The 47,381-nt window shown below is 64.1% G+C and carries 41 protein-coding genes, 1 tRNA gene and 1 pseudogene (1 of these 43 only partly in view); 18 read left to right on the plus strand and 25 right to left on the minus strand.

What is annotated here, in order from left to right:
- The 7 genes from MUW49_RS08770 to MUW49_RS08800 all read left to right on the plus strand — a co-directional run.
- Positions 1 to 154, plus strand: the final stretch of a protein-coding gene (locus tag MUW49_RS08770) for a polyamine ABC transporter substrate-binding protein (protein ID WP_029314872.1). Its footprint begins 944 nt before the window's first position; 154 of the gene's 1,098 nt are visible here — the last part of the coding sequence; its start codon lies off the left edge, out of view; its stop codon occupies positions 152 to 154.
- Between the two features lie 117 nt (positions 155 to 271).
- Positions 272 to 1,357 carry a polyamine ABC transporter substrate-binding protein gene (locus MUW49_RS08775; RefSeq protein ID WP_270807018.1) on the plus strand — a complete coding sequence of 362 codons (1,086 nt, stop codon included), beginning with the start codon at positions 272 to 274 and terminating at the stop codon, positions 1,355 to 1,357.
- A gap of 76 nt (positions 1,358 to 1,433) precedes the next feature.
- Positions 1,434 to 2,588 (plus strand): polyamine ABC transporter ATP-binding protein, encoded by a 1,155-nt coding sequence (gene potA / locus MUW49_RS08780; protein WP_010676056.1) that lies wholly within the window; start codon positions 1,434 to 1,436, stop codon positions 2,586 to 2,588.
- Entirely contained in the window at positions 2,585 to 3,490 is a 906-nt protein-coding gene (locus tag MUW49_RS08785; RefSeq protein WP_244812629.1) for an ABC transporter permease subunit, read from the plus strand. The genes potA and MUW49_RS08785 overlap by 4 nt, the downstream gene beginning before the upstream one ends.
- Positions 3,487 to 4,329: an ABC transporter permease subunit gene (locus MUW49_RS08790; RefSeq protein ID WP_010676054.1), complete on the plus strand. Its 843-nt coding sequence runs from the start codon at positions 3,487 to 3,489 to the stop codon at positions 4,327 to 4,329. Before MUW49_RS08785 ends, MUW49_RS08790 begins: the two co-directional genes overlap by 4 nt.
- 48 nt (positions 4,330 to 4,377) lie before the next feature.
- Positions 4,378 to 5,103, plus strand: a complete 726-nt coding sequence (locus MUW49_RS08795; RefSeq protein ID WP_043153442.1) for an MOSC domain-containing protein — start codon at positions 4,378 to 4,380, stop codon at positions 5,101 to 5,103.
- Between the two features lie 140 nt (positions 5,104 to 5,243).
- Positions 5,244 to 5,320: transfer RNA gene (locus MUW49_RS08800), tRNA-Pro, on the plus strand.
- Between the two features lie 235 nt (positions 5,321 to 5,555).
- Here MUW49_RS08800 and MUW49_RS08805 read toward each other — a convergent pair.
- Positions 5,556 to 6,083 (minus strand): hypothetical protein, encoded by a 528-nt coding sequence (locus tag MUW49_RS08805; RefSeq protein ID WP_010676052.1) that lies wholly within the window; start codon positions 6,081 to 6,083, stop codon positions 5,556 to 5,558.
- A gap of 123 nt (positions 6,084 to 6,206) precedes the next feature.
- Complete coding sequence (locus MUW49_RS08810; protein WP_069652393.1) at positions 6,207 to 6,671, minus strand: thioesterase family protein; 465 nt, start codon at positions 6,669 to 6,671, stop codon at positions 6,207 to 6,209.
- Between the two features lie 131 nt (positions 6,672 to 6,802).
- On the opposite strand from MUW49_RS08810, the gene recQ reads away from it, so the two are divergent.
- Positions 6,803 to 8,638: an ATP-dependent DNA helicase RecQ gene (recQ, locus tag MUW49_RS08815; RefSeq protein ID WP_109111938.1), complete on the plus strand. Its 1,836-nt coding sequence runs from the start codon at positions 6,803 to 6,805 to the stop codon at positions 8,636 to 8,638.
- Between the two features lie 99 nt (positions 8,639 to 8,737).
- Here recQ and MUW49_RS08820 read toward each other — a convergent pair whose 3' ends face one another.
- Positions 8,738 to 9,040 (minus strand): cytochrome c, encoded by a 303-nt coding sequence (locus MUW49_RS08820; RefSeq protein ID WP_041211966.1) that lies wholly within the window; start codon positions 9,038 to 9,040, stop codon positions 8,738 to 8,740.
- Between the two features lie 104 nt (positions 9,041 to 9,144).
- On the opposite strand from MUW49_RS08820, the gene MUW49_RS08825 reads away from it, so the two are divergent.
- The 3 genes from MUW49_RS08825 to MUW49_RS08835 all read left to right on the plus strand — a co-directional run bounded on the left by MUW49_RS08825 (position 9,145) and on the right by MUW49_RS08835 (position 11,689).
- Positions 9,145 to 10,572, plus strand: coding sequence for a protein adenylyltransferase SelO (locus tag MUW49_RS08825; RefSeq protein WP_244812631.1), 1,428 nt, complete (start codon positions 9,145 to 9,147; stop codon positions 10,570 to 10,572).
- Between the two features lie 10 nt (positions 10,573 to 10,582).
- On the plus strand, positions 10,583 to 10,870 hold the full coding sequence (locus MUW49_RS08830; protein WP_041211964.1) for a DUF3630 family protein: 288 nt from the start codon (positions 10,583 to 10,585) through the stop codon (positions 10,868 to 10,870).
- A gap of 144 nt (positions 10,871 to 11,014) precedes the next feature.
- Positions 11,015 to 11,689 carry a 7-cyano-7-deazaguanine/7-aminomethyl-7-deazaguanine transporter gene (locus MUW49_RS08835; RefSeq protein WP_201921225.1) on the plus strand — a complete coding sequence of 225 codons (675 nt, stop codon included), beginning with the start codon at positions 11,015 to 11,017 and terminating at the stop codon, positions 11,687 to 11,689.
- A 281-nt stretch (positions 11,690 to 11,970) separates the two neighbouring features.
- On the opposite strand, the gene rraA is transcribed toward MUW49_RS08835, so the two are convergent.
- The 12 genes from rraA to MUW49_RS08895 all read right to left on the minus strand — a co-directional run bounded on the left by rraA (position 11,971) and on the right by MUW49_RS08895 (position 26,571).
- Positions 11,971 to 12,456 carry a ribonuclease E activity regulator RraA gene (gene rraA, locus MUW49_RS08840; protein WP_244812633.1) on the minus strand — a complete coding sequence of 162 codons (486 nt, stop codon included), beginning with the start codon at positions 12,454 to 12,456 and terminating at the stop codon, positions 11,971 to 11,973.
- A gap of 153 nt (positions 12,457 to 12,609) precedes the next feature.
- Positions 12,610 to 14,034, minus strand: a complete 1,425-nt coding sequence (gene mgtE / locus MUW49_RS08845; protein WP_244812635.1) for a magnesium transporter — start codon at positions 14,032 to 14,034, stop codon at positions 12,610 to 12,612.
- Positions 14,035 to 14,166: 132 nt separating this feature from the next.
- Positions 14,167 to 15,573: a siroheme synthase CysG gene (cysG, locus tag MUW49_RS08850; protein WP_113977673.1), complete on the minus strand. Its 1,407-nt coding sequence runs from the start codon at positions 15,571 to 15,573 to the stop codon at positions 14,167 to 14,169.
- Between the two features lie 12 nt (positions 15,574 to 15,585).
- A complete protein-coding gene (nirC, locus tag MUW49_RS08855; RefSeq protein WP_109111935.1) occupies positions 15,586 to 16,398 on the minus strand; it encodes a nitrite transporter NirC in 813 nt (270 codons plus the stop codon).
- A gap of 136 nt (positions 16,399 to 16,534) precedes the next feature.
- Positions 16,535 to 16,852: a nitrite reductase small subunit NirD gene (gene nirD, locus MUW49_RS08860; protein ID WP_041202829.1), complete on the minus strand. Its 318-nt coding sequence runs from the start codon at positions 16,850 to 16,852 to the stop codon at positions 16,535 to 16,537.
- Between the two features lie 100 nt (positions 16,853 to 16,952).
- Positions 16,953 to 19,499: a nitrite reductase large subunit NirB gene (gene nirB, locus MUW49_RS08865; RefSeq protein ID WP_162540561.1), complete on the minus strand. Its 2,547-nt coding sequence runs from the start codon at positions 19,497 to 19,499 to the stop codon at positions 16,953 to 16,955.
- Between the two features lie 296 nt (positions 19,500 to 19,795).
- Positions 19,796 to 20,896 (minus strand): ABC transporter permease, encoded by a 1,101-nt coding sequence (locus tag MUW49_RS08870; protein WP_244812637.1) that lies wholly within the window; start codon positions 20,894 to 20,896, stop codon positions 19,796 to 19,798.
- 3 nt (positions 20,897 to 20,899) lie between these two features.
- The gene (locus MUW49_RS08875; protein ID WP_223919510.1) at positions 20,900 to 22,009 is read right to left on the minus strand and encodes an ABC transporter permease; all 1,110 of its coding nucleotides are present in this window, start codon (positions 22,007 to 22,009) and stop codon (positions 20,900 to 20,902) included.
- Positions 22,006 to 23,775 carry an ATP-binding cassette domain-containing protein gene (locus tag MUW49_RS08880; protein ID WP_223919509.1) on the minus strand — a complete coding sequence of 590 codons (1,770 nt, stop codon included), beginning with the start codon at positions 23,773 to 23,775 and terminating at the stop codon, positions 22,006 to 22,008. Before MUW49_RS08880 ends, MUW49_RS08875 begins: the two co-directional genes overlap by 4 nt.
- Positions 23,772 to 24,740, minus strand: a complete 969-nt coding sequence (gene hlyD / locus MUW49_RS08885; RefSeq protein WP_182976241.1) for a secretion protein HlyD — start codon at positions 24,738 to 24,740, stop codon at positions 23,772 to 23,774. Before hlyD ends, MUW49_RS08880 begins: the two co-directional genes overlap by 4 nt.
- The gene (locus MUW49_RS08890) at positions 24,737 to 25,378 is read right to left on the minus strand and encodes a TetR/AcrR family transcriptional regulator (RefSeq protein ID WP_182935087.1); all 642 of its coding nucleotides are present in this window, start codon (positions 25,376 to 25,378) and stop codon (positions 24,737 to 24,739) included. The genes hlyD and MUW49_RS08890 overlap by 4 nt, the downstream gene beginning before the upstream one ends.
- Before the next feature lie 272 nt (positions 25,379 to 25,650).
- On the minus strand, positions 25,651 to 26,571 hold the full coding sequence (locus tag MUW49_RS08895; RefSeq protein ID WP_103243895.1) for a LysR family transcriptional regulator: 921 nt from the start codon (positions 26,569 to 26,571) through the stop codon (positions 25,651 to 25,653).
- A 168-nt stretch (positions 26,572 to 26,739) separates the two neighbouring features.
- On the opposite strand from MUW49_RS08895, the gene MUW49_RS08900 reads away from it, so the two are divergent.
- A complete protein-coding gene (locus MUW49_RS08900) occupies positions 26,740 to 28,164 on the plus strand; it encodes an MFS transporter (RefSeq protein WP_210600508.1) in 1,425 nt (474 codons plus the stop codon).
- 88 nt (positions 28,165 to 28,252) lie between these two features.
- Here MUW49_RS08900 and hslU read toward each other — a convergent pair whose 3' ends face one another.
- The 4 genes from hslU to argS form a co-directional block, all read right to left on the minus strand.
- The gene (gene hslU, locus MUW49_RS08905) at positions 28,253 to 29,581 is read right to left on the minus strand and encodes an HslU--HslV peptidase ATPase subunit (protein WP_010676031.1); all 1,329 of its coding nucleotides are present in this window, start codon (positions 29,579 to 29,581) and stop codon (positions 28,253 to 28,255) included.
- 95 nt (positions 29,582 to 29,676) lie between these two features.
- On the minus strand, positions 29,677 to 30,210 hold the full coding sequence (gene hslV / locus MUW49_RS08910; protein ID WP_005340772.1) for an ATP-dependent protease subunit HslV: 534 nt from the start codon (positions 30,208 to 30,210) through the stop codon (positions 29,677 to 29,679).
- A gap of 186 nt (positions 30,211 to 30,396) precedes the next feature.
- Entirely contained in the window at positions 30,397 to 31,245 is an 849-nt protein-coding gene (locus MUW49_RS08915) for an SPOR domain-containing protein (RefSeq protein ID WP_069784953.1), read from the minus strand.
- A gap of 3 nt (positions 31,246 to 31,248) precedes the next feature.
- Entirely contained in the window at positions 31,249 to 32,994 is a 1,746-nt protein-coding gene (gene argS, locus MUW49_RS08920; protein WP_103828810.1) for an arginine--tRNA ligase, read from the minus strand.
- A 314-nt stretch (positions 32,995 to 33,308) separates the two neighbouring features.
- Between argS and MUW49_RS08925 the strand changes: the two genes are divergently transcribed.
- The 3 genes from MUW49_RS08925 to MUW49_RS08935 all read left to right on the plus strand — a co-directional run bounded on the left by MUW49_RS08925 (position 33,309) and on the right by MUW49_RS08935 (position 35,227).
- Positions 33,309 to 33,875 carry an LON peptidase substrate-binding domain-containing protein gene (locus MUW49_RS08925; protein ID WP_010676027.1) on the plus strand — a complete coding sequence of 189 codons (567 nt, stop codon included), beginning with the start codon at positions 33,309 to 33,311 and terminating at the stop codon, positions 33,873 to 33,875.
- 124 nt (positions 33,876 to 33,999) lie between these two features.
- Entirely contained in the window at positions 34,000 to 34,569 is a 570-nt protein-coding gene (locus MUW49_RS08930; protein WP_010676026.1) for a sigma-70 family RNA polymerase sigma factor, read from the plus strand.
- Complete coding sequence (locus tag MUW49_RS08935; RefSeq protein WP_053288019.1) at positions 34,562 to 35,227, plus strand: ChrR family anti-sigma-E factor; 666 nt, start codon at positions 34,562 to 34,564, stop codon at positions 35,225 to 35,227. Before MUW49_RS08930 ends, MUW49_RS08935 begins: the two co-directional genes overlap by 8 nt.
- 112 nt (positions 35,228 to 35,339) lie before the next feature.
- Here MUW49_RS08935 and bacA read toward each other — a convergent pair whose 3' ends face one another.
- The 6 genes from bacA to galE all read right to left on the minus strand — a co-directional run bounded on the left by bacA (position 35,340) and on the right by galE (position 41,915).
- The gene (gene bacA / locus MUW49_RS08940; RefSeq protein WP_010676024.1) at positions 35,340 to 36,155 is read right to left on the minus strand and encodes an undecaprenyl-diphosphate phosphatase; all 816 of its coding nucleotides are present in this window, start codon (positions 36,153 to 36,155) and stop codon (positions 35,340 to 35,342) included.
- 254 nt (positions 36,156 to 36,409) lie between these two features.
- The gene (locus MUW49_RS08945) at positions 36,410 to 37,405 is read right to left on the minus strand and encodes an aldo/keto reductase (protein ID WP_244812639.1); all 996 of its coding nucleotides are present in this window, start codon (positions 37,403 to 37,405) and stop codon (positions 36,410 to 36,412) included.
- 148 nt (positions 37,406 to 37,553) lie between these two features.
- Complete coding sequence (gene galM, locus MUW49_RS08950) at positions 37,554 to 38,621, minus strand: galactose-1-epimerase (RefSeq protein WP_225160066.1); 1,068 nt, start codon at positions 38,619 to 38,621, stop codon at positions 37,554 to 37,556.
- A gap of 27 nt (positions 38,622 to 38,648) precedes the next feature.
- Positions 38,649 to 39,797, minus strand: coding sequence for a galactokinase (gene galK / locus MUW49_RS08955; protein WP_042882341.1), 1,149 nt, complete (start codon positions 39,795 to 39,797; stop codon positions 38,649 to 38,651).
- The gene (locus MUW49_RS08960; RefSeq protein ID WP_039039638.1) at positions 39,794 to 40,852 is read right to left on the minus strand and encodes a UDP-glucose--hexose-1-phosphate uridylyltransferase; all 1,059 of its coding nucleotides are present in this window, start codon (positions 40,850 to 40,852) and stop codon (positions 39,794 to 39,796) included. The genes galK and MUW49_RS08960 overlap by 4 nt, the downstream gene beginning before the upstream one ends.
- A gap of 49 nt (positions 40,853 to 40,901) precedes the next feature.
- Positions 40,902 to 41,915 carry a UDP-glucose 4-epimerase GalE gene (gene galE, locus MUW49_RS08965; RefSeq protein WP_244812642.1) on the minus strand — a complete coding sequence of 338 codons (1,014 nt, stop codon included), beginning with the start codon at positions 41,913 to 41,915 and terminating at the stop codon, positions 40,902 to 40,904.
- Positions 41,916 to 42,131: 216 nt separating this feature from the next.
- Here galE and MUW49_RS08970 point away from each other — a divergent pair, with 216 nt between their 5' ends.
- The 3 genes and pseudogenes from MUW49_RS08970 to MUW49_RS08980 form a co-directional block, all read left to right on the plus strand.
- Positions 42,132 to 43,136: a substrate-binding domain-containing protein gene (locus tag MUW49_RS08970; RefSeq protein WP_244053706.1), complete on the plus strand. Its 1,005-nt coding sequence runs from the start codon at positions 42,132 to 42,134 to the stop codon at positions 43,134 to 43,136.
- Between the two features lie 647 nt (positions 43,137 to 43,783).
- Complete coding sequence (locus MUW49_RS08975) at positions 43,784 to 46,858, plus strand: beta-galactosidase (protein ID WP_128273413.1); 3,075 nt, start codon at positions 43,784 to 43,786, stop codon at positions 46,856 to 46,858.
- A 219-nt stretch (positions 46,859 to 47,077) separates the two neighbouring features.
- A pseudogene (locus MUW49_RS08980) lies at positions 47,078 to 47,230 on the plus strand (methyl-galactoside ABC transporter substrate-binding protein); the annotation flags it as partial.
- Positions 47,231 to 47,381 lie beyond the last annotated feature (151 nt).

Consider the following 47,381-nt stretch of genomic DNA (forward strand, 5'->3'; position numbering starts at 1 on the left):
GGCCACGCCGCTGGTGGACGAGGCGATCCGTACCGACCCGGGTATCTACCCGACGCCGGATACCCTCAAGAAGATCTACACCTTCCCGGATCTGCCGGCCAAGGTGCAGCGTCTGATGACCCGCAGCTGGACCAAGATCAAGTCAGGCAAGTAAGAGTGACGAGTACCCCTCCCGGTCCGCAGTTCGGCCGGGAGGGTGGTGACCACCCGACAGGTTGGACGGCGCGTATGGATGCGCGACTGGCAAAATCACACAAATGAGGACTGATAAGTGCACATGACCAAGATGGCAACGCTGGCCCTGACCCTGGGGTTTGCAAATCTGACCCAGGCAGCCCCTGTGGTTCATTTTTACAACTGGTCCGATTATATCGGCGAGACCACCCTCAGTGACTTTCAGCAGAAGACCGGGATCAAGACCGTCTACGACGTGTTTGACTCCAACGAGACGCTGGAAGGCAAGCTGCTGACCGGACGCACCGGCTACGATCTGGTCGTGCCCTCCAACAATTTCCTGGCCAAGCAGATCAAGGCGGGGGCTTTCCAGAAGCTGGACCTCACCCTGCTGCCAAACCTGAGCAACCTGGACCCCTTGCTGCTCAAGCAGCTCGAGAAGGTGGATCCGGGCCATCAGTACGCCGTGCCCTACCTCTGGGGCACCAACGGCATCGGTTACAACGTCGAGAAAATCAAGGAAGTGCTGGGTGTCGACAAGATTGACTCCTGGGCGACCATTTTCGAGCCGGAAAACATGAAGAAGCTCTCCCAGTGCGGCGTAGCCTTCCTCGATTCGGCGGACGAGATGATCCCGGCGGCCCTCAACTACCTGGGGCTTAACCCCAACGGCCATGAGCCGGCGGACATCAAGCGGGCCGAAGAGCAGCTGCTCAAGGTGCGCCCCTATGTGGCCTACTTCCACTCCTCCAAGTACATAGGTGACCTCGCCAACGGCAACATCTGCGTGGCGGCGGGTTTCTCCGGCGACATCCTGCAGGCGGCGTCCCGGGCCGAGGAGGCGGGCAAGGGGATCAAGATTGCCTACAGCATCCCCAAGGAGGGTGGCAATCTTTGGTTCGACATGATGGCGATCCCGGCCGATGCCACCAACGTGAAAGAGGCTCACGCCCTGATCAACTACATTCTCGAACCGCAGGTCATCGCCAAGGTGAGCGACTATGTGGGTTACGCGAACCCGAACATCAAGGCGGGAGAGTTCATGGACAAGGCCGTTCGCGAGGATGAGTCTGTCTATCCCCCCCAGGCGGTGCTTGAGCGTCTGTATGTGCAGGAAGCACATCCCCGCTCGGTGCAGCGCCTGATCACCCGGAGTTGGACCAAGATCAAATCCGGAACCTAACCTTGGCGCCCATCCCGGGGCGCCAGATTGTATTGATGGATCGGCCCAGGCCGGAATCACCTTTGGGAGTTTGGTAATGGCGATAGCCTCCAGTGCCTACAAGAAAGCCCTCGAGGGCAGCCAGCAGCGTAAAGAAGTGCTGGTCAAAATAGACAGGGTAAGCAAGCAGTTCGACGAAACGCTGGCGGTCGACAACGTGTCTCTCAACATCCACAAGGGCGAGATCTTCGCCCTGCTGGGTGGGTCCGGCTCCGGCAAGTCCACCTTGCTGCGGATGCTGGCCGGGTTCGAGCGACCCACGGAAGGACGGCTGTTCCTCGACGGCGTCGACATTACCGACATGCCGCCCTATGAACGCCCCATCAACATGATGTTCCAGTCCTACGCCCTGTTCCCCCACATGACGGTGGCCCAGAACATCGCCTTCGGCCTCAAGCAGGATGGCCTGCCCAAGGCGGAGATCGATGCCCGGGTGGAAGAGATGCTCAAGCTGGTGCAGATGACCCAGTACGCCCGCCGCAAGCCGCACCAGCTCTCCGGTGGTCAGCGTCAGCGGGTGGCCCTGGCCCGTTCCCTGGCCAAGCGTCCCAAGCTGCTGCTGCTGGACGAGCCCATGGGGGCGCTCGACAAGAAGCTGCGCTCCACCATGCAGCTCGAGCTGGTCGAGATCATCGAGCGGGTCGGCGTGACCTGCGTCATGGTGACCCACGATCAGGAAGAAGCCATGACCATGGCCGAGCGGATCGCCATCATGCACCTGGGTTGCATCGAGCAGATCGGCAGCCCGATGGACATCTACGAAACCCCGGCCAGCCGGCTGGTGTGCGAGTTCATCGGCAACGTCAACCTGTTTGACGGCCTGCTGGTGGAGGATGAGCAGGACCACGCCATCATCGCCTGTGCGGATCTGGAGCAGCCCATCTATGTGGGTCACGGCATCAGCTCCCGGGCGGAGAACAAGAAGGTCACCTATGCCCTGCGTCCGGAAAAACTGCTGATGAGCCTGCAAAAGCCGGAAGAGATCGAGCATCCGGACTTCAACTGGACCAAGGGCGAGGTTTATGACATCGCCTATCTGGGCGGCCATTCCGTGTATCACATCCAGTTGCCCTCGGGCAAAATCGTTCAGGCTTTCATCGCCAATGCCGAACGCCACGGCAAACGGCCGACCTGGGATGACCAGGTGTTCCTCTACTGGGAAGATGACAGCGGCGTGGTGCTGCAATCATGAAGGCATTGAGACGACTCAAACAGGTGGGAGGGCGGCAGCTGGTCATCGGCATCCCCTTCTTCTGGCTGTTCCTCTTCTTCCTGCTGCCCTTCATCATCGTCGTGAAGATCAGCTTCGCCGAAGCGGACGTGGCTATCCCGCCCTACACGGACGTGGTGAGCTGGGCAGACAATCAGCTCACCATACTGCTCAACCTGGGCAACTACCTGCTGCTGCAGGAGGATGAGCTCTACATCGCGGCTTATCTGGGGTCCCTCAAGATAGCCCTGGTCAGCACCCTGCTCTGCCTGTTGATCGGTTATCCCATGGCTTACGCCATTTCGCGGGCCAACAAGGAGACCCAGACCGTTCTGCTGCTGCTCATCATGATGCCGACCTGGACGGCGATCCTGATCCGGGTCTACGCCTGGATGGGGATCCTCAGCAACAACGGCCTGCTCAACAGCGTCCTGCTGAGCATCGGGGTGATCGACGAACCGCTGCAGATCCTCAATACCAACCTGGCGGTCTATATCGGCATCGTTTACTCCTACCTGCCGTTCATGGTGCTGCCGCTTTATGCCAACCTGGTCAAGCACGACCAGAGCCTGCTGGAGGCGGCCTCCGATCTGGGTGCCCGCAACCTGACCCGGTTCTGGCAGATCACGGTGCCACTCTCCAAGAACGGCATCATCGCCGGTTGCATGCTGGTCTTCATCCCGGTGGTGGGCGAGTTCGTCATCCCCGAGATGCTGGGTGGTCCGGAGACCCTGATGATCGGCAAGGTGTTGTGGCAGGAGTTCTTCAACAACCGTGACTGGCCGGTGGCCTCCGCCCTGGCGGTGGTGATGCTGGCGGTGCTGATCATTCCCATCATCCTGTTCAACCGCAACCAGGCCAAAGAGCTGGAGGGCAAGGCATGAGACGTTTCGGTTTTGCCAAGCTGATGCTGTGGCTGGGGCTGCTGTTCATCTACCTGCCCATGATCATCATGGTCATCTACTCCTTCAACGCCTCCAAGCTGGTGACGGTGTGGGGAGGCTGGTCGCTCAAGTGGTACTTCGGCCTGCTCGACAACAAACAGTTGATCGGGTCCGTGTTCCGCTCCCTGGAGATCGCCTTCTACACCGCCATCGCGGCGGTGGCGCTGGGGACAGTGGCGGCCTTCGTGCTGACCCGGATCCCTCACTTCCGTGGCCGGACCCTGTTCGGCGGCATGGTGACGGCGCCGCTGGTGATGCCCGAGGTGATCACCGGTCTCTCCCTGCTGCTGCTGTTCGTGGCCATGGCCCAGCTGGTGGGTTGGCCCGCGGAGCGGGGCATGCTGACCATCTGGATAGCACATACCACCTTCTGTACCGCCTATGTGGCGATAGTGGTGTCGGCGCGGCTGCGGGAGCTGGATCTCTCCATCGAGGAGGCGGCCATGGACCTGGGAGCCAAGCCCTGGAAGGTGTTCTTCCTGATCACCATCCCGATGATCGCCCCGTCGCTGGCGGCGGGTGGCATGATGTCGTTCGCCCTGTCGCTGGATGATCTGGTGCTGGCGAGCTTCGTCTCCGGCCCGGGTTCGACCACCTTGCCGATGGAGGTGTTCTCGGCGGTGCGTCTCGGCGTGAAGCCCGAGATCAACGCTATCGCGAGTCTGATCCTGCTGTCGGTATCCCTGTTCACCTTCGGTAGCTGGTATCTGATGGCCCGGGCGGAGAAACGCCGCCGTGCCGAAATCGCCATGACCACCCAGATGCAGGCAGTTGCCTGACTTGCCCCGTGATAAGATCCGCATTCCCCCATCCGTCAGGAGAATGGAATGCGGATCTCCCTCTTCATCGGCCAGAGCGCCGAACTGAACCCAGAGCAGGCCCCCGGCCTCATCAGTGCCATCCACAAGCAGCCTGCCAACGCCCCTCTGTGGTGCGATTTCCTCGGCCTTCGCGGGGATGAGCAGAGCGACAGACGCCATCATGGCGGCCCGGATCGGGCCCTGCACCATTACCCTGCGGAGCACTACGCCTGGTGGAAAACCTGGCAAACCGCGCTGGGACTGCCTGTACCACGCACACCCTGGCAGCCTGCCGCCTTTGGCGAGAATCTCTCTGGTTCGGGGCTGACGGAGGCGCAGGCCTGCATCGGCGATGTTTATCGACTTGGAGAGGCGCTGATCCAGATAAGCCAGCCCAGATCCCCCTGTTTCAAGCTCAACCAGCGCTTTGGCTATGGCCAGCTCTCCCAGGTGATGCAGCTGAGTGGTCGCTGTGGCTGGCTGCTGCGGGTGCTGGAAGAGGGAAGGGTGGATCCGCAGGGGGAGCTGACACTGGTGGACAGACCCTACCCTGAGCTGACGGTGAAGCGCACCGCCGACATCCTGTTCAACCAGGCCCGCAATGAGGAAGATCTGCAACTGCTGCTGGAGAACCCGGCGCTCTCTCCCAACTGGCGCCAGCATGCGGCCCATTGGCTTGAACATGGTGTGGTGGCGGATTGGAGCCGGCGTTTGCTGGGGCCGACCGAGTTCAGGTTGCCTCGACAGGACTGAAGGCAGGCGGAAAGATACCTTGTGGCGATTTTTGCTGCGACTCGCTGAATTATTGAGCGTAAAGCCATTTTTTTAGAGTGAATGCAAAAAAAGGCTTGTGTCGGGTCGGGGCTTTCGGTAAATTCTCGCCCCGCAGACATCGGTGTGTAGCGCAGCTTGGTAGCGCACTTCGTTCGGGACGAAGGGGTCGGAGGTTCGAATCCTCTCACACCGACCACATTTGAAAAGGCCGCTCAATGAGCGGCCTTTTCGCATTTGGTTTGTTGAAGCAAAGCTGACATTTCCATTGTCGATTGCTTCTACTGCTCCGATCTCCCTCATCTGCCCAACTAAAAGGGCCACCGCTCGGTGGCCCCACTGGTGGAGTCTGATCCTGACTCCGGCACTCTAGATTGTGACAATCTCGTTATGGGTCTTGTCGATGGTGCCCTCCTTGCGCCCCAGGCGCTCATTCAGATATGCCAGTGTTGATGCCGCAATGCCTTGAAACCGTGTTGGGTTTGCAGGGCCGCATGCTTGGGGTACTCACTAATGAAATGTGCTATTCCCTCCATCAGTTGTGAACGCAGCGAAGACACGGGCTCATGCCAGGCTTGCAGGCAGAGATGACCAGGGATCAGCTGCTCTCGATACGCTTCCAGCAGCGATTCCGGCCAGGGCTCGATATGGGAATCGTGACGCAGTAAATAGTGGGCGGCGGGTTCACGGGCATAGATGAACTGAACTTGGGCCAGGTCGCGTTGGCTTAGCGTTTGGCTGCCGATATGGCAAGTCAGATATTTTCCCGTCTTCAGATTCAGGAAGTGACCGCGTTGCCGACAGGCAATGATGCGATACCAGGGCAGGGGTGAACAGAGAGAATACCCCTCCAGCTCCTGTTCCAACCAGTGACGGCACTCTGGGGTCTGCACTTCTTCGCGCATGGCCTCAAGTCGTGTCAGCAAGGCTCTGGATGGTTGGGTAGCCAGTATCGCGCTCATCGTCTGCAATCCTCCCTCTGCACAGAATCCCGACTTTCAGTATGGACCCTGAGCGGAGGAGGGGGTAAGAATTCTAATGATTAAAATCAGCTTAGAAGCGCACTTTTTATGCAATAAAAACCATTAGCCGACGAGGTAGGTGCCCGTGCCGAAGGCGATGTGGGTGCCCTCTTCGTTGTGCAGCTCCATGCGGGCGACCGCGACCTTGCTGCCTGCCCGGATGATGTGGGCGGTGGCGATGAACTCGTTGCCGCGACCGGGACGAAGATAGTCCACCCGCAGATCGATGGTGCCAAGCCGCGAGAAGCGCTCCTTGAGATAGCTGGGGGAGAAGTTCTCCAGCTCGTCGATGCAGGAGGCTGCGACTATCATGCCGCCCGCCACGTCGAGCAGGCTGGCGGTGACGCCGCCGTGCAGTATGTTGTGGAAAGGGTTGCCGATGAGCTTCTGTTCCATCTTGATGCGCAGCTCCACTTTATCGAAGTCGTAGTGGGTGACTTGCATGCCGATCAGCTTGTTGAAGGGCATCTTTTCGGCGAACAGGTTGGCTATGCCACTGAGCGCCATCTTCTTGAGCATCTGTTTCATTCCTTGAGTCCGCCCTGTCATCAAAGCCGAGTAAAAACTCCAGCCAGTCTGCAACACTTCCTTAACACTCGCAATGGCAGGTTTATTGTGGGCGGCGGCTGCTTTAGAATGGCGACCCCAAAGGAGAGCCCATGACCGTCATTGCCGAAACCCTGCCTGACCCTCAGCCAGAGAATCCCCTTGCCCTGTTGCAGGCGGTGTTTGGCTATCAGCAGTTTCGGCCGGGCCAGCTCGAGATCATCGAGCAGATAGTGGCGGGGCGCGATGCCCTGGTGCTCAAACCCACCGGCGGCGGCAAGTCGCTTTGCTACCAGATCCCGGCGCTGCTGCGACCCGGGCTCGGTGTGGTGGTCTCCCCCCTCATCTCGCTGATGAAGGATCAGGTCGACACCCTGCGCGCCAACGGCGTGGCGGCGGTCTACATCAACTCGGCACTGAGCCGGGAAGAGATGATCCAGAACTTCGCCGCCATGCGCCGGGGCGAGATCAAGCTGGTTTATGTTTCCCCCGAGCGTTTGCTGCAGCACGAGTTCATGGACCGGTTGGCGGAGCTGCCCCTCGGCCTGTTCGCCATCGACGAGGCGCACTGCGTCTCCCAGTGGGGGCACGATTTTCGGCCGGAATACGCGGCGCTGGGACGGCTCAAGCAGTGGTTCCCCCAGGTGCCGGTGGTAGCGCTCACCGCCACCGCCGACGAGGCGACCCGCAGCGACATGCTGCACCGGCTGGAACTGAACGATCCCTTCATCCACACCGCCAGCTTCGATCGGCCCAATATCCGCTACAGCCTGGTGGAGAAGTTCAAGGCGGCGGAGCAGCTGCTGCGCTACGTGCAGAGCCAGAAGGGCAACTGCGGCATCGTCTACTGCTCCAGCCGCAATCGGGTGGAGGAGGTGGCCGAGCGGCTATCCCGTCACGGCTGCAAGGCGGCACCCTATCATGCCGGTCTGCCGCTGGAGCTGCGTCAGCAGACCCAGGAGGCCTTCCTCAAGGATGACATCGAGATCGTGGTGGCGACGGTGGCGTTCGGCATGGGCATCGACAAGCCCAACGTGCGCTTCGTGGTGCACTACGACATCCCGAAGAACATCGAATCCTACTATCAGGAAACCGGCCGCGCCGGGCGTGACGGCACTCCGGCCGAGGCGCTGCTGCTCTACGATCCCGCCGACATCGGGCGGGTGCGCCGGCTGCTCGACAACATCGAAAACCCCCAGCAGCTGCAGGTGGAGCAGTACAAGCTCAACGTGATGGCGGCCTTTGCCGAGGCGCAGACCTGCCGCCGTCAGGTGCTGCTCAACTACTTCGGCGAGTACAACGACAAGCCGTGCGGCAACTGCGACATCTGCCTCGATCCACCCCAGAGTTATGACGGCACCGAAGATGCCCAGAAGGCGCTCTCCTGTGTCTGGCGGGTGGGACAGAATTTCGGGGTGGGTTATGTGGTGGAGGTGCTGCGCGGGTCGCTGAACCAGCGCATCAAGGATCACGGTCACGACAAGCTCTCGACCTACGGCATCGGCAAGGATCAGAGCCACGAATACTGGATGAGCGTCATCCGCCAGCTGATCCACAAGGGATTGCTGACCCAGAACATCACCCGCAATCTGGTGTTGCAGTTGACCGAAGCGGCCCGCCCCGTGCTGCGCGGCGAGGTGAAGCTGGAATTGGCGGTACCCCGCCTGCAGCCCATCTCCAGCCGCAAGGAGAAGCGCAACGGCCTGCTCGACAACGCCAATTATGACAAGCGGCTGTTCAAGGAGCTGCGCGCCCTGCGCAAGCAGATCGCCGAGGATGAAGAGGTGCCGCCCTACGTGGTGTTCAACGATGCGACTCTGGTGGAGATGGCGCAGCTCATGCCGATGACCGAGGAGGAAATGCTAGCGGTCAACGGTGTCGGTCACCGCAAGCTGGAGCGCTTCGGTGAGGCATTTATGGACCTGATCATCGACTACTGCCGCCGGTAGGGTCGGCCCTGGTAGACCTTGTCATCGACCGCAGCAGGCCCAGGCCGGTAGGCTGGCACAACAAACATTGGAAAGGCGCCCGTTGGTCGGCGCCATGCATTATTTGAGGTTGGCGTAATAGGCCGCCAGATTCTCCATGTCCGCCTCGGTCAGCATCGCCATGAAGGGAACCATCAGTGGCTCGGTACGGGAACCCTCCTTGAACGCCTTCATCTGCTTGAGCAAATAGGCCTGGTTCTGGCCCGCGAGGTGGGGGTAGGTCGGGACGCTCGCCTTGCCATCCGCGCCATGACAGGCGGCACAGACCACGGATTTGGCCTTGCCTGCGTCTATGTCGGCCGCCTTGGCCTGATGGCCCCAGGCAAGCGCCAGCAGGGGCAGGGTATAGACCCACTTTTGCATCGTCTTCTCCTTGAAATGAATAATCGTGATCGCCTGTTAGCCTCGACGAGCCGACGGCGGTATAAAGAGTGACACGAGCATACGCAGGGACAACCCTCATCACCATGAAGTTGATCAACACTTTTGCCACCGAACTCCCCTGGGCTTGCGAGCCCGTTGCCCCGCAGCCGCTGCATGGCCCCAGATTGCTGCATCTGAACCGTGCGCTGCTTGGGGAGCTGGGGCTCGGGGAGGTGAGCGAGGCGCAGTGGCTCGCCTGTTGCGGCCAGGGGCAGCCCCTGCCGGGCATGCAGCCGGTGGCTCAGGTCTATGCGGGCCACCAGTTCGGCGGCTACAGCCCGCGTCTCGGGGATGGCCGCGCCCTGCTGCTGGGGGAGCAGCTGGCGCCGGATGGGTGCCGTTGGGACCTGCACCTCAAAGGGGCGGGCAAGACGCCATTCTCCCGCTTCGGCGACGGCCGTGCCGTGCTGCGATCCAGCATTCGCGAGTACCTGGCTTCCGAGGCGCTGCATGCCCTCGGCATTCCCACCACCCGGGCTCTGGTGCTGCTGGGCAGTGACGAGCCTGTCTACCGGGAGCAGGTGGAGAGCGGGGCGACCGTGCTGCGCACCGCGCCGAGCCATCTGCGCTTCGGTCATTTCGAGTATTTCGCCTGGAGCGGGCAGGGGGAGAAGATCCCCGCCCTCATCGACTATGCGCGGCGTTACCACTTCCCCGAGCTGGCCGATGGCGCCGAGCTGTTTGCCGAAGTAGTGCGCCGCACCGCGCGGCTCATCGCCAAGTGGCAGGCGGCGGGGTTCTGTCACGGGGTGATGAACACCGACAACATGTCCCTGCTCGGGTTGACCCTGGATTACGGCCCCTACGGCTTCATCGACGCCTATGTGCCGGACTTCGTCTGCAACCACTCGGATCCGGATGGTTGCTATGCGCTGGATCAGCAGCCTGCGGTCGGATACTGGAACCTGCAGAAGCTGGCACAGGCGCTGGCCGGCCATGTGGATGGCGACGCGCTCGCGTCGGCCCTGGCCCAGTACGAGCACCAGCTGATGTTGCACTACTCCGAGCTGATGCGCGCCAAGCTGGGGCTGGCGGTGTGGGAAGAGGAGGATCCGGCGCTGTTCCGCGAGTTGTTCCGGCTGCTGGCGGCGCACAAGGTGGATTACCACCTCTTCCTGCGCCGTCTCGGTGAGGTGACGCGAGAGGGAGCGTGGCCCGCCAGCCTGCTGGCCCTGTTGCCGGTTCCTGCCGTCTGGCAGGGGTGGCTTGAGGCCTATCGGGCACGCCTCGCCTGGGAAGGAAGCGAGGATGGCGTGCGCAAGGGGCAGATGGATGCGGTCAATCCCAAGTATGTGCTGCGCAACGCCCTGGCCCAACAGGTAATAGAGGCGGCAGAGCAGGGCGAGATGGCGCCGTTCGAGCGGCTGTTTGCGGCCCTGCAGCACCCCTATGATGAGCAACCGGAATACGAGGATCTCGCCACCCCGCATCCGGGCTGGTATTGCGGGGGCGAGCTCTCGTGCAGCAGTTGAGGAGCAACGGATGAACTGGCGTATCACGCAGACAGACAGGGAAGCCGGGGTGGTGATGCTGACCTGCCCGGGCCTTGACTGGGACAGCTTCCCGACCCTGGCCGAGGCCCTGTTGCAGGAGTGGGAGCTGGCGGCCCTCGAGCGGGAGTGGGGGGCGGATCGCCACAGCTGGCTGCTGGAGTTTGAAGGCAGCCGCTTTCGGCTCGAGTACGAACATTACAGCGGCTGCTGGCTGGCGGCGGTGCAGCCGGACGACGCGGAGGCGCTGCTCTGGCTGGCTCGGCAGTCCCGGGAGTGAGCTTTGCGTGCGATGCGAGTCAATCCCTTGAGATAACCGCATAAAGATTGAACTATCAATTTTGGGGCGTATAATCTCGCCCCTTGATTATCGCCATGGTGGCGATATGGGTTCCCTAACCCCATTAACCAAAAAGGTCACAATATGAACCTGACTCCGGCTCAGTACCAGACGGCACTGATGCGTCTCTCATTGTTCCACATCCTGATCATTGCCAGCAGCAACTACCTGGTGCAGCTGCCGATCACCATCTTTGGCTTCCACACCACCTGGGGTGCCTTCAGCTTCCCGTTCATTTTCCTGGCCACCGATCTGACGGTGCGGATTTTCGGCGCCGGCCTGGCGCGCAAGATCATCCAGACCGTGATGCTGCCGGCATTGACCGTGTCCTACGTGCTCTCGGTGCTCTTCTTCGAAGGGAGCTTCCAGGGGGTGGGCAATCTGGCAGAGTTCAATCTCTTTGTTGCCCGGATCGCGTTAGCCAGCTTTATGGCCTATCTGGTGGGCCAGTTCATGGACGTGGTGGTGTTCAACCGCCTGCGGCTGCTCAGGGCCTGGTGGGTGGCACCGGCTGCCTCCACCCTGTTCGGCAACCTGGTGGACACCATCGCCTTCTTCAGCATCGCCTTCTGGCGCAGCACAGATCCCTTCATGGCCGAGCACTGGGTCGAGATCGCGACCGTAGATTACGTATTCAAGTTGCTGATAAGTCTGGGGTTGTTTGTGCCACTCTACGGCGTGCTGCTGCGCTACCTCAGCCGCAAGCTGGTGGGGGAGGCGGGCCTCGCCGGTCTGCAAACGGCCACACGGCAAGCCTGACGAGAATGACCACCCGAGCGGTGGTCATTTTTTTGCATTTTTTACAAATAAGACTTGCACAGTTAAATGAGAATGATTATTGTTACCTCGTTTTCCGGGAAAGACTTCATTCGTTCCAACGTGATGGACTTCTTGTGAAGGCACGACATTGCTCACATTGCTTCCAGTTAAGGGGCCAGTTGTTTACTGGCCCTCTTTTTTTGTCTTTTTTCAGCAGCTTGTAGCCAAATGACGGCCATAAAAAATGGGAGCCAGGGCTCCCATCTTCAGACTGTGTCGGCTCATTCGATGTCGAGGGCATCGGGGGAGAGGATCACCCCCGTGGTGTCCGCGTAGAGGTGATCGTCCGGCAGGAAGGTGACACTGCCGAAGTTGACCGGTAGATCGGTCTCTCCCACATCTTTGTGGTCGGCGCCGACCGGGATGGCGGCCAGGGCCTGAATGCCGATGTCGAGATCCTCCAGGATGTCGACCTCGCGCACGCAGCCGTAGCAGACGATGCCTTCCCACTCGTTTTCCGCCGCCGTGGTGGCGATCTCGCTGTCGATCAGGGCCCGGCGCATGGAGCCGCCGCCGTCGATCAGCAGCACGCGACCGACGCCGTTCTCCTTGACCAGTTCACGGATGAGGCCGTTCGATTCGAAGCATTTGACCGTGGTGATGACGCCGCCGAAAGAGGCACGGCCGCCGAAGGAGCAGAGCATGGGCTCGAGCACATCCACCATGTCCTGATAGATGTCGCACAGTTCTGAAGTGTTGTATTCCATTGTGTCAGATCCACCGCTGGAAACAGGTGGATCCAGTATAAGGAGTGGGGTTGGCATTTCAACGACTATTCCTTGCCCAGTGGCGGGAAATGCCGTTTTGCGCGAAAGCGGCCCCGCGTCATGGCAGGAGCCGCAGACGGTCAGCCTCGGGCCCTAGAGCAGAAACAGGGTCGCCAACCCCAGGAAGATGAAGAAGCCGCCGGTGTCGGTGATGGCGGTGATCATCACGCTGGCCCCCACCGCCGGGTCGCGCCCCAGCCGGCTCATGGTCATGGGGATGATGACCCCCATCAGGGCCGCCACCAGCAGGTTGAGGATCATGGCGAGCGTCATCACCGCGCCCAGCGCCGCATCCTGATAGAGCAGGAAGGTGGCGATGCCCATGATGCCGCCCCACACCAGGCCGTTGATCAGGGCTACCCCCAGCTCGCGCCACAGCAGGAAGGAGACGTTGCCGGTCTGGATGTGCTGTAGCGCCAACGCCCGCACTATCATGGTGATGGTTTGGTTGCCGGTGTTGCCGCCGATCCCGGCGACGATAGGCATCAGGGCCGCCAGCGCCACCAGCTGGGAGATGGTGTGCTCGAACAGGCCGATCACCCGCGATGCCACGAAGGCGGTGCAGAGATTGATGGCGAGCCAGGCCCAGCGGGTCTTGACCGCCTTGGAGACGGGGGCGAACACATCTTCTTCCTCGCTGATCCCCCCCATGCGGCGCAGGTCGGTGTCGCTCTCCTCATAGACCAGGTCCACCACCTCGGCGACGTTGAGCCGTCCCATCAGCTTGCCCCTAGCATCCACCACGGCGGCGGAGACCAGGTCGTCCCGCTCGAAGGTGCGGGCGGCGGCCTCGTCGTTGTCTTCCGGATCGAAGGTGACCGGATCCTTCTCCATCGCGTCGCTCACCAGGGTTTCGGGCTTGTGCAGCAGCACGGCGGTGAGGGGCAGCTCCCCCTGCAGCCGGTTGCGCCGATCGGTGACGAACAGCTTGTCGGTGTTCTCGGGGATCTGGCCGCGCAGGCGCAGATAGCGCTGGACGGTGGCCAGGGTCACGTCGGGCCGCACCGTGATGAGCTCGAAGTCCATCATGGCGCCGACCGTGTGCTTGCCGTAGCGGATCACCTCCCGCACCTTGTCCCTGTCCACCGGCGCCATGGAGGTGAGCAGCCGCCCCATCAGGTTGCGGGGCAGGTGCTGGCCCAGGTAGATCTGGTCGTCGATGTCGAGGGTGCTCAGGGCGTGCAGCAGCTCCTTGTCGCTCATGCCGCTGATGAGGCTGTCCCACACCGTCTCCGACGCTTCCACCAGGATCTGGCCGTGCTTGTCTGCATCCACTTGCTGCCACAGCACGTGGCGCTCGTCCGGCGGCAGGGACTCCAGCGCATCGGCGATATCGGCGGCGGGCAGGCTGTTGACCAGCCGGGTCAGCTCGCTGGTCTGGTCCCGAAGCGCTGCGTCCTGCTCCCCTTGCGGGTCGAGCAGGCTCTCGGTGAGGGCGTCATCGGCCAGCAGCAGCGTGAGGATGCGGGCTCTGTCGTGTTCACGCTGTTTGGCGCTGTTCTTGGGGGGGAGGGACATGAAGCAGAATTCCTGAATTCGGTGGTCCGGCTGACACACCCCATAGGATACCAGACTCAAAACAAGAGGTTATGACAGTAAATGCAGAAAAAGAAACGCCACCCGAGGGTGGCGTTGGAATGGATGCAGCGATCAGGCCGAGGCCAGGGCCGCGTCTGCGGCGCCTCCTTGCCCGAACCAGGCAAGCTGGTCCGCCAGGGTCACCACAGATCCCACCATGATAAGGGCCGGGCTCTCGACGCCCACCGCCAGCGCGGGCAACTGATCGAGGGTACCGCGAATGACCCGCTGGCTTGGCTGGGTGCCTCGCTCGATCAGCGCCACCGGGGTGATGCCCGCCTTGCCGTGGGTCAGCAACTGTTCGCGGATGGTGGCGCAGGAGGAGAGCCCCATATAGAAGACCAGCGTTTGCCGATCTTTGGCCAGCAGCGGCCAGTCGAGATCCCGGGCGCCCCCCTTGCTGTGGGCGGTGACGAAACGCACGCTCTGGGCGTGGTCGCGGTGGGTCAGCGGAATACCGGCGTAGGCGGCGCAGCCGCTGGCCGCCGTGATCCCCGGCACCACCTGAAAGCCGATGCCAGTGCCGACCAGTGTCTCCAGCTCCTCGCCGCCACGACCGAAGATAAAGGGGTCGCCCCCCTTCAGCCGCACCACCCGCTGTCCCTTCTTCGCCTCCTCCAGCAACAGCTGGTTGATCCCCTCCTGCGGCACGCAGTGGTTGCCCGCCTGCTTGCCGACGAAGATCCGCTTGGCATCCCGGCGTACCAGGGCCATCACCTCATCGGAGACCAGCCGGTCATAGACCACCACATCCGCCTGCTGCATCTGGCGCAGGGCGTGCAGGGTGAGCAGGCCTGGGTCACCGGGGCCGGCACCGACCAGCACCACTTCGCCAGCGGTGTGGCTCTCGTCAGCAAACAGGTTGTCGGCCAGCTGGTGGGCAGAGGCGCTATCCCCCCGAGCCAGCGCCTGACCGAGCCGATCCGCCCCGAGCAGCCGTTCCCAGAAGCGGCGCCGCTCGCCCATGCTGGCGAAGCGCGTCTTGACCCGCTCCCGCAGGCTGCCGGCGAAGGCCGCGACGGCGCCCAGATGCTGGGGCAGCAGGGCTTCGAGTTTCTCCCGCAGCAGTCGGGCCAGCACCGGGGCCTTGCCGCCGGAGGAGATGGCCACCACCAGCGGCGAGCGATCGATGATCGACGGCATGATGAAGCTGGAGCGCTTCGGGTCGTCCACCACGTTGGCAAAGATCCGCGCCTGATTGGCGCTCTGGTAGACCAGCGCATTCACCTCGCGCCGATCTGTAGCGGCCACCACCAGCCACTTGCCCGCCAGTTGCTGCGGCGCGAATTCACCGGCGAGCCACTCGATGCTGCCGTTGGCAGCCAGTTCTGCCAGCTCGGGGTCGAGCTCGGGTGCGACCACGGTGAGCTGGGCACCGGCATCCAGCAGCAGGCGCGCCTTGCGCTCCGCCACCTCGCCGCCGCCGATCAGCAGCACGGGTTTGTTGTCGAGTCGGCAAAAGATGGGCAAGTAGTCCATGGGGCCTCCGGATCAGGCGGTTTGGGTCTGGCTGGCAGTGGAGGTGGTCTCGCTCACCGCAACCGGGCGCTCAGCTTTCGGGGTGGCATACCAGTAGCCGAGGCCCATGAAGAGGGCGCCGGAGACGGTGTTGCCCAGGGTCACCCACAGCAGGTTGTGGCCGATGCCGCTCAGGGTGTAGGCCTCGGAGTGGGCACCGAACCAGGAGAGGGCGAACAGGGTCATGTTGGCGATGGAGTGCTCGTAGCCGGAGGCGATAAAGGCGAGCAGGCACCACCAGATGGCGATGAACTTGGCGGCACCCTCGGTGCGCAGCGCCATCCAGATGGCGAGGCAGACCAGCCAGTTGCAGAGGATCCCCTTCATAAACAGGGTCAGCGCCGGGGCCTGGGTTTTGGCCAGCGCCACCTTGTGCGCCAGGCTGCCCGCGTCCGGCAGCAGGCTGCCGCCGTAGGAGTAGATGAGCGCCACCACGATGGAGCCAATCAGGTTGCCCACCCAGGTCTGCGGCAGGATGCGCAGCAGGTCGGCCATGGTGATCTTGCCCGTCTTCACCCCGAAGGTGAGGAACATGGTGTGGCCGGTAAACAGCTCGGAGCCGGCGATGATCACCAGCGTCAGGGCGATGCCGAAGGTGGCCCCCATCACCAGCGGTCGCACAGTGGGATCCACCAGGTTGCCCAGGGTGAAGATGAGGATGATGCCAAAGCCCACATAGGCCCCCGCCATGGCGGAGCTGAGCCAGAAGCCGAGCTTGTCGCTGCGCTCGAAGCGGTTGATGCGGGCCGCGTTGGCGGCGCATTTGTTGATGGTTTCGGTATACATCTTTGGTTCCTTCAAGAGGGCCGCCCGCGGGCAGCCCTGACTGTTTTTTAACCCCCTCCCTGCCTCCCCCTTGTCAAGGGGGAGGGGCTTTTTGCTCCCTCCCCTGTGAAGGGGAGGGCCGGGGTGGGGTCTGGTGTTAGACGGCGACCCAGACCTGCTGGTCGCGCACTTCAACGGGGTAGCTCTGCACCGACATCGCAGGGTTGTCGAAACAGTGGCCATCGCTCAGGCGAAAGCGCTGCTTCTTGAGCGGGCTGGCGACCCAGAGCTCGCCGTCGTGTTCGCAGATCAGGCCCCGCGACAGCACGTTGGCGGCGAAGAAGGGATCCCGGTTGTCGATGGCGAACACTTCGGCGGCCGCGCTCGGGCGGAACAGGGCGATCTGACGACCCTCGATCAGAGCGCAGACGCCGGTGCCCGGCAGGATGTCGTTGAGTTGGCAGGCAAGTTTCATCGCTTAATCTCCACCTCGAGTTGGATGGACTGGCTATCGAGCAGGGCGCAAACGTCCATGCAGCCCATCAGGATGCCGTTGAGTTGGCAGGCTAATTTCATCATTTGGTCTCCACCTCGATCTGGTAGACGGGGATGCGCTCGGCCGGAGTGGCGGGTCTGTGCTGGTCGCGTTCGCTGACGAACTGGACGTCCGGGTCGCGCTTGTCGCTGTTGATGAAGTGGCTGAAACGCTTGAGTGCCTCCTCTTCGTTGAGGGTGCGCGACCATTCGCACTCGTAGCTGTCGATGAGGGTCTGGATATCGCGCTCCAGCGTCTCGGCCAGCCCCAGCTTGTCGTCGACGATCACCTCGCGCAGGTAGTCGACGCCCCCTTCCAGGTTGCCGAGCCAGACCGAGGTGCGTTGCAGTTTGTCGGCGCTGGTGACGTAGAACATCATAAAGCGGTCGATCAGCTTGATGAGGGTCTCGCGGTCGAGGTCAGAAGCCAGCAGGTCGGCGTGGCGCGGCTTCATGCCGCCGTTGCCGCCCACATAGAGGTTCCAGCCCGCATCGGTGGCGATGATGCCGACATCCTTGCCCTGGGCTTCCGCACATTCGCGGGTACAGCCGGAGACGCCGAACTTCATCTTGTGCGGGGTGCGAATCCCCTTGTAGCGGTTCTCGAGGAAGACCCCGAGGCCAACGCTGTCCTGCACGCCGAAGCGGCACCAGGTGCTGCCGACGCAGGTCTTGGCCATGCGCAGCGCCTTGGCGTAGGCCTGACCGGTCTCGAAACCGGCCGCCAGCAGCTTGCGCCAGATGGCGGGCAGATCATCCTTCTGGGCCCCGAACAGGCCGATGCGCTGGGCGCCGGTGATCTTGGTGTAGAGCTTGTAGTCGCGGGCCACTTCGGCTACTGCCAGCAGCCCCTCCGGGGTCACTTCACCACCGGCCATACGCGGGATGACGGAGTAGCTGCCGTCCTTCTGCATGTTGCCGAGGAAGATGTCGTTGGTGTCCTGCAGCTGGGTGTTGAGCGGGCTCAGCACATGCTCGTTCCAGCAGGAGGCGAGGATGGAGCCGACGGTCGGTTTGCACACCTCGCAGCCATAGCCTTGGCCATGCTTGGCCAGCAGTTCGTCGAAGCTCTTGATCCCCTCCACCTTGACCAGGTGGAACAGCTCCTGACGGGAGTGGGGGAAGTGGGCGCAGAGGTGGTTGTTGACCTCGATGCCCTGCTTCACCAGCTCGGCGTTGAGCACCTGACTGATGAGCGGCACGCAGCCGCCGCAGCCGGTACCGGCCTTGGTCTGCTGCTTGATGGCGGCAAGGGTGGTGTGGCCCTCGGCCACCGCCTTGGCGATGTCACCCTTGGAGACGTCGAAGCAGGAGCAGATCTGGGCGCTCTCCGGCAGGGCATCCACCCCCAGGGTCGGCTTGGCACCGGCGTAGGCGGGCAGGATCAGGGTGTCCGGGTGGCTCGGCAGCGGCAGGGCGTTGAGCATCATCTGCAGCAGGTTGCCGTAATCTTCCACGTCACCCACCAGCACGGCGCCGAGCAATCGGCTGTTGTCTTCGCTCACCACGATTTTCTTGTAGACGCCGGCCTGGTCATCCTGGAACACATAGCTGTGGCTGCCCGGGGTGCGGCCATGGGCATCACCGATGGAGCCGACGGAGACGCCGAGCAGCTTGAGCTTGGCGCTCATGTCCGCCCCCTCGAAGCGGCTGTCGCCGCCGAGCAGGTGATCCACGGTGATCTGGGCCATCTTGTAGCCCGGCGCCACCAGGCCGAAGAAGCGACCCTGCCAGGCGGCGCACTCGCCGATGGCATAGATGTCGGGATCGGAGGTGAGGCAGTGATCGTCGATGACGATGCCGCCACGGTCGGCGATGGCGAGATCACCGTAACGGCCCAGGGTATCTTGCGGGCGAATGCCGGTGGAGAAGACCACCACGTCCACTTCCAGCTGGCTGCCGTCGGCAAAGGCGAGGCGGTGTTTCGCCTGCTCGCCGCCATGCATCAGGATCTCGCTGGTGCTCTTGCTGGTGTGTACCTGCACGCCCATGGATTCAATCTTACGGCGCAACAGCTGGCCGCCCTGACCGTCGAGCTGCTCGGCCATCAGCACAGGAGCAAACTCCACCACGTGGGTTTCGAGACCCAGCGCCTTGAGGGCGCCGGCGGCTTCGAGGCCAAGCAGACCGCCCCCGATCACCACCCCGCTCTTGCCGCTCTTGGCGGCGCTGCGGATGGCTTTCAGATCCTCGATGGTGCGATAGACGAAGCACTCGTGGTGCTGACTGCCCGCAATGGGCGGCACCCAGGGGTAGGAGCCGGTGGCCAGCACCAGCTTGTCGTACTCGACCACTGTGCCCTTGTTGGAATGCACTTCGCGGTTGGCCCTGTCGATTTTTTTCACCGCTTCGCCGAGCAGCAGGCGGATGCCGTGCTTGTCGTAGAAACCGGGTTTGACGAGGGAGAGATCTTCGCTGGTGTGATGGGAGAAGTAGGAGGAGAGATGGACGCGATCGTAGGCGGGACGGGGTTCTGCACCGAAGACGGTGATCTCGTAGCGGCCCGGATCGGCCCGCTCGATCAGCTCTTCGATAAAGCGGTGCCCCACCATGCCGTTGCCCACAACGACCAGTCTGACTTTGCTCATAGTTGCCTCAAGTTTGGAGTAATAAAACATCATTCTGGGGCTAGGCTACCCAGTCGGCAGGGGTGGGCGATTGATGCAAATCAAGTGTCTATTCATATATCTCCTCAGGGGTAATTCGAGAAAATTCAGTACTATACAAAAATAGGTATACCAGTTAATGATTTCTGCGTTAGCTCGGGGTGAGGGATGGTGGAGGGTAAGCCCGGTTTACCAACTGCCGGGGAGTGAAAACTTATGTCGGAAAAAGGCCGGTCTCGCACTGGGCGAGACCGGCATCAGCTGAACAAGGTGGCGAGTCAGACGATATGGCGGCGGAACATGGCGAGCGCCAGCGACAGGGTGACGCCGGCGATGGCGAGCAGCGGCCAGAGCAGGGGCCAGGCGGCCGACCAGTCGAACCCCTTGAGGAAGACCCCCTTGAGCAGCACGATGAAGTGGGTGAGGGGGTCGATGGCCGCCAGCCACTGGAACACCTGGGGCATGTTCTCCACCGGCGAGATGTAGCCCGAGAGGATCACCGCCGGGACGGTGAAGGAGAAGACCCCGAGAAAGGCCTGCTGCTGGGTCGAGCAGAACGACGAGATGAAGAGCCCGATCCCGGCCAGTGCCAGCCCGTAGCAGACCATGCCCGCCATCAGCAGGCTGAGGCTGCCGGCAAAGGGGAGGTTGAAGACAAAACGGGCGGCCAGCGCGACTATGCACCCTTGTCCCACCGCCACCATGATGCCGGGCACCGCCTTGCCCGCCATGATCCAGCCTGCGGTGAGGGGCGAGACCAGCAGCTGATCGAAGGTGCCCTCCTCCCGCTCCCGCGCGACCGAGAGGGCGGTGACGATAAGACAGCCGGTGGTGGTGATGATGGCCACCAGCGCCGGCAGGATATGCCAGTGGAACTCGACGTTGGGGTTGTAGAGGTTGCGCACCGCGAGGGTCGGCGGCGCCTTGCCTGCGTTCCCTTCTTCATTCTGCCAGCGGGCGATCACCTGACTGATGTAACCCGCCGCCACCTGACCACCGTTGGAGCGGCGGCCGTCGATGATCAGCTGCACCTTGGCCGGTTCGCCCCGCGCCAGCCGGCGCGAAAAATCCCCCGGAATAATCAGCCCGAGCAGTGCCTGCTGCCCGGTGATGGCCTCGGTCATGCCCGCCTCGCCTTGCACCGGGATGATGGTGGTGAAGGCGGGCATATGGGTGAGGCGCTCCAGCAGCTCGCGGCTCTGGGCACCGCCATCCTGGTTGTAGATGGCCAGCGTGTTGCCGGTCACCTCCAGAGTGGCGGCGAACGGGAAGAGGGCGGTTTGCAGCAGCACCGGCATGATGAGCAGAAAGCGCCCCTGGGTATTGCCCATCAGGGCCTGCAGCTCTTTTCGGATCAGCCACCAGAGTCGGATCAGCATGGGTTACTCCAGAGTGCGCCGCGTCTTGCGGGCGGTCAGGGCCAGCCAGAAACCGGCCAGCAGCAGCAGACAGAAACCGTTGACCAGCAGGATCGAGAAGACGCTGCCCGCCTGATAGAGGGTCTGCAGGGAGCTGGCGAAGTAGCGGGCCGGAATGAGGTGAGTGATGGCCCGCAGCAGCGGTGGCATGCTGGCGATCTCGAACACGAAGCCCGACAGCATCACCGCGGGCAGAAACGCAGCGATCAGCGCCGCCTGTGCGGCGTTGAACTGGCTGCGCATCACGGTGGAGAGGAACAGCCCGAGCCCGAGGGCACTGCCGAGAAAGGCGCTGGTGACCAGAAAGAGCAGCAGCAGGGAGCCGCGCCACGGCACGTCCATCACCGCCACCGAGAAGAGCAGGCAGAGCAGCATGGCGATGATGCCAAGGCCGTAGTAGGGCAACAGCTTGGAGAGCAGCAGCTCCCCCTTGGTGACCGGGGTGGCGAGCAGCGCCTCCATGGTGCCGCGCTCCCACTCCCGCGCCACTACCAGCGAGGTGAGCAGGGCACCTATGATGGTCATCACCACCGCAATGGAGCCCGGCACCAGAAAGTTGCGGCTCACCAGCGCCGGGTTGAACCAGGCGCGACTCTCTATCGACACCGGCATGGCGACCCCTTCGCCGGCGAGCCACCCCTGCCAGATCCCCTGCACATAGTTGGTGACGAAGTTGGCGGTGTTGGGCTCGGAGCCATCGGTGAGCAGCAGCGCCTGCGGCGTGCCGTTGCCCTGACCGGCCAGCGCGCGGGAGAAACCGTCGTCGATCACCAGCAGGCCGCGGATCTCGCCACGGGCCAGACTGGCGAGCAGGGACTCCTTGCTCGGGCCGCTGTGGATCTCCAGCGCGGTAGAGCCGCGCAGGGCCTGCTCCAGCCGCACCGCCGGGGCGCCGCTGTCGGTGCGCCAGATGCCGAGGCGCAGATGGTCCACATCCAGATTGATGGCGTAGCCCATTACTACCAGCAGCACCACCGGCATGATGAAGGCGATGAGGATGCTGCTCGGATCGCGGACGATTTGCAGCGTCTCCTTGCGACAGAGGGCCAGCAGTCGCCGACGGTTGATGCTCATGCGTCCTCCTCGCTGGCCCGCTCGACCAGGGTGATAAAGGCCTCTTCCATTGTTGGCAAAGAACAGGTCGGCAAGAAGCCGGTTGGCAAAGAGGTCGCCGCCTCTTTGGCGGCCAGCCCCTTGAGATCGTCCGGAGTGCCGAGCGCCAGCAGCTTGCCGCGATAGATGAGGGCAATGCGGTCGCAATACTCCGCCTCATCCATAAAGTGGGTGGTGACCAGCACGGTGACGCCGTGGTCGGCCAGCGCGTTGATGTGCGACCAGAACTCGCGCCGGGTCACCGGATCGACCCCGGAGGTGGGCTCGTCGAGGAACAGCAGCGGCGGCTCGTGCAGCAGGGCGCAGGCCAGCGATAAGCGCTGGCGCAGGCCGAGCGGCAGGGATTCCGCCTTCTGATCGAGCCAGGGGGTGAGGGCAAAAGCGGTCACCATGGCGTCGATCCGCGTCTGCTGGTGGCGGCCGAACAAACCGTAGATACCGGCGAAAAAGGCGAGGTTCTGGGCCACGGTGAGCTGCTTGTAGAGGGAGAACTTCTGCGCCATGTAACCGAGGCGCTGACGTGCCGCCGAGGGGCTGTGGGCCAGATCGATGCCGGTCACCAGCGCCTGTCCCTCGCTCGGGCGCAGCAGGCCGCACTCCATCTTGAAGGTGGTGGACTTGCCCGCCCCGTTGGGGCCGAGCAGGCCGAAGATCTCGCCGCGGCGCACCGCAAAGCTGACATCATCGGTGGCGGCAAAATCGCCGAAGCGCTTGGTGAGGTGGCGCGCCTCGATCACCGCATCGGGGGAGACCCCCTGCGGCAGTTCGGCTTCCCGCATCCCGGCTGCCAGACTCGACTCCCCGCCGGGGCCGCCGCCGAGCAGGTCGATAAAGGCATCCTCCAGCCGGGGCTGGGCCGGTTGAAAGGTGCCATTGGCGAGATGCAGCTCCGGGAGCGGTGGGGGCGTCATGCCCGGGTGCAGCAGCAGGCGAACCCGCTCCCCCGCCACCGCGCCATCCATCACCGCCGGGTGAGCCAGTGCCCGGCGCAGCAGGGCGCGCCGCTCGCGGCCATCCAGTTGCCCCGCCTCCAGCAGCCAGCAGCGGCTGGCCATGGCCCCCATCAGATCGGCTGGCGTGCCGCTGGTGCGCACCTCGCCATCCGCCATCAGCAGCACGTGGTCGCACAGCTCCGCCTCATCGAGATAGGCGGTACTCCAGAGCACCGTCATCCCCCCCTTGGCCAGCTCGCGCACCATCTGCCAAAGGGCGCGGCGGGAGATGGGATCAACTCCGACCCCCGGTTCGTCGAGCAGCAGCACATCCGGGGTGCCGAGCAGGGCGCAGGCCAGCCCGAGCTTCTGTTTCATCCCGCCAGAGAGCTTGCCCGCCGGCCTTGCGGTGAAGCGGGCAAGATCGGTGAAGGCGAGCAGCCGCGCAAAGGTGGGCGTGCGTTCGGGCTCCTGTACGCCGCGCAAGTCAGCGTAGAGGGTGAGGTTCTCCAGCACGCTGAGATCCTCGTAGAGGCCGAACTGCTGGGGCATGTAGCCGAGGCGCTGACGCAGCAGGTCTCCCTCGCTCACCGGATCCAGCCCCAGCACCCGGATGGTGCCCGCTTCGGGGATCAGCAGACCGGCCAGCAGGCGCAGCAGGGTGCTCTTGCCCGCGCCGTCGGGGCCGACCAGCCCGGTGATGCCGCCAGCCGGAATGGTGGCCGAGATGGCGTTGAGGGCGACCCGCTCGCCAAAGCGTTTGGTGAGCCCCTCAAGGGAGATAGCGCTGTTCATGGCGCCAGCCTGACGGTGACCGGCATCCCCTGGCGCAGGGCCGGGTCGGGGTCCTGCACCACGATGCGCAGCCGGTAGACGAGGTGGGTGCGAAGATCCGGCGTCTCCACCGATTTCGGGGTGAACTCGGCGGTGGGCGAGACAAAGCCCACCACCCCGTGATAGGGCTTGTCCGGCCGCGAGTCGGTGGTGAGGGTCACCTTGGCGCCGCTCGGGAAGTGGCCGAGCCAGGGCTCCTCCACATAGGCGCGCACCCAGACCGGTGCGGTCAGGGAGAGGTTGAAGGCGGTCGCTCCGCTCTGCACCATGCTGCCATTCTCGACGGCGCGGCTGATGATGATGCCATCGCTGGGGGCGGTCAGGTTGGCATCCGCCAGCGCCAGTTCGGCACTGGCGAGCGCCGCTTTGGCCCCTTCCAGCTGGGCATCGGACTGGGCGATTTCCTCCGGGCGGTAGCCGGTTTCGAGCTGGGCGAGCTGTTCGCGTGCCGAGCGTACCTGCGCCTGGGTCTGATCCCGCTGGGAGCGGGCGGTATCGAGCTGACCACGGGAGATGGCGCCGGTGGCTGCCAATGCGCTCTGGCGGCGCCACTGTTGGTCGGCCTCCAGCGCGGCGGCTTCGGCGGCGGCCAGTGCGGCCCGGGCCCGGTCGGTCTCTTCGCTGCGATAGCCCTTGTGGATCAAGGCGTTGGCGGCAGTGAGCGCAGCCAGATTGGCCAAGGCGCTGTCGCGGCTGTGGGTGAGGGGGGCCGGATCGAGGCGGGCCAGCAGTTGACCCGCTTTTACCCTATCCCCCTCATCGACCAGCACCTGAACGACGCGGCCGCCGACCCGAAAGGCCAGATTGACGTCGCGAATGTCGACGTTGCCGTAGAGGATGGAGCCGTCGGCCGGGCGCCCCTGCCACCAGAGGTAGCCACCGATAACGGTTAGCAGCAGGGCCAGGATTGCAATGCGTTGTTTCATGCCGCTTCTCCTTCTTTCATATCGGTGGGGCGCAGGCCGCGCAGGGCCCATACCAGCCGTTGTCTGGCGGCCTCTGGGTTGTCTATCTGGCTGAGAAAGGGGGCGGCCTCTTCGGGCAGCCAGCCGAGCTGACGACCGCTGCCGGCGATCACCAGCGGCAGGCCGACCGACCCCATGATGAAGATCATCAGCTGGAGCGGGTGACCCGCGACCAGCGACCCTTCCGCCTGTGCCATCCGTACCTGTTCGATCAGCAGCAGGGGGTGACGGCGCGGCAGGCTGAGCAGAAAGCGCTGGGCCGCCCCTTCCCCCGCCAGCGCATCGCCAAACAGGTGGTTGATGAAGCCGCGCTGGCGCGCCACCAGCCCGATCAGCGCCTCCATGGTGGCCTCGAACATGGCGATGGCAGAGGGGTAGGAGCCCTTGGCTGCCACGGCCTTGAGCTCGTCATAGAGGGGGGCGTACCAGAGCTCCACCAGCTCGTCGATAAAGGCGTCGCGGTTGCCGAAGTGGTAGACGAAGGAGCCGAGGTTCACCTCGGCCGCCGCCGCCAGCTCGCGCACCGTCAGGCCGCGCAGCCCTTTCTCGGTGGCGATGGCGAGGCCGGTATCGAGCAGTTTCTGACGGGTGGGGTGCATCTGGCTGGTGCTCCTGGTGTATGCATTTTGTACGCAATTATACGGCCGCATAAAAAATGCGGAAGCGGGCAGCAGGATCTTTTTGCCCGCAATGTGATCCGCCCCGCTCTGAGGGGCCGTGATCCCCGTCCGGCAGGGGGAAGGCACCACCGCTTGTGCCCAAGCCACAGGCATGTCGGTGTGACGGGGTGGTGACAGGCGCTTCTGGTCTCGGGTGCGGGCGCCCGGGCCACAAGGGGCCTGTGATGGAGCCGGGCGCTGCCTGACCCGGATCAGGGGGTGTCGGTGGCCCCGGTGTGATAGGGGGGCCGGGCGCAGGTGTCCCGTATCAGGGCGCGCAGCCAGCGGTGGCCCGGATCGGCATCCTGACTGGGGTGCCAGAGCAGGGCGACCCGGATCCCTGGCAGAGCGAAGGGTAGGGGCAGGGTGACCAGATCGCCGAGCAGGCTGGCGCAGTGCAGGTGCGGCACCGTCGCCACCAGATTGCTCTCCCTGACCAGGGCCAGCGCCGTCGCAAACCCGGGTACCAGGGTGGTGATAGTGCGCCGCCTCCCCTGGCCTGCGAGGATCTCGTCGATGGGGCTGTGAGGCTGGCCCCGGCGGGAGACCAGTACGTGGCGCGCGGCGGCATAGCGCGCCACGGTCAGGGGGCCGTCGCAGAGGAGGTGGTCCGGGTGCACCACGGCGACGAAGTGGTCCTGGAACAGGGCCTGGGTGCGCAGCTCGGGGGCCGTGGTGGCGCCGATCACCCCGGTCTCGAAGTCCAGCTCGCCACGGCGCAGGGGGCCGCTCTCCTTGTCGGGTTTGGCCAGAAAGTGGAGCCGCACCCCTGGGGCCTCGACGGCGAGGCGCGCCAGCAGGGCGGGGCCCACCGCCTCCACGAAGCCGTCACTGGATCGCAGGCGGAAAGTGCGCTCCAGGCTCGCCGGGTCTACTTCCTGCTGGGGGCGCAGCACGGCCCGGGTCTCCTGAACCAGGCGGGCGACCTCATCCCGCAGGGTCTGCGCCCGGGGGGTGGGGATCAGGCCGCGTCCCGCCCGCACCAGCAGCGGATCCCCCGTGGTCTCCCGCAGCCTTGCCAGGGCCCGGCTCATGGCGGAAGCACTCAGGCCTAGCCGTCTGGCGGCGCCCGCCACACTGCCCTCTTCCAGCAGGGCATCCAGGGTGATCAGCAGGTTGAAATCCGGGGTCATGGTCGTCTCCTCGCAGGCGGCACCTGACGGGCCGACCCCTTCATGATACGCGAGTTGCCGTCTCTTCATATGGCGTCTGATGCAACTATAAGCTGCAATCCGTGCGTCTTCCGCCTTGTCATCTCCCCCGCTAGCCTGAGTGCATCATCACTTGCCGGAGAGACTGCCATGTCCACACCACTTCTTGTTTCCCCTCCTGTGACGCGCCGTCTTGGCCTCGTGGGGCTCGGGCTCGCCACCCTGCTGCCCATGCTGGCGGGCAGCATGGCCAACCTGGTGCTGCCTGCCCTGGGGCAGGACTTCGGCGTGCCCTTCGCCAGCCTGCAATGGGTGCTGGTGGCCTACCTGCTTGGGATCACCAGTCTGACGGTGGTGGCGGGCCGGCTCGGGGATCGTCTGGGGCGGCGTCGCTTGCTGCTCTGGGGGACCGGGGTCTTTGCGCTGGCTTCCCTGCTGTGCGCCTTGGCCCCTTCCATTGGCTGGCTCATTGCCGCTCGCACCCTGCAAGGGGCCGGTGCGGCCTGCATGCTGGTGCTCTCCCTGGCCATGGCAGGAGAGCTGGTGCCGCCAGCCCGACGGGGCTGGAGCATGGGATTGCTCGGCACCCTGTCGGCCTGCGGCACGGCGCTCGGCCCCTCCTTTGGCGGCCTGTTGATCGGCGGATTTGGCTGGCAGGCTCCCTTCCTGCTGCTGCTCCCCCTGACGTTGCTTGCGCTGGGGTGTGCCTGGCGGGATCTGCCCCGGGATGAGGCGGGCTCTGCCGAGGGAGGCCTCCCGCTCACCAGTCTGTTGCTGCTGGTGACGGCGCTGCTCTGCTACGGGCTGGCACTGACCCGGGGCAGCCCACTCGGGGTCTGGCCGGGGATAGGGGCGCTCGCCGCCATGGTGCTCTTCGTGCGTGCCGACTCGGGCGCCCGTCGCCCCCTGCTGCCCCTGGCGCTGTTGGGGGCATCCAGGCGAAGAGGCGGGATCATCGCCAGTGCGCTGGTGGCCAGCGTCATGGTGGCGACGATGCTGATCGGTCCTTTCTACCTGCACGGCGCCTTTGCCCTCGACATGGGGACGGTGGGGCTGATGATCTCCATGGGGCCCCTGCTGGCGGCGCTGTCCGGCATGCCCGCCGGCTGGCTGGTGGACAGGGTGGGGGCGACCCCTGTGGTGCGCCTCGGCCTGGGGCTCATGGTGGTGGCCGCCGTCTTGCTGGCCTTGCTTGACAGGGCGCTCGGGCCCCTCGGCTACCTGCTGCCCATCCTGCTGCTCACCGCCGGTTATGCCCTGTTCCAGACCGCCAACAACAGCGCCGTGGTGGGGGAGGCGGAGGGGGCGAGCCGTGGCGCCGTGGCCGGGCTGCTGACCCTGTCGCGCAACCTGGGTCAGCTGACGGGGGCGGCGGGGCTGGGGGGCCTGTTCGCCGCCCTGGTAGGGCGGCCCGATCTCGCCCTCGCGACGGCGGACGAGCTGGCGTTTGCCACACGGGCCACCTTCGCCCTGACGGGCTTGCTGCTGATGAGTGCGCTCTGGCTGGCGGGAAGGGGGGAGCGTGCCGTGCAGGGTGATGTGGCCCGGGACGGCTGCGAGTCGGGAGAACGCTGAAAACGAAGACGCCTCCACAGGGGAGGCGTCTTGCTATGGGATTGAGCAGGATAGTAAACCGCTCAGCTCCTCGTTATCGATCAACCGGTTACAGAATGAAGCGGCTCAGATCCTCGTCTTCAATCAGCTTGCCGAGGTGGGCGTTGACGTAGTCGGTGTTGATGACGAAGGTCTCGCCTGACTTCTCGGAGGCGTCATAGGAGATGTCTTCCATCAGCCGCTCCATCACGGTGTGCAGACGACGGGCGCCGATGTTCTCGGTGCGCTCGTTGACCTGCCAGGCCGCTTCGGCCAGACGGCGGATACCATCCTGGGTGAACTCGATGTTGACCCCTTCGGTGGCCATCAGTGCCTTGTACTGATCGGTCAGGGAGGCGTTCGGCTCGGTCAGGATGCGCTCGAAGTCTTCGGTGGTCAGGGCGGTCAGCTCGACCCGGATCGGCAGACGGCCCTGCAGCTCGGGGATGAGGTCGGACGGCTTGGCGATCTGGAAGGCACCGGAGGCGACAAACAGGATGTGATCGGTCTTGACCATGCCGTGCTTGGTGTTGACGGTGCAGCCCTCGACCAGCGGCAGCAGGTCGCGCTGAACCCCTTCACGGGAAACGTCCGGGCCCGAGCTCTCGCCGCGCTTGCAGATCTTGTCGATCTCGTCGAGGAAGACGATGCCATTGTTCTCGACGGAGGCGATGGCCTTCTGCTTCAGCTCTTCCGGGTTGACCAGGCGGGCTGCTTCTTCTTCGATCAGCGCCTTCATGGCCTCCTTGACCTTGATCTTGCGCTTCTTCTTCTGGTTCTGGCCCAGGTTCTGGAACAGCCCCTGCAACTGGTTGGCCATCTCTTCCATGCCCGGCGGGGTCATGATTTCGACACCCATGGGGGAGGCGGCCAGATCCAGCTCGATCTCTTTGTCATCCAGCTGACCTTCCCGCAGTTTCTTGCGGAAAATCTGGCGGGTGTTGGAGTTGTCGGCTTTCTCTTCCTCACCCCAGCTGTTGCGCGGGTTGGGCAGCAGGGCGTCGAGGATGCGCTCTTCGGCGGCTTCCTCGGCGCGGTATTTCATCTTCTCCATCTCGGTCTCGCGCACCAGCTTGATGGCGACATCGGTCAGATCGCGGATGATGCTGTCCACTTCCTTGCCCACATAGCCCACTTCGGTGAACTTGGTCGCTTCCACCTTGATGAAGGGGGCGTTGGCCAGCTTGGCCAGGCGACGGGCGATCTCGGTCTTGCCGACGCCGGTGGGGCCTATCATCAGGATGTTCTTAGGGGTCACCTCGTGGCGCATCTCCTCGGAGAGCTGCATCCGGCGCCAGCGGTTGCGCAGGGCGACGGCGACCGCGCGCTTGGCGTCGGCCTGACCAATGATGTGTCTGTCCAGCTCGTGGACGATTTCTCTCGGGGTCATCTCGGACATGATGGCGTTCCTGTATCCGGGGCGGGCAGGGCCCACCCCTTGGAAAATGGGGCGTCTGGCAAGGCGGCCTTATTTGGCGGCCCTATTTCGCCGACTTATTTAGCTGAATAATCCAGCACTTCGATGGTGTGGTTGCCGTTGGTGAAGACGCAGATGTCGCCCGCAATCTTGAGGGACTTCTCGACGATGGTCCTGGCATCCAGCTCGGTGTTCTCCAGCAGGGCGATAGCGGCGGACTGGGCGAAGTTGCCGCCGCTGCCGATGGCGATGAGATCGTGCTCCGGCTGCACCACGTCACCGTTGCCGGTGATGATGAAGGATTTGTGCTCGTCGGCGACGGCCAGCAGCGCCTCGAGGCGGCGCAGGGCGCGATCGGTGCGCCAGTCCTTGGCCAGCGCCACGGCGGCGCGCTCCAGGTTGCCCTGATGGGCCTGCAGTTTGGCTTCGAAGCGCTCGAGCAGGGTGAAGGCGTCGGCGGTGCCGCCGGCGAAACCAGCCAGTACCTTGCCGTTGTAGAGGCGATGAACCTTGCGGGCGTTGCCCTTCATGACGGTGTTGCCAAGAGAAACCTGGCCATCGCCACCGATGACGACCTGACCGTTGCGGCGAACTGAAACTATGGTAGTCACTTTACTTACCTCGCTTGAGCCGAATGACGGCCTGACTGTGCATGGAGGAAAAGATGGGGATGGCAAAACGGCTTTTCAAGCCTGTGCCGAGCACGGATCGCGGGGGAGGGATCGGGTGGGCGCGGGATGGCGCCAAAAGAAACAGGGCCGGGTGTTGCCACCCGGCCCTGTGCATGGACGCGGCGATCACCCCTTCTTGGGGATGCAGCCGCTGATGCCCGAGCCCTGCAGCTTGCGGTTGGCCGCGTCGGCCGCCGCCTTGCCGTTGAAGGGGCCCACCATCACCTTGTAGACGGCGCCACCGGCCCCGTTCACCACCTGCAGGCTGGAAGAGAGCCCGGCGGTGAAGGCGATGCGCGCCTTGAGGGATTCCGCGGAATCCTGGGAGCGCAGGGCGGCACACTGCATCATGTAGCGACCGCCGTCGGCGGCTGCGGTCTGTGCAGTCTGGGTCGCCGCCTTGGCCCTGGCGGCCTCGGCCCGCTCCCGCTCCAGTTCGGCGCGGATCTCCCGCTCCATCCGCTCACGCTCGGCCTTCTGATCGATCACCTGCTCCCGGGCGCTGGCGACCGGGGCACCGGTGGCCGGCTTGGCCGGTTGCACCGGTTGCGGCTGATAGGGCTTCACCTGACCGATGGGGGTTCCCGGCTGGGGAATGTCGGTCGCGACCGGCTTGGGCAGCTTCTCCGGTTGCAGGGTCATGGTCTCGGCAGGCGGGGGCGGCAGCACGCCCGGCTGGGGCGGCGGCTCTATGATGTCCACCTGCTTGTTCTCCAGCCGCTCGATGTAGCTCCACTTCTCCTGGGGCAGGGTATTGCCCTGTGCCTTGGGTTTGTTGGCCTTCACCTGCTCTTCGATGGTGGGGGCATCGGCGCCCTTGCCGTTGATGAGGTAGAGGAAGGCGCCGAAACCGACGACCAGGGCCCCGGCCAGCAGTGCCGGGATAACAGGAAAGCGGCGAGGGGCCGCTTTCTTGATGTTACGGCCACCCGCCCGTCGTCTCGGGCTGTTGCCGACGTAATCCCGGGTCGCCATCTATTACATGCGCTCCAGGGTGTGGATGCCCAGCACGCCCAGGCCCAGCTTGAGCACCTTGGCGGTGGCGGCGCACAGCAGCAGACGGCTCTGGCGGGTCGCCTCGTCCACGCCGTCCTTGTTGATCGGGCAGGCTTCGTAGAAGGTCATGAAGTTGCCGGAGAGCTCGTACAGATAGGTACAGAGCAGGTGCGGCATCCCCTTGTCCGCCACGCCGTTGACCGCGTCGGAGAACTGGATCAGCTTCTGGGCCAGGGTCTCTTCGGCATCTTCGCTCAGGACCACCTTGCCGCTCAGGGTGTCGGCATCGACGCCGGCCTTGCGGAAGATGGACTGGATACGGGTGTAGGCGTATTGCAGGTACGGCGCCGTGTTGCCTTCAAAGGAGAGCATCAGATCCCAGTCGAAGATGTAGTCGGTGGTGCGGTTCTTGGAGAGATCCGCATACTTGACCGCGCCCATGGCGATGGCGTGCACCACCTGGGCCTTCTCTTCGGCAGAGAGGTCGCTGTTGCGGCTCTCCAGCAGGGCGCTGGCGCGCTCTTCCGCTTCGTTCAGCAGGTCGACCAGCTTGACGGTGCCGCCGGAGCGGGTCTTGTAGGGACGACCGTCCTTGCCCAGCATCATGCCGAAGGCGTGGTGCTCGAGGGGCACGGACTCCGGTACATAGCCCGCCTTGCGGGTGATGGTCCAGGCCTGCATCAGGTGCTGGTGCTGACGGGAGTCGATGAAGTACATGACCCGGTCGGCGCCCAGGTTCTCGTAACGGTATTTGGCGCAGGCGATGTCGGTGGTGGTGTAGAGGAAACCGCCGTCGCTCTTCTGGATGATGACGCCCATGGGCTCGCCATCCTTGTTCTTGAACTCGTCCAGGAAGACCACGGTAGCCCCTTCGCTCTCGACCGCCAGCCCCTTGGCTTTCAGGTCGGCAACGATCTCCGGCAGCATGTCGTTGTACATGGACTCGCCCATGATGTCCTTGTTGGACAGGGAGATGTTCAGACGGTCGTAGTTGCGCTGGTTCTGCTCCATGGTCATGTCGACCAGCTTCTTCCACATGGTGCGGCAGTACTCATCGCCACCTTGCAGTTTCACCACGTAGTTGCGGGCGCGCTCGGCGAAGGCTTCGTCTTCGTCATAGTGACGCTTGGCCTGGGTGTAGAAGGCTTCCAGGTCCTTGAGCTCCATGTCGGAGGCGTGCTCGTTGGCCATCTTCTCCAGATAGGCGATCAGCATGCCGAACTGGGTGCCCCAGTCGCCGATGTGGTTGGCACGCACCACCTTGTGGCCCAGGAATTCGAGGGCGCGGGCGGCCACGTCACCGAGCACGGTGGAGCGGATGTGGTGCACCGCCATCTCCTTGGCCACGTTGGGGGCGGAGTAGTCCACCACCACGGTCTGCGGCGCCGGCAGCTTCACGTTGGCGTTGTCGGAGGTCACCATGGCTTCCACCTGACCGGCCAGCCAGCACGGGTCGAAGAAGAAGTTGATGAAGCCGGGGCCGGCGATCTCGACCTTGGCGATCAGATCGGAGGCGGGCAGGTGCTCGATGATGGCAGCGGCCAGCTCGCGGGGATTCTTGCGGGCCGGTTTGGCCAGCAGCATGGCCAGGTTGGTGGCCAGGTCGCCGTGAGCCTTCTCCTTGCATCGGTCTACTTGCACCCGGGCTTCCAGGTCGGCCGGCAAGACGCCTGCGGACTTGAGATTGGCTACCGTTTGTTCAAGTAGATGATGAATATGCTCTTTCATAACTGACCACCGAGGTTGCGCGTCGAAAAGTGACTGACTGGATAAGGGCGTGAATTTTACCCGCATCGGGCCGAGAAAACTATAGGAACGGCCCGCACCCGTAGGTGTGGCGGATATTTCACTGCGTTTTCCACCACATTGCAGGATATTGATTTGGATAAGTGGTGGTTATCCATTTCTACTGCATAACGAAACGGCTTGTCCAGGCTATTTTCCCCTGATTATGGCAGGGTTATTTATACCGATTCGATCTGAATGATCCCGCTTCCCGTGGCGGTCGTATCCTTTGAGGACGCCGTTGGAGGATGATTCCCATGACACTGGTACTGTTTCCACTCTCCGCTCACCTGCTGCCGGGCGGCATCATGCCGCTGCGCATCTTCGAGCCCAGATACCAGCGCATGATCGCCGAGTCCCGGGAGCGGGAGTTCGCGCTCTGCATGCTGGACCCCCGCCAGCCCGACGCGCTGCGCAACATGTACCCCATCGCCACTCGGGTGCGCATCATCGATTTCGATCTGCTGCCCGATGGTTTGCTCGGCATCACGGTACTCGGGGTGGAGCGGGTGCGTATCACGGATCTCTGGCAGGAAGAGGACGGTCTGCGGGTCGGCGAGGTGGAGCCCCTGCCCCCCTGGCAGAGCGGCAGGCTCCAGGCGGATCAGCACTCCCTGGCCAAGGCGTTGCAGGACGTGTTCAACGACTATCCGGAGTACGCGGCCCTCTATCCGGAGCCGGACTGGGAGGATGCGAGCTGGGTCGCCCAGCGCTGGCTGGAGGTGCTGCCCATCCCGGTGGAACAAAAACAGTGGCTGGTGGCGGCCAAGGACAACCAGCCCACCCTCTCCCTGCTGAGCGGTCTGCTGGTCGCGAGCCATTGAATTCCCCTTCCCGGTGATCCTTTTTCCTCGCTCACCGTATTGGGGGTGAACACCACACGCGAGGGATGGCGCAATGGCATATACTGGCCAACCACAATCGGCTCCACGCAGGACATCGCCCCCCATGGACAACCCAGACGGCGACCTCACATCTTTGCTGGTCCGGGTGGCCGAGCGTGCCGACAAGGCTGCCTTCGCCACCCTGTTCCACCACTTCGCGCCGCGCATCCGCAGCTACGGGCTGCGCCACCTCGGTAGCGAAGCCAACGCCATGGAACTGGTGCAGGAGACCATGCTGCTGGTCTGGCAGAAGGCACGGCTCTATCACCCCGACAAGGGCGCCGCCACCACCTGGATCTACACAGTGATGCGCAACCAGAGCTTTGACATGCTGCGCCGCCGCCGCGCCAGCAAGGAGGAGCTCTGCGCCGAGGAGATCTGGCCGTTGCTGGAGTTCCGGGCCGAAGAGGAGCACCTGAGCGGCGGTGAAGACGCGGTGCTGACCCGCCAGATGGCCCACTATGTCGCCACGCTGCCGGAGCCGCAGCAGCAGGTGGTGCGCGGCATCTACCTGCAGGAGCTCTCCCAGCAGGAGCTGGCCGACCGGCTCGGCGTGCCCCTTGGCACCATCAAGTCCCGGCTGCGGCTGGCACTACAGAAACTGAAGGAACAAGTGGAGCAAGGCCATGATTAAGACCCATCCGACTGAACCCATGCTGCGCGCCTTCGCCGCCGACGAGCTGCCTCTGCCGCTGGCCGTCGGTGTCTCCGCCCATTGCGAGTTCTGCCCCGAGTGCGCCGCCCGGGTGAAGGAATTTGAAGAGGCGCTGGCGTGCCAGCATCTCGCCCCTGACGCGCCGGATGAGGCGCTGCCCGCCGGATTCGATGCCATGCTGGCGGGCATACTGCAACAGCCGGTGGCGACGGAGGCGGCGCTCGCCCTTGCCGAGAGCCCGAGGCCAGAGCTCAGGGTGGCGGGTCACAGTTACCGGCTGCCGCGGGCATTGGCACGGCATCATGCCCCCAGGTGGCGTCATCTCGGGGCCATCCGTCAGGTCAGCCTGCCGCTGGACGAGATGGGGGCGCGGGCCAACCTGCTCCACATCGAGGCGGGGGGCCGGATCCCCGAGCACACCCACAAGGGATATGAGCTGACCCTGCTGCTGGCGGGCACCATCGAGGATGGCGACACCCGCTATCAGGCGGGGGATTTCATCTGGCGCGACGCCAGCCACGCCCACAGCCCCCACACCCCGGACGGCTGCCTCTGCTACACGGTGCAAGATGCCCCCGTGCAGTTCACCAAGGGGTTGTCACGGTTGCTCAACGGCATCAGTCAGCACCTCTATTGAGTCGGGCTCACGGCTGCTCGGCGATAGCGGGCTGCCGCGCGACTGAGGCGGTATCACGGCATGAAAAAAGGGACCCTCGGGTCCCTTTTGTGTTGCTTGGGGGCGAAGCCCATCAGGCCACGAAGACCAGGTAGACGACGAAGGCCAGCAGGAAGCGGTAGATGGCGAACGGGATGAAGTCGAGACGACGGATCAGCGCCAGGAAGGTCTTGATGGCGACCATGGCCACCACGAAGGCGGTGACGAAGCCCACCGCAAACATGGGGAAGTCCGCCATGGAGAGGAAATCGCGGCTCTTGTAGAGATCCAGGCCGCTGGCCGCGATCATCATGGGCACCGCCATGATGAAGGAGAATTCCGCTGCCGCGTGGCGGCTGATGCCCATCAGCATGCCGCCGCTGATGGTGGCGCCGGAGCGGGAGAAACCGGGCCAGAGTGCCAGGCACTGGAACAGGCCGATGCCGAAGGCCTGCTTGTAGCTGATGTCGTCCAGGGTCTCCGCGGTCACGGCGGGGCGGAACTTTTCGGCGATGATGAGCAGGATGCCACCGGCCACCAGGGCATACATCACGGTTTCCGGCCCGAACAGATTGGCCTTGATCCAGCTGTGGATAGCCAGCCCGACGACCACGGCAGGCAGCATGCCGAGGATGACGTGCACCAGGGAGAGGGTCGCGTGGCCCGGGGTCGGTTTCTGACCGAAGTGAATGCCGATGAGTCCGAACAGGCGGCGCCAGAACATGACGACCACTGCCAGGATGGAGCCGAGCTGGATTACCACCTCGAAGGTGGCGGCCTTGGGTCCTTCAAACCCGAGGAGGTGGCCGACGATGATCATGTGGCCGGTGGAGGAGACGGGGAGGAACTCGGTCAGGCCTTCCACTATGCCCAGCACAAAGGCGACGAACAGGGCGTAGGATTCGGTCATGGTGCAGATCTCTTGGTTATGGGGTCTGGATAAAATCAACCCCGAACGGGTCGGGGCGGCCAATGATGGCGGAAAATCGCGCGGGCAACCAGTGAATATTTGGGATTTCAGCGCCCTGTTCCGGCCGGGAAAGGGCGTTGGCGGACCATGCAGGGCGCGGCTTGCCGCATGCTGTCAGAAGCCATGACTGCCCCGTCACGTTCTGACAGGTCAGTCACGCCTGTTGACCTCTGTTTTATGATCTCTTTGTGCTGTCAGGCCAGTATGGACAGGATTTTCTGTTGAAGATCATCGTCCAGGGGGGGCTGCCCCAGGGCGTCGACGGCGCTCGTTATCTGTTGGGGATGGCTGGCGCCGATCAGGGCGCAGCTCACCACGGGGTCGCGCAGCACCCATTGCAGTGCGAGTTGCGACAGGGACTGACCCCGTTGCAGGGCCAGTGCATGCAGGGCGCGGACGGTGGCGAGCTTCTCCTCGGTGATCTGGTCCGCCGTGAGGAAGGGGCTGGCACTGGCGGCACGAGAATCCGCGGGAATGCCCGCCAGGTAGCGATCGCTCAGCAGCCCCCCCGCCAGGGGCGAGAAGGCGACCACCCCCATGCCGTGCTCCCGGCAGGCCGGCAGGGTGTCGGGCTCAACATCGCGCTGGAACAGGGAGTATTTGAGCTGGTTGACCAGGCAGGGGGTGCCGAGCTCCGCCAGCCGGGTGGCAGCCTTGGCCGCGAGCGGGGCCGGGTAGTTGGAGAGGCCGATGTAGAGCGCCTTGCCCTGGCGCACCATCAGGGCCAGGGCCTGGCAGGTCTCCTCGAGCGGGGTGCGGGGATCCGGCCTGTGGTGATAGAAGATGTCCACGTAGTCGAGGCCCAGACGGCGCAGGCTCTGGTGCAGGCTGGCGAAGAGGTACTTGGCGCTGCCGCCATCGCCGTAGGGGCCGTCCCACATCACGTAGCCCGCCTTGCTGGCGATGATGAGCTCGTCCCGATAGGGAGCCAGGCTCCTCTTGAGCAGCGTGCCGAAGGTCAGTTCGGCAGATCCCGGCGGCGGCCCGTAGTTGTTGGCGAGATCGAAGTGGGTGATCCCCAGATCGAACGCCTCATGCACCATGGCCTTCGCGGTGGCGGGATCGCTCCCGGCGCCGAAGTTGTGCCAAAGGCCCAGACCGATGCCGGGCAGGCGCAGGCCGTGGCGGCCCGCCGGTCGGTAGGGCTGGCGCTGGTAGCGGTCGGGGGCGGCGAGGTAGTTGTCATCCATCACGGTGCGGTTCCTTGGCTGATGTGCAATGAGGAGCGACGGGCCCTGCGGCGGGCATCACCCCGGCTGATTCGGTGGTGCCATCGGGGCCGGGGCCGCCATGACGTGGCGGCGCGCCCGGGCCCCTTCGTCTGCCCGAGCAGGGCTGTCAGGGGGCAGGAATAAAGCGATAACGGGTCTGGTGGCGATAACGCTGCCCCGGTAGCAACCAGGGATCGCCGAAGGCGGGCCGGTTCGGGCTGTCGGGCAATTGCTGGGCTTCCAGGCAGAAGCCGTCGTAATCCCGGTAGGGTCGGCCCTGACGATCCGGTGTGCCGGTCAGCCAGTTGCCGCTGTAGAACTGCAGGGAGGGCTGGTTGGTGTAGACCGCCATGGTCAGCTTGCCATCCCCCGAGATCACCCGGGCGGCCCATGGCTGGTGGGACCCACCAAACGGCTCATCAGCAGGCTCAAAATCGCTATTGTTGAGCAGAAATGCGTGATCGTATCCCTTGGCCAACTGCTGCTGGGGGTGGTCCAGCCACGCCTGGCCGATGGGGCGGGGGGCGCGCAGATCGAAGGGGCCTTCCACCGGGGCGATGGCCAGCGGCAGGCTCTGGTCATCCGTGGGCAGGTAGCGGTCGGCGTCGAGGCTGATGGTGTGGTGGCGGATGTCGCCACCGCCATCCAGGTTGAAGTAGGCGTGGCTGGTGAGGCTGACCGGACTGGGGGCGTCCGTGCTGGCGCAGAAGTCGACCACCAGATCGCACTGCTCCAGCCGATACTCCAGGCTCACCCTCAGATTGCCGGGAAAGCCCTGATCCCCCGCCCGGGAGAGGAGCGCCAGCTTGACCCTGTCCGCCTCCTGCTCCTTGATCTGCCAGGTGCGGCGATGGAACCCGTCGCGCCCGCCGTGCAGGCAGTTGGCCCCCTGGTTGGCGTCCAGCGTCCAGCACTGGCCTTCCCGCTCAAGGCGGGCGCCGCCGATGCGGTTGGCAAAGCGCCCCGCCACGGCCCCCAGCCATACCTGCTGGGTGAGGTAGGCCTCGTCGGCGCAGCCCAGCAGCACCTCCCGCCGCTCTCCCGCCACCGGCAGGGTGAGGGAGGTGAGGGTGGCCCCGTATGTGAGACCGCGCAGCCGCAGTCCCTCCTCGTTTTCCAGCTCGAATCTCATCATGGTTTGCGGTTCCCCGTCGTGATCCCGTCGCCCCCTGCCGGCGTCGCGAGTGCCGGGCAGGGGGCGTCACCCGTTGTCAGGCGTGCGTTACAGTCTGCCGGCCCCTGCGCTGGCACGGCAGACGTAGCAGTCCGCCTTGAGGCCGAAACGGGCCGGGTATTCCGCCTCCACCACGGCGATCACCTCGGCCACCTTCTCGGGGCGCAGCAGGGCGACCACGCAGCCGCCAAAACCGCCGCCGGTCATGCGCACACCGCCTTCGCTGCCGATCCGGGCCTTGATGATCTCCACCAGGCCGTCGATGGGGGGCACGGTGATCTCGAAGTCATCCCGCATGGCGGCGTGGGACTGGCCCATCAGCTCGCCGAGGCGCACCAGATCGCCCTGTGCCAGCGCATCGGCCGCCGCCAGAGTGCGGGCGTTCTCGCCGACCACGTGGCGGGCACGGCGATAGCAGGCCTCGTCCAGACCGGCCTTGCCCGCTTCCAGCGTGGCCAGGTCAAGATCCCGCAGGGCTTTGACCCCGTAGTGACGGGCGGCGGTTTCGCACTGCTGGCGACGGGTGTTGTATTCGCTGTCCACCAGGCCGCGGCGCACGTTGGAGTTGACGATGAGCACCGCCAGATCGGTGGGCATGGGGATGAGCCGGGTCTCCAGGGAGCGGCAATCGAGCAGCAGGGCGTGATCCTGCTTGCCGCTCGCGGAGATCATCTGATCCATGATGCCGCAGTTGCAGCCGACGAACTGGTTCTCCGCCTGCTGGCCGTTGAGGGCGATTTCCGCCTGGCTGATGGCCAGCCCCTGGGCCTCCTTGAAGGCCTGGCCGATGGCCACCTCCAGGGAAGCGGAGGAGGAGAGACCCGTCCCCTGGGGCACGTTGCCGGAGACCACCAGATTGAGGCCGCGCAGGGCGTGGCCCCGTGCCTGCAGGTGTTTCACCACGCCGCGGATGTAGTCGCTCCAGCGCTGGCTGGGGTGGTGCTCGATGGGTTGATCGAGACTGAACCGGTCGCGCTGGTTATCGTAGTCGGCGGCGATCACTTCGACCAGGTTGTCGCCGCGCAGGCCGATGGCGACGCAGGTCTCGTAGTCGATGGCGCAGGGCAGCACGAAGCCGTCGTTGTAGTCGGTGTGCTCGCCAATGAGGTTGACGCGGCCTGGAGCCCGTACCAGCAGGTCGGGTTGTTGCTCAAACTGCTCGGCAAACACGGCGCTGACGCGCTGGCTCGGGGTCATAGGGCCTCCTCGTTGGACTGGTTCTGGTCGTTGTAGTGGATGGGACTGAGGGCGCGCAGCCGTTCCGCCGCCTGTTCCGGGGTGAGATCGCGCTGGGTTTCGGCCAGCATCTCGAAGCCCACCATGAATTTGCGCACCGTGGCGGAGCGCAGCAGGGGCGGATAGAAGTGGGCGTGCAGTTGCCACGCCTCGGGGCAGTCAGAACGGGGCGGGGCGAAGTGCCAGCCCATGGAGTAGGGGAAGCTGCACTGGAACAGGTTGTCGTAGCGACTGGTGAGCTCCTTGAGCGCTATGGCCAGATCCTGTTGCTGTTCCCGGGTGAGATCCAGCATGGAGGGGACATGGGCCTTGGGCAGCAGCAGGGTCTCGAACGGCCAGGCCGCCCAGAAGGGCACCACCGCCAGCCAGTGGGCGGTCTCCACCACGATGCGGGAGCGATCCGCCAGCTCCCGCTCCACATAGTCCAGCAGCAGGGGACGGCCGTGTTCGGCCAGCCAGGCGCGCTGGTGCGCCTCTTCCCGGGCAATCTCGTTGGGCAGGAAGTCGCTGCCCCAGAGCTGACCGTGAGGGTGCGGGTTGGAGCAGCCCATGACGGCGCCCTTGTTTTCAAAGACTTGCACCCATTCCCACTGGTCAGAGAGCTCGGCCACCTGGTCCATCCAGGTGGTGATCACCCCTTCGATGGCGGGCAGGGGCAGCTCGGGCAGGGTTTTGCCGTGATCCGGCGAGAAGCAGATGACCCGGCTGGTGCCCCGGGCGGCTTCCAGCTTCAGCAGGGGATCCGGCGCCGCGTCGGCGGCCGGGGTGTCCTGCATCAGGGCGGCGAAGTCGTTGGTAAAGACGAAGGTGCCCTGATAGTCGGGGTTGATATCGCCGGTCACCCGGGTGTTGCCCGCACAGAGGAAGCAGTCGGGATCATGGGCCTGGCTCGGCGCCAGGCTCACCTTCTCGACCTGGCCTTGCCAGGGGCGCTTGGCCCTGTGAGGGGAGACCAGCACGTACTGGCCGGTGAGCGGGTTGAAGCGGCGGTGGGGGTGATCAACGGGGTTGAACATCATCACTCCAGTCTGTGAGTTGAATACATCCGAAGGCGCAGGCCAGGGCCTACGCCTCGTAACCATTGGGGTTGGCGGACTGCCAGCGCCAGCTGTCGGCGCACATGGCAGCGAGATCCCGGCTGGCATGCCAGTCCAGTTCCCGAGCGGCCTTGGCGGGATCGGCCCAGCACTCGGCGATGTCGCCGGGGCGCCGTGGCCCGATCCGGTAGGGAAGGGGCCGACCGCAGGCAGCCTCGAACGCCGCGACCATCTGCAGCACGCTCTGGCCCTGGCCCGTGCCCAGGTTGTAGGCGTGGACACCGCCCCGTCCGGCGCAGTGTTCCAGAGCCTTGACGTGCCCTTCAGCGAGATCCATCACATGGATGTAGTCGCGCACCCCGGTGCCGTCGATGGTTGGGTAATCGTTACCAAAGACCGAGAGGCAGTCGCGCCGGCCGATGGCGACCTGGGTCAAAAACGGCATCAGATTGTTGGGGATGCACTGGGGATCCTCCCCCAGAGTGCCGGACTCGTGGGCGCCGACGGGGTTGAAATAGCGCAGCAGGGTCATGCTCCAGTGGGGCTCGGCCCGCTGCAGGTCCTCGAGGATCTCCTCGATGATCAGCTTGGATCGGCCGTAGGGGTTGGTGGCGCTGCGGGGGAAATCCTCCCGGATCGGGGTGCTGGCGGGATCGCCGTAGACGGTGGCCGATGAGCTGAACACCAGATTGCGTACCCCGGCCCGTTTCATCGCCTGCAGCAATACTAGGGTGCCGCTCAGATTGTTCTCGTAGTAGTCCAGCGGGATGCGGGTCGACTCGCCGACCGCCTTGAGGGCGGCGAAGTGGATCACTGCGTCGATGTGCTGCTCCCTGAAGATGCGATCCAGCAGGGCCGGGTCACGGATGTCCCCCTCGTAGAAGCGGGGCTCGCGCCCGCTGATGGCGGCGACACGGGTCAGGACGCTCGCCTTGCTGTTGCAGAGGTTGTCCACCACCACGGGCTCCATGCCTGCGGCCTGCAAGGCCAGACAGGTGTGGCTGCCGATGTAACCGCAACCGCCGGTGACCAGTACTTTCATCCGTTGTTCCACCCTCAACTCCTCTCATCAGGAAAGCCTGAGCAGGAGTCTAGCCGAGGGGCTGACGGGCAAACTGTGAGCTGCTTAACAAATATGTGTAAACGATTACACTTGTTTTCATCGACCAATGTGGCAAGTTCTGATTTTTCCCCATGTTATCAGTGACATTGAACGGTATAATGCGGCCAGTTGCAGCGTGAAATAAGTGAAAACAGCATGAGCACCATCAAGGATGTCGCCCGTTTGGCCAATGTGTCTGTGGCAACGGTTTCACGGGTGATGAACAACTCACCCAAGGCCAGTGACGCCTCCCGCGAGGTGGTGCTGAAGGCCATGGCCGAGCTGGGCTATACCCCCAACGCCAACGCGCGGGCCCTGGTCAGCCAGACCTGTGACACCATGGGAGTGGTGGTGGGGGACGTGGCGGATCCTTTCTTCGGCGCCCTGGTCAAAGGGGTCGCGGCAGTGGCGGTGGAGCAGGGCTTGCACCTATTGATGGGTAATGGTTTTCACCGCGCCCAGCAGGAGCGGGAGGCCATCGAGCTGCTCATCGGCAAACGCTGCGAGGCACTGGTGGTGCACAGCAAGGCGCTCGGCGACGAGGAGCTGGTCGACTACGCCCTGCGCGCCCCCGGCATGGTGCTGATAAACCGCGACATTCCGAGTCTGAGGGGGCGCTGCATCGCCCTCAACAACCGCCAGGGTGCGGCGACCGCCACCCGTCATCTGCTGGATCTCGGCCACCGCCATATCGCCTTCCTGAGCTCGGATCACGCCATCGAGGATGCGCTGTTGCGCCACCAGGGCTATCAGGATGCCCTGGCGGAGGCGGAGGTCTTCGCCGATCCCGAGCTGGTGGAGAGCGGCATGCCCAATGAAGAGGGGGGTGAGCGCGCCATGCTCAACCTGCTGGCCAAGGGGTTGCCCATCACGGCTGTGGTGGCCTACAACGACGCCATGGCGGCAGGGGCCATCTCCGTGCTGGCGGACAACGGCCTCAAGGTGCCGGAAGAGGTGTCTGTGGTGGGCTTCGATGACATCATCTACGCCAGATACCTGAGGCCCAAGCTCTCCACCATGCGCTATCCCATCGAGCTGATGGCGGCCCAGGCGGCCAAGCTGGCGCTGCAACTCGCCGCAGGGGAGAGCGAATCGGTGCAGAGCCGCATCTATACCCCCACCCTGATCAACCGCCATTCGGTCGCTCCCGTCAGGTCCTGATCGCAGCGCTTGCGCCCCGTCGGCGCAAGCGCTGCACCTGGCGAACCCGTACTGCAGCATATAAAGCGCCCCCATAGCTCAGACGATAGATAGCTCAGAGCATGGCTAGCGCAGACCATAAAGGACTGTCTGAGGAGTGACAACCGTCCCCTCACGCTCCCTGCCTGCCGAACTCGGCAGCTCTTCCCGCTCGTCTGTCACGAGCCCCTCTCCCCCGGCCTGCCGAGCCTCACTTCCAGCCAGATCCTGCCAGACGCTCGCCATGGCTTTTCTCTGCGCCGGGCAGGGGCTCTCGTGGCCTCTGCACACTCCTTCGAGAGGCCGGGCTGCGTGCGTGCCCGGAACCGGGTTGAGGCGCTCCAGCACCTGATGAGGCGAGGGGGCGCGATGTCGGGTCTTTGCCATGGCTTGCTCCGCTGGCTCGGCCATTGCCTCCCGGTTTCACACTCCCGGGCATCTTCTGCCCTTCCGAAGGTCCGCTTTTTCCCTCATGGGGTCATTTACCCGGATTTATCCGATTTTTACTCCGTTTTACTTAACAAAATGAGTGTAATCGTTTACATCTGTGTGAGCGGGATCGCCGATCACCGGGCAAAACTCTCCTACACTGCAGTGGTTTTCAGCGTGAATGCAGGGAGAAGTGAAGCATGCTCAGGGAGATAGTGGCCCGTCAGGATTGGCAGACCCAGGGGATCACCGCCGTGAACCGGTTGCCAGCCCATACCCCCTTGTCCAGTTGGCGCAGTGAAGGGGAAGCCAGGATGGGGGGGTTGTCACCTTCCCGCCTGCTGCTGGACGGCGAGTGGCAGTTCTCCTGGTTCGAGGCCCCGGAGCGGGTGCCGGAGCAGTGGCTGGTGGAGGATCTGCCGGATGCCTGCCCCATCAAGGTGCCGGGCAACTGGCAACTGGCTGCGGCCTATCCGGGGGCGCGGCCCGTCACGGATGTGCCCATCTACACCAACATCAAATACCCCTTTCCCTGCGACCCGCCCCGGGTGCCTGCCGAGAATCCCACCGGTTGCTACTCCCGCGAGTTCACGGTTGCTGCGGACTGGCTGGCCGAGGGGCAGACCCGGATCATCTTCGACGGGGTGGACAGCGCGTTTCACCTCTTCTGCAACGGCCGCTGGGTCGGTTACTCCCAAGACAGCCGGCTGCCGGCGGAATTCGATCTGACCCCCTTCCTTCAGGCCGGGGCCAACCGCCTCGCCGTCCTGGTGCTGCGCTGGTCTGACGGCTCCTATCTGGAAGATCAGGACATGTGGCGCATGAGCGGCATCTTCCGCTCTGTCAGCCTGCTGCACAAACCGACCCGTCATCTGATGGATATCCGGGTGACGCCCGAGCTCGACGCCTGCTACCGGGATGCCCGCCTCAAGGTTGAATTGCAGGCGGCCAACGGGGCCGGTCTGTCGGTGGAGGCCAACCTCTATGATGGCGACGAGCGGGTGGCGACCCTGCGCCAGCGGATCGGCACCCAGGCCATCGACGAGAAAGGGGTGTATGACGATCGCGCCGAGCTGTGGCTGACGATAAGGGCGCCACACAAGTGGAGCGCCGAGACCCCGCACCTCTATCGCCTGACCCTGACCCTGCTGGACGAGCAGGGAAGCATTCTCGAGAGCGAGGCCCATGACGTGGGCTTTCGGGCGGTGGAAATCCGTGGCGGCCTGCTGCGGGTCAACGGCCAACCCCTGCTCATTCGTGGCGCCAATCGCCATGAACACCATCCCGCCACGGGTCACGTGGTGACCCCGGCCGACATGGAGCAGGATCTGCTGCTGATGAAGCGGCACAACTTCAACGCGGTGCGCTGCTCCCACTATCCCAATCACCCCGAGCTCTATCGCCTGTGCGACAGGCTCGGCCTCTATGTGGTGGACGAGGCGAACCTAGAGACCCACGGCATGACCCCCATGGGGCGGCTGGCGCGGGATCCCGCCTGGAGCAACGCCTTCCTGGAGCGGGTCACCCGCATGGTGGCTAGGGACTTCAACCACCCCTGCATCATCATCTGGTCCCTGGGGAACGAATCCGGTTATGGTCCGGCCCACGACGCTATGTATCGCTGGGTGAAGGGGGCGGATCCCAGCCGCCCGGTGCAGTACGAAGGGGGCGGGGCCGACACCCCGGCCACCGACATCATCTGCCCCATGTATGCCCGTACCCACCAAGATCAACCCTTCCCGGCGGTGCCCAAGTGGGCGCTGGCCAAGTGGATCGGCCTGCCGGAAGAGACCCGGCCGCTGATCCTGTGCGAATACGCCCACGCCATGGGCAACAGCCTGGGGGGCTATGCCCATTACTGGCAGGCATTTCGCGATCATCCGCGGCTGCAGGGTGGGTTTGTCTGGGATTGGGTCGATCAGGGGCTGGATAAGCAGACCGACGATGGCCGCCATTTCTGGGCCTATGGTGGCGATTTCGGCGACACTCCCAACGATCGCCAGTTCTGCTGCAACGGCCTGCTGTTCCCCGATCGCACCCCCCATCCTTCCCTGTTTGAAGCCCGGCGTGCCCAGCAGCCCTTTGGTCTGACCCTGCAGGGTCGCCAGCCGCTGACGGTGGAGATCCGCAGCGAATACCTGTTCCGCGAGACGGACAACGAACGCCTGCTGTGGCGTCTGTGTGAAGACGGCGTGGTGGTGAGCCAGGGTGAATACCCGCTCGAGCTGGCCCCCCGGGGGAGCGTGACGCTGACCCTGCTGGAGCAATTGCCGGCCTTTGCGCCGGGGGCGCTTGCCTGGCTGGATCTCGCCATCGTGCAGCCCACCGCCACGGCCTGGGCCGGAGCGGGTCACGAGGTGGCTCGCCAGCAATGCCTGTTGCCCGCGCCCCTGGCGCTGCCGTCGGCCTGCCCGGCGGTCAGCCTGACCGAGCAGCGCGATCACTGGGTGCTTGGCGCCGCAGATTCCCTGTGGCAGCTCGACAAGGCCAGTGGTCGCATCGTCAGCTGGCAGAAGCAGGGCCGCGAGCGGCTGCGCGACGCCATCGCCGATCACTTCTATCGGGCGCCGCTCGACAACGATATCGGCACCAGCGAGGCGGATCACGCCGATCCCAACGCCTGGATTGCCCGCTGGCAGGAGGCCGGACTCAATGATCTGCAGCACCGCTGTCTCGGCCTGGAGGCGAGTCCGGAGCTGGGTCTCATCACGGCGCACCACGGCTACTTCGTGGGTGACGAGCCGAAGATCCTGACCCGCTGGCATCACAGGGTGGACGGGGAGGGCGCCATGCACCTCGCCATCGAGGTGGAGGTGGCCGCCGACATGCCCTCCCTGCCGCGCATCGGTGCCCGGCTCTGGCTGGCCGATGAACCGGCCGAAGGTGCCCCGGTGAGCTGGCTGGGGCTTGGCCCCCACGAGAATTACCCGGATCGCCGGCTCGCCGCCGATCTCGGTCGCTGGCAATTGCCCATCGAGGCGTTGCACACCCCTTATGTCTTCCCCACCGACAACGGACTGCGCTGCGATACCCGCGCACTGCAACTGGGGGATCTGGTGGTGGAGGGGCGCTTCCACTTCAGTGTCAGCCGCTACAGTCAGCAGCAGCTGACCGAAGCCCGTCACCAGACCGATCTGGTGGCTCTGGGGGGCACGCACCTGTGCCTCGATGGCTTCCACATGGGGGTGGGAGGCGACGACTCCTGGAGCCAGAGCGTGCGGCCCGAGTTCTGGCTGTTGCCGGGTTGTTATCAGTGGCACTGCCGTCTGAGCTAGCCGGACCCGCCGTCGCGAGATGGCGAGACCCAAAGGCAGTTTCTCACGTAACTATTTAATTTTTAACAATATTACGGCTATGTAACAGAGTGTAAACGTTTTCATTTTGTTGCCAGGATCACAGACCGCCTCACAACAAACTGATTACATTAGGCTGGCGCCAGCTCAAACGGTGTACAGCATTCCCTACAAAAAACAGATAGAGATCGGAGCATAACAATGAAAAAACTCACGACAGTTGCCACCTTGCTGATGGGACTGATGGCGGGAGCCCAAGCCCAGGCCGATACCCGTATCGGGGTCACCGTCTACAAGTACGACGACAACTTCATGGCCGTGGTACGCAAGGCCATCGAGAAAGAAGCGGCGGCCACCCCCAGGGCGGGATCGCACTTTGTTAATGAAATTTGAACAGGCAGATCGTCTGTGATCTAATCGCGTCTCCATGCAGGAGGCACGCGCTATGACGTTGATTGAACACCTTACCCTTGTCGAAGAAACTCGCTCTGAGATCAATCGTAAA

Origin of the sequence: Aeromonas sp. LsrichE-8G, from assembly GCF_022869435.1 — a bacterium.
GTDB lineage: Bacteria > Pseudomonadota > Gammaproteobacteria > Enterobacterales > Aeromonadaceae > Aeromonas > Aeromonas caviae.

Bases quoted from the DNA above. Each gene is read 5' to 3' on its own strand.
- potA (WP_010676056.1), top strand. From the start codon at position 1,434: ATGGCGATAGCCTCCAGTGCCTACAAGAAAGCCCTCGAGGGCAGCCAG.
- MUW49_RS08785 (WP_244812629.1), top strand. From the start codon at position 2,585: ATGAAGGCATTGAGACGACTCAAACAGGTGGGAGGGCGGCAGCTGGTC.
- MUW49_RS08790 (WP_010676054.1), top strand. From the start codon at position 3,487: ATGAGACGTTTCGGTTTTGCCAAGCTGATGCTGTGGCTGGGGCTGCTG.
- MUW49_RS08795 (WP_043153442.1), top strand. From the start codon at position 4,378: ATGCGGATCTCCCTCTTCATCGGCCAGAGCGCCGAACTGAACCCAGAG.
- MUW49_RS08805 (WP_010676052.1), bottom strand. From the start codon at position 6,083: ATGAGCGCGATACTGGCTACCCAACCATCCAGAGCCTTGCTGACACGA.
- MUW49_RS08810 (WP_069652393.1), bottom strand. From the start codon at position 6,671: ATGAAACAGATGCTCAAGAAGATGGCGCTCAGTGGCATAGCCAACCTG.
- recQ (WP_109111938.1), top strand. From the start codon at position 6,803: ATGACCGTCATTGCCGAAACCCTGCCTGACCCTCAGCCAGAGAATCCC.
- MUW49_RS08820 (WP_041211966.1), bottom strand. From the start codon at position 9,040: ATGCAAAAGTGGGTCTATACCCTGCCCCTGCTGGCGCTTGCCTGGGGC.
- MUW49_RS08825 (WP_244812631.1), top strand. From the start codon at position 9,145: ATGAAGTTGATCAACACTTTTGCCACCGAACTCCCCTGGGCTTGCGAG.
- MUW49_RS08830 (WP_041211964.1), top strand. From the start codon at position 10,583: ATGAACTGGCGTATCACGCAGACAGACAGGGAAGCCGGGGTGGTGATG.
- MUW49_RS08835 (WP_201921225.1), top strand. From the start codon at position 11,015: ATGAACCTGACTCCGGCTCAGTACCAGACGGCACTGATGCGTCTCTCA.
- rraA (WP_244812633.1), bottom strand. From the start codon at position 12,456: ATGGAATACAACACTTCAGAACTGTGCGACATCTATCAGGACATGGTG.
- mgtE (WP_244812635.1), bottom strand. From the start codon at position 14,034: ATGTCCCTCCCCCCCAAGAACAGCGCCAAACAGCGTGAACACGACAGA.
- cysG (WP_113977673.1), bottom strand. From the start codon at position 15,573: ATGGACTACTTGCCCATCTTTTGCCGACTCGACAACAAACCCGTGCTG.
- nirC (WP_109111935.1), bottom strand. From the start codon at position 16,398: ATGTATACCGAAACCATCAACAAATGCGCCGCCAACGCGGCCCGCATC.
- nirD (WP_041202829.1), bottom strand. From the start codon at position 16,852: ATGAAACTTGCCTGCCAACTCAACGACATCCTGCCGGGCACCGGCGTC.
- nirB (WP_162540561.1), bottom strand. From the start codon at position 19,499: ATGAGCAAAGTCAGACTGGTCGTTGTGGGCAACGGCATGGTGGGGCAC.
- MUW49_RS08870 (WP_244812637.1), bottom strand. From the start codon at position 20,896: ATGCTGATCCGACTCTGGTGGCTGATCCGAAAAGAGCTGCAGGCCCTG.
- MUW49_RS08875 (WP_223919510.1), bottom strand. From the start codon at position 22,009: ATGAGCATCAACCGTCGGCGACTGCTGGCCCTCTGTCGCAAGGAGACG.
- MUW49_RS08880 (WP_223919509.1), bottom strand. From the start codon at position 23,775: ATGAACAGCGCTATCTCCCTTGAGGGGCTCACCAAACGCTTTGGCGAG.
- hlyD (WP_182976241.1), bottom strand. From the start codon at position 24,740: ATGAAACAACGCATTGCAATCCTGGCCCTGCTGCTAACCGTTATCGGT.
- MUW49_RS08890 (WP_182935087.1), bottom strand. From the start codon at position 25,378: ATGCACCCCACCCGTCAGAAACTGCTCGATACCGGCCTCGCCATCGCC.
- MUW49_RS08895 (WP_103243895.1), bottom strand. From the start codon at position 26,571: ATGACCCCGGATTTCAACCTGCTGATCACCCTGGATGCCCTGCTGGAA.
- MUW49_RS08900 (WP_210600508.1), top strand. From the start codon at position 26,740: ATGTCCACACCACTTCTTGTTTCCCCTCCTGTGACGCGCCGTCTTGGC.
- hslU (WP_010676031.1), bottom strand. From the start codon at position 29,581: ATGTCCGAGATGACCCCGAGAGAAATCGTCCACGAGCTGGACAGACAC.
- MUW49_RS08915 (WP_069784953.1), bottom strand. From the start codon at position 31,245: ATGGCGACCCGGGATTACGTCGGCAACAGCCCGAGACGACGGGCGGGT.
- argS (WP_103828810.1), bottom strand. From the start codon at position 32,994: ATGAAAGAGCATATTCATCATCTACTTGAACAAACGGTAGCCAATCTC.
- MUW49_RS08925 (WP_010676027.1), top strand. From the start codon at position 33,309: ATGACACTGGTACTGTTTCCACTCTCCGCTCACCTGCTGCCGGGCGGC.
- MUW49_RS08930 (WP_010676026.1), top strand. From the start codon at position 34,000: ATGGACAACCCAGACGGCGACCTCACATCTTTGCTGGTCCGGGTGGCC.
- MUW49_RS08935 (WP_053288019.1), top strand. From the start codon at position 34,562: ATGATTAAGACCCATCCGACTGAACCCATGCTGCGCGCCTTCGCCGCC.
- bacA (WP_010676024.1), bottom strand. From the start codon at position 36,155: ATGACCGAATCCTACGCCCTGTTCGTCGCCTTTGTGCTGGGCATAGTG.
- MUW49_RS08945 (WP_244812639.1), bottom strand. From the start codon at position 37,405: ATGGATGACAACTACCTCGCCGCCCCCGACCGCTACCAGCGCCAGCCC.
- galK (WP_042882341.1), bottom strand. From the start codon at position 39,797: ATGACCCCGAGCCAGCGCGTCAGCGCCGTGTTTGCCGAGCAGTTTGAG.
- MUW49_RS08960 (WP_039039638.1), bottom strand. From the start codon at position 40,852: ATGTTCAACCCCGTTGATCACCCCCACCGCCGCTTCAACCCGCTCACC.
- galE (WP_244812642.1), bottom strand. From the start codon at position 41,915: ATGAAAGTACTGGTCACCGGCGGTTGCGGTTACATCGGCAGCCACACC.
- MUW49_RS08970 (WP_244053706.1), top strand. From the start codon at position 42,132: ATGAGCACCATCAAGGATGTCGCCCGTTTGGCCAATGTGTCTGTGGCA.
- MUW49_RS08975 (WP_128273413.1), top strand. From the start codon at position 43,784: ATGCTCAGGGAGATAGTGGCCCGTCAGGATTGGCAGACCCAGGGGATC.